At 69.3% G+C, this 57,671-nt stretch carries 52 protein-coding genes (2 of these 52 running past the window's edge); 21 read left to right on the forward strand and 31 right to left on the reverse strand.

Annotation, left to right across the window (positions count from 1 at the left end):
• Together ACN28F_RS21580 and ACN28F_RS21585 are read right to left on the reverse strand one after the other, a co-directional pair.
• On the reverse strand, window positions 1-165 hold the 5' portion of the coding sequence (locus tag ACN28F_RS21580) for a hypothetical protein (RefSeq protein ID WP_289209732.1). It extends 513 nt beyond the left edge of the window; only the first 165 of its 678 coding nucleotides appear in the window; it begins with the start codon at window positions 163-165; its stop codon lies off the left edge, out of view.
• A 72-nt stretch (window positions 166-237) separates the two neighbouring features.
• Window positions 238-2,142, reverse strand: a complete 1,905-nt coding sequence (locus tag ACN28F_RS21585; RefSeq protein WP_289209733.1) for an ABC transporter ATP-binding protein — start codon at window positions 2,140-2,142, stop codon at window positions 238-240.
• A gap of 79 nt (window positions 2,143-2,221) precedes the next feature.
• On the opposite strand from ACN28F_RS21585, the gene ACN28F_RS21590 reads away from it, so the two are divergent.
• Window positions 2,222-2,797, forward strand: a complete 576-nt coding sequence (locus ACN28F_RS21590) for a TetR/AcrR family transcriptional regulator (RefSeq protein ID WP_289209734.1) — start codon at window positions 2,222-2,224, stop codon at window positions 2,795-2,797.
• Window positions 2,798-2,840: 43 nt separating this feature from the next.
• Entirely contained in the window at window positions 2,841-3,638 is a 798-nt protein-coding gene (modA, locus tag ACN28F_RS21595; RefSeq protein WP_289209735.1) for a molybdate ABC transporter substrate-binding protein, read from the forward strand.
• A 25-nt stretch (window positions 3,639-3,663) separates the two neighbouring features.
• Here the strand turns inward: modA and ACN28F_RS21600 are convergent, their stop codons facing one another.
• The 11 genes from ACN28F_RS21600 to ACN28F_RS21650 all read right to left on the reverse strand — a co-directional run bounded on the left by ACN28F_RS21600 (window position 3,664) and on the right by ACN28F_RS21650 (window position 16,428).
• Entirely contained in the window at window positions 3,664-4,518 is an 855-nt protein-coding gene (locus tag ACN28F_RS21600) for a TylF/MycF family methyltransferase (RefSeq protein ID WP_421359432.1), read from the reverse strand.
• Window positions 4,519-4,628: 110 nt separating this feature from the next.
• Complete coding sequence (locus ACN28F_RS21605) at window positions 4,629-6,071, reverse strand: hypothetical protein (RefSeq protein WP_289209737.1); 1,443 nt, start codon at window positions 6,069-6,071, stop codon at window positions 4,629-4,631.
• A 26-nt stretch (window positions 6,072-6,097) separates the two neighbouring features.
• Window positions 6,098-7,393, reverse strand: a complete 1,296-nt coding sequence (locus ACN28F_RS21610; protein ID WP_421359434.1) for a glycosyltransferase family 4 protein — start codon at window positions 7,391-7,393, stop codon at window positions 6,098-6,100.
• Window positions 7,324-8,283 (reverse strand): glycosyltransferase family 2 protein, encoded by a 960-nt coding sequence (locus ACN28F_RS21615; protein WP_289209739.1) that lies wholly within the window; start codon window positions 8,281-8,283, stop codon window positions 7,324-7,326. Before ACN28F_RS21615 ends, ACN28F_RS21610 begins: the two co-directional genes overlap by 70 nt.
• Window positions 8,280-9,524 (reverse strand): O-antigen ligase family protein, encoded by a 1,245-nt coding sequence (locus ACN28F_RS21620; RefSeq protein ID WP_289209740.1) that lies wholly within the window; start codon window positions 9,522-9,524, stop codon window positions 8,280-8,282. The genes ACN28F_RS21615 and ACN28F_RS21620 overlap by 4 nt, the downstream gene beginning before the upstream one ends.
• Before the next feature lie 29 nt (window positions 9,525-9,553).
• Window positions 9,554-10,750 (reverse strand): glycosyltransferase, encoded by a 1,197-nt coding sequence (locus ACN28F_RS21625; protein WP_289209741.1) that lies wholly within the window; start codon window positions 10,748-10,750, stop codon window positions 9,554-9,556.
• Window positions 10,743-12,074, reverse strand: coding sequence for a glycosyltransferase family 2 protein (locus ACN28F_RS21630; RefSeq protein WP_289209742.1), 1,332 nt, complete (start codon window positions 12,072-12,074; stop codon window positions 10,743-10,745). Before ACN28F_RS21630 ends, ACN28F_RS21625 begins: the two co-directional genes overlap by 8 nt.
• Window positions 12,071-12,985 carry a class I SAM-dependent methyltransferase gene (locus tag ACN28F_RS21635; RefSeq protein WP_421359437.1) on the reverse strand — a complete coding sequence of 305 codons (915 nt, stop codon included), beginning with the start codon at window positions 12,983-12,985 and terminating at the stop codon, window positions 12,071-12,073. Before ACN28F_RS21635 ends, ACN28F_RS21630 begins: the two co-directional genes overlap by 4 nt.
• Complete coding sequence (locus ACN28F_RS21640) at window positions 12,982-13,830, reverse strand: class I SAM-dependent methyltransferase (RefSeq protein WP_289209744.1); 849 nt, start codon at window positions 13,828-13,830, stop codon at window positions 12,982-12,984. The genes ACN28F_RS21635 and ACN28F_RS21640 overlap by 4 nt, the downstream gene beginning before the upstream one ends.
• On the reverse strand, window positions 13,827-15,434 hold the full coding sequence (locus ACN28F_RS21645) for a lipopolysaccharide biosynthesis protein (RefSeq protein ID WP_289209745.1): 1,608 nt from the start codon (window positions 15,432-15,434) through the stop codon (window positions 13,827-13,829). The genes ACN28F_RS21640 and ACN28F_RS21645 overlap by 4 nt, the downstream gene beginning before the upstream one ends.
• Complete coding sequence (locus ACN28F_RS21650) at window positions 15,427-16,428, reverse strand: sugar transferase (protein WP_289209746.1); 1,002 nt, start codon at window positions 16,426-16,428, stop codon at window positions 15,427-15,429. The genes ACN28F_RS21645 and ACN28F_RS21650 overlap by 8 nt, the downstream gene beginning before the upstream one ends.
• A 404-nt stretch (window positions 16,429-16,832) precedes the next feature.
• Here ACN28F_RS21650 and ACN28F_RS21655 point away from each other — a divergent pair, with 404 nt between their 5' ends.
• Genes ACN28F_RS21655 through htpG form a run of 3 tightly spaced genes read left to right on the forward strand, consistent with a single transcriptional unit; the run spans window position 16,833 to window position 20,823 of the window.
• Window positions 16,833-17,726 carry an ABC transporter permease gene (locus tag ACN28F_RS21655; RefSeq protein WP_289209747.1) on the forward strand — a complete coding sequence of 298 codons (894 nt, stop codon included), beginning with the start codon at window positions 16,833-16,835 and terminating at the stop codon, window positions 17,724-17,726.
• Window positions 17,723-18,913 carry an ABC transporter ATP-binding protein gene (locus ACN28F_RS21660; RefSeq protein ID WP_421359440.1) on the forward strand — a complete coding sequence of 397 codons (1,191 nt, stop codon included), beginning with the start codon at window positions 17,723-17,725 and terminating at the stop codon, window positions 18,911-18,913. The genes ACN28F_RS21655 and ACN28F_RS21660 overlap by 4 nt, the downstream gene beginning before the upstream one ends.
• Entirely contained in the window at window positions 18,910-20,823 is a 1,914-nt protein-coding gene (htpG, locus tag ACN28F_RS21665) for a molecular chaperone HtpG (protein ID WP_421359442.1), read from the forward strand. Before ACN28F_RS21660 ends, htpG begins: the two co-directional genes overlap by 4 nt.
• Before the next feature lie 132 nt (window positions 20,824-20,955).
• Here htpG and ACN28F_RS21670 read toward each other — a convergent pair whose 3' ends face one another.
• Window positions 20,956-21,666 (reverse strand): aspartate/glutamate racemase family protein, encoded by a 711-nt coding sequence (locus ACN28F_RS21670; RefSeq protein ID WP_289209750.1) that lies wholly within the window; start codon window positions 21,664-21,666, stop codon window positions 20,956-20,958.
• Between the two features lie 145 nt (window positions 21,667-21,811).
• Here ACN28F_RS21670 and ACN28F_RS21675 point away from each other — a divergent pair, with 145 nt between their 5' ends.
• From ACN28F_RS21675 to ACN28F_RS21685, 3 genes are all read left to right on the forward strand, one after another.
• Window positions 21,812-24,325, forward strand: a complete 2,514-nt coding sequence (locus tag ACN28F_RS21675) for a hypothetical protein (protein WP_421359444.1) — start codon at window positions 21,812-21,814, stop codon at window positions 24,323-24,325.
• Between the two features lie 31 nt (window positions 24,326-24,356).
• Window positions 24,357-24,797 carry a GNAT family N-acetyltransferase gene (locus tag ACN28F_RS21680; protein WP_289209752.1) on the forward strand — a complete coding sequence of 147 codons (441 nt, stop codon included), beginning with the start codon at window positions 24,357-24,359 and terminating at the stop codon, window positions 24,795-24,797.
• 108 nt (window positions 24,798-24,905) lie between these two features.
• On the forward strand, window positions 24,906-25,304 hold the full coding sequence (locus ACN28F_RS21685; RefSeq protein WP_289209753.1) for a hypothetical protein: 399 nt from the start codon (window positions 24,906-24,908) through the stop codon (window positions 25,302-25,304).
• A 46-nt stretch (window positions 25,305-25,350) separates the two neighbouring features.
• On the opposite strand, the gene ACN28F_RS21690 is transcribed toward ACN28F_RS21685, so the two are convergent.
• Window positions 25,351-26,583 carry a PucR family transcriptional regulator gene (locus ACN28F_RS21690; RefSeq protein ID WP_289209754.1) on the reverse strand — a complete coding sequence of 411 codons (1,233 nt, stop codon included), beginning with the start codon at window positions 26,581-26,583 and terminating at the stop codon, window positions 25,351-25,353.
• Between the two features lie 220 nt (window positions 26,584-26,803).
• Here ACN28F_RS21690 and ACN28F_RS21695 point away from each other — a divergent pair, with 220 nt between their 5' ends.
• From ACN28F_RS21695 to ACN28F_RS21705, 3 genes are read left to right on the forward strand one after another with little or no spacing between them, the layout of a single operon-like run.
• Window positions 26,804-28,852, forward strand: a complete 2,049-nt coding sequence (locus ACN28F_RS21695; protein WP_289209755.1) for a M6 family metalloprotease domain-containing protein — start codon at window positions 26,804-26,806, stop codon at window positions 28,850-28,852.
• Window positions 28,849-29,322: a hypothetical protein gene (locus ACN28F_RS21700; RefSeq protein WP_421359447.1), complete on the forward strand. Its 474-nt coding sequence runs from the start codon at window positions 28,849-28,851 to the stop codon at window positions 29,320-29,322. Before ACN28F_RS21695 ends, ACN28F_RS21700 begins: the two co-directional genes overlap by 4 nt.
• Window positions 29,319-29,975, forward strand: coding sequence for a TlpA family protein disulfide reductase (locus ACN28F_RS21705; RefSeq protein WP_289209757.1), 657 nt, complete (start codon window positions 29,319-29,321; stop codon window positions 29,973-29,975). Before ACN28F_RS21700 ends, ACN28F_RS21705 begins: the two co-directional genes overlap by 4 nt.
• 166 nt (window positions 29,976-30,141) lie before the next feature.
• On the opposite strand, the gene ACN28F_RS21710 is transcribed toward ACN28F_RS21705, so the two are convergent.
• The 4 genes from ACN28F_RS21710 to ACN28F_RS21725 form a co-directional block, all read right to left on the reverse strand.
• Window positions 30,142-32,034, reverse strand: a complete 1,893-nt coding sequence (locus ACN28F_RS21710; RefSeq protein WP_289209758.1) for a CocE/NonD family hydrolase — start codon at window positions 32,032-32,034, stop codon at window positions 30,142-30,144.
• A gap of 130 nt (window positions 32,035-32,164) precedes the next feature.
• Complete coding sequence (locus ACN28F_RS21715) at window positions 32,165-33,382, reverse strand: ABC transporter substrate-binding protein (protein WP_421359450.1); 1,218 nt, start codon at window positions 33,380-33,382, stop codon at window positions 32,165-32,167.
• Window positions 33,383-33,387: 5 nt separating this feature from the next.
• Entirely contained in the window at window positions 33,388-33,792 is a 405-nt protein-coding gene (locus tag ACN28F_RS21720; protein WP_282229226.1) for a roadblock/LC7 domain-containing protein, read from the reverse strand.
• A gap of 32 nt (window positions 33,793-33,824) precedes the next feature.
• Complete coding sequence (locus ACN28F_RS21725; protein ID WP_421359452.1) at window positions 33,825-36,401, reverse strand: nitrate- and nitrite sensing domain-containing protein; 2,577 nt, start codon at window positions 36,399-36,401, stop codon at window positions 33,825-33,827.
• 386 nt (window positions 36,402-36,787) lie between these two features.
• Here ACN28F_RS21725 and ACN28F_RS21730 point away from each other — a divergent pair, with 386 nt between their 5' ends.
• Complete coding sequence (locus ACN28F_RS21730; RefSeq protein ID WP_421359454.1) at window positions 36,788-37,684, forward strand: hypothetical protein; 897 nt, start codon at window positions 36,788-36,790, stop codon at window positions 37,682-37,684.
• On the opposite strand, the gene ACN28F_RS21735 is transcribed toward ACN28F_RS21730, so the two are convergent.
• Window positions 37,663-38,037, reverse strand: coding sequence for a winged helix-turn-helix transcriptional regulator (locus ACN28F_RS21735; protein ID WP_421359456.1), 375 nt, complete (start codon window positions 38,035-38,037; stop codon window positions 37,663-37,665). The genes ACN28F_RS21730 and ACN28F_RS21735 overlap by 22 nt on opposite strands.
• Before the next feature lie 80 nt (window positions 38,038-38,117).
• Here ACN28F_RS21735 and ACN28F_RS21740 point away from each other — a divergent pair, with 80 nt between their 5' ends.
• Window positions 38,118-38,531, forward strand: a complete 414-nt coding sequence (locus tag ACN28F_RS21740; protein ID WP_421359458.1) for a RidA family protein — start codon at window positions 38,118-38,120, stop codon at window positions 38,529-38,531.
• A gap of 37 nt (window positions 38,532-38,568) precedes the next feature.
• Here the strand turns inward: ACN28F_RS21740 and ACN28F_RS21745 are convergent, their stop codons facing one another.
• The 3 genes from ACN28F_RS21745 to ACN28F_RS21755 are packed head-to-tail and all read right to left on the reverse strand — an operon-like array spanning window position 38,569 to window position 42,706.
• Entirely contained in the window at window positions 38,569-39,258 is a 690-nt protein-coding gene (locus tag ACN28F_RS21745; RefSeq protein ID WP_421361471.1) for a response regulator, read from the reverse strand.
• Window positions 39,259-39,269: 11 nt separating this feature from the next.
• A complete protein-coding gene (locus ACN28F_RS21750) occupies window positions 39,270-40,610 on the reverse strand; it encodes a sensor histidine kinase (RefSeq protein ID WP_421359459.1) in 1,341 nt (446 codons plus the stop codon).
• A 53-nt stretch (window positions 40,611-40,663) separates the two neighbouring features.
• Window positions 40,664-42,706, reverse strand: a complete 2,043-nt coding sequence (locus ACN28F_RS21755; RefSeq protein ID WP_421359461.1) for a serine hydrolase domain-containing protein — start codon at window positions 42,704-42,706, stop codon at window positions 40,664-40,666.
• Between the two features lie 132 nt (window positions 42,707-42,838).
• On the opposite strand from ACN28F_RS21755, the gene ACN28F_RS21760 reads away from it, so the two are divergent.
• A complete protein-coding gene (locus ACN28F_RS21760) occupies window positions 42,839-43,897 on the forward strand; it encodes an NAD-dependent epimerase/dehydratase family protein (RefSeq protein WP_421359463.1) in 1,059 nt (352 codons plus the stop codon).
• Window positions 43,898-43,999: 102 nt separating this feature from the next.
• Here ACN28F_RS21760 and ACN28F_RS21765 read toward each other — a convergent pair whose 3' ends face one another.
• Window positions 44,000-45,880 (reverse strand): S8 family serine peptidase, encoded by a 1,881-nt coding sequence (locus tag ACN28F_RS21765; RefSeq protein WP_421359465.1) that lies wholly within the window; start codon window positions 45,878-45,880, stop codon window positions 44,000-44,002.
• Window positions 45,881-46,256: 376 nt separating this feature from the next.
• On the opposite strand from ACN28F_RS21765, the gene ACN28F_RS21770 reads away from it, so the two are divergent.
• Window positions 46,257-47,456: an AAA family ATPase gene (locus ACN28F_RS21770; protein WP_421359466.1), complete on the forward strand. Its 1,200-nt coding sequence runs from the start codon at window positions 46,257-46,259 to the stop codon at window positions 47,454-47,456.
• On the opposite strand, the gene ACN28F_RS21775 is transcribed toward ACN28F_RS21770, so the two are convergent.
• From ACN28F_RS21775 to ACN28F_RS21800, 6 genes are all read right to left on the reverse strand, one after another.
• A complete protein-coding gene (locus tag ACN28F_RS21775; protein ID WP_421359468.1) occupies window positions 47,438-47,809 on the reverse strand; it encodes a hypothetical protein in 372 nt (123 codons plus the stop codon). The genes ACN28F_RS21770 and ACN28F_RS21775 overlap by 19 nt on opposite strands.
• Window positions 47,810-47,885: 76 nt before the next feature.
• A complete protein-coding gene (locus ACN28F_RS21780) occupies window positions 47,886-48,332 on the reverse strand; it encodes a hypothetical protein (protein ID WP_421359470.1) in 447 nt (148 codons plus the stop codon).
• Between the two features lie 3 nt (window positions 48,333-48,335).
• Entirely contained in the window at window positions 48,336-48,974 is a 639-nt protein-coding gene (locus tag ACN28F_RS21785; protein ID WP_421359472.1) for a hypothetical protein, read from the reverse strand.
• The gene (locus tag ACN28F_RS21790; protein WP_421359474.1) at window positions 48,971-49,231 is read right to left on the reverse strand and encodes a hypothetical protein; all 261 of its coding nucleotides are present in this window, start codon (window positions 49,229-49,231) and stop codon (window positions 48,971-48,973) included. The genes ACN28F_RS21785 and ACN28F_RS21790 overlap by 4 nt, the downstream gene beginning before the upstream one ends.
• Window positions 49,232-49,236: 5 nt before the next feature.
• Window positions 49,237-49,500: a hypothetical protein gene (locus ACN28F_RS21795; RefSeq protein WP_421359476.1), complete on the reverse strand. Its 264-nt coding sequence runs from the start codon at window positions 49,498-49,500 to the stop codon at window positions 49,237-49,239.
• A gap of 118 nt (window positions 49,501-49,618) precedes the next feature.
• Window positions 49,619-50,260, reverse strand: coding sequence for a hypothetical protein (locus ACN28F_RS21800; protein ID WP_421359478.1), 642 nt, complete (start codon window positions 50,258-50,260; stop codon window positions 49,619-49,621).
• Between the two features lie 654 nt (window positions 50,261-50,914).
• On the opposite strand from ACN28F_RS21800, the gene ACN28F_RS21805 reads away from it, so the two are divergent.
• The gene (locus ACN28F_RS21805; protein WP_421359480.1) at window positions 50,915-51,268 is read left to right on the forward strand and encodes a hypothetical protein; all 354 of its coding nucleotides are present in this window, start codon (window positions 50,915-50,917) and stop codon (window positions 51,266-51,268) included.
• 97 nt (window positions 51,269-51,365) lie between these two features.
• On the opposite strand, the gene tnpC is transcribed toward ACN28F_RS21805, so the two are convergent.
• Entirely contained in the window at window positions 51,366-53,021 is a 1,656-nt protein-coding gene (tnpC, locus tag ACN28F_RS21810) for an IS66 family transposase (protein WP_421359340.1), read from the reverse strand.
• A gap of 638 nt (window positions 53,022-53,659) precedes the next feature.
• On the opposite strand from tnpC, the gene ACN28F_RS21815 reads away from it, so the two are divergent.
• The 5 genes from ACN28F_RS21815 to ACN28F_RS21835 all read left to right on the forward strand — a co-directional run.
• On the forward strand, window positions 53,660-53,821 hold the full coding sequence (locus ACN28F_RS21815) for a hypothetical protein (protein WP_421359482.1): 162 nt from the start codon (window positions 53,660-53,662) through the stop codon (window positions 53,819-53,821).
• A 17-nt stretch (window positions 53,822-53,838) separates the two neighbouring features.
• Window positions 53,839-54,042 carry a hypothetical protein gene (locus ACN28F_RS21820; protein WP_421359484.1) on the forward strand — a complete coding sequence of 68 codons (204 nt, stop codon included), beginning with the start codon at window positions 53,839-53,841 and terminating at the stop codon, window positions 54,040-54,042.
• A 1,067-nt stretch (window positions 54,043-55,109) separates the two neighbouring features.
• Window positions 55,110-55,517 (forward strand): hypothetical protein, encoded by a 408-nt coding sequence (locus tag ACN28F_RS21825; RefSeq protein ID WP_421359486.1) that lies wholly within the window; start codon window positions 55,110-55,112, stop codon window positions 55,515-55,517.
• A gap of 108 nt (window positions 55,518-55,625) precedes the next feature.
• Window positions 55,626-55,790, forward strand: a complete 165-nt coding sequence (locus ACN28F_RS21830; protein WP_421359487.1) for a hypothetical protein — start codon at window positions 55,626-55,628, stop codon at window positions 55,788-55,790.
• Window positions 55,791-56,266: 476 nt separating this feature from the next.
• Window positions 56,267-57,671: the beginning of a DNRLRE domain-containing protein gene (locus tag ACN28F_RS21835; RefSeq protein ID WP_421359489.1), read on the forward strand. The gene runs 4,829 nt beyond the window's last position; the window shows 1,405 of its 6,234 coding nt (coding positions 1-1,405); the start codon lies at window positions 56,267-56,269; the stop codon falls past the right edge of the window.

A 57,671-nucleotide genomic window follows, 5' to 3' on the forward strand; every position in this document is an offset into this window, starting at 1 on the left:
CGCGATCCGCGCCGAGATCCGGGCGCTGAGCAGGGTCGCCAGCACCAGCAACTGGTACAGCGGCGCGGGCTTGTCGGCCAGGGTGATTCCCGCGTCCGCGCTGAACGTACGGCCCTGCTGGTCGAGCAGGGCCGTCACCGTCGTCCCCGGTCGCCGACCGGCCATCCGTGCCACCTCCAGGTCGCCCGTGCCACCTCCAGGTCGCCCGGTTACCCCGGGCCGGGCGCAGGAAACGACTCAGCGGGCACCGCTGGCCGTCAGCGGCTCCGCCGCCGGTTCGTCGTGCCCGGCCACACCGGCGGCAACCGGCTCGGCCGGCTGTTCAGCTGGCTCCCCGGCCTGGGCGATCCGCAGCGCCTCCACCAGTTCCCGGTAAAGCTGGTCGGTGGCGAGCAGACTCTGGTGGTCGCCACGGGCCCGGACCTGCCCGGCCTCCATCACCACGATGGTGTCGGCGTCGATGACGGTGGAGAGCCGGTGCGCGATGGTGACCACCGCGCCATGCGCGGCCTGTTCCCGGATGCAGTCGTGGATGGCGACCTCGGTGAGGCCGTCGACCTGGGCGGTCGCCTCGTCCAGCAACAGTACGTCCGGGCGGCGCAGGATGGCCCGGGCCAACGCGATGCGCTGCCGCTGACCGCCGGACATCGACGACGGGGTGAGCGGGATGTCCAGACCCGCACCCAGTGAGTCGACCTTCTCGGTGAGCCGGACCGCGTGCAGCGCCCGGCGGATCTCCGCCTCGGTGGCGTCCGGGTAGGTGAACAGCAGGTTCTCCCGGATGGTGCCGGGAATCACCGGGGTGTCCTGCTCGACGTAGGCGAGCCGCTGCCGTACCTGCGCGTGGCTCAGGTCCGCGTACGGTCGACCGTCGAGCAGCACCTCGCCGTGCTGCGGGGCGAGGAAGCGCAGGATCAGTGAGAACAGCGTGGTCTTGCCGGCACCGGACGGTCCGACGATCGCCACGTGACCGCGCCGGGGCACGGCGAGGTCCACCTCGCGGACGGCCGCCGGTAGATCGGGGCCGTAGCCGGCGGTGATCCGCCGCAACTCCAGCACCGGCGGGTCCAGCACCGGCGGGTCGCCGGCAGCGGTGGCCGGGTCGGTGCTGACAGTGGCCGGGTCGGTGGCGGTAGCGGCCGTGGGGTCGGACTCCACCGGCATCGCCTCGATCTGCCGGATCCGGCCGGCGGCGGCGATACCGGACTGCAGCGCGGTGAGGTGCCGGCTCAGCGTGGTGACCGGTTCCATCAGCCCGAAGGCGTACAGCAGGAACGCGATCAGGCTGGACACGGCCAGGTCGCCGGTGCTGACCCGCCACGCGCCGATGCCGAGGATCATGATGATGGCGAGTTGGATGCCGCTCCAGGCGAGCGTCCAGGCGTACGCCTCCCGGCGCACGGCCCGTACGCTCTGCCGGGCCGACTCGCGCGCCTCGCCGACGATCCGATCGGACTGGCGCTGCTCGGCCCGGCTGACCTTGACGGTACGGATCGCCCGCAGGGTTCCCTCCAGCACCGCCCCCAGGGTGCCGACGTGCGCCTGGGCCCGCTCCTGCGCTTTGGCGATGCCGGGCATCAGCAGGCTGAACAGCACCGCCATCACCACCACGGCGGCCACCGTGGCACCGAGCAGCACCAGGTCGAGCACGGCCATCAGGGCCAGGGTGCCGACCAGCATCACCGAGCCGTTGATCAGGCCGATGACGCTGGACGAGGCGGCCTCGCGCAGCAGGACGGTGTCGGAGGTGACCCGGGTGATGAATTCGCCGGTCGGCCGGCTGGTCACCGCCGGGACGGTGGCCCGGAACAACCGGCGGACCATCGACTCGCGGGCGTCGAGGATCACCCGCTCGCCGACGGTGCCGAGCAGGATCCACTGCCAGAGCCAGATGACGACGCCGAGGACGAGCAGGCCGAGCAGCGCGAGGACCGGTCCGCGCAACGAGTCGAAGGTGGACAGGCTGTCCAGCACCCACTTGGTGACCATCGGGGTGGCCAGGCTGCCGGCCGATCCGAGCAGGGCGAGGAACAGGCCGAGCCCGAGGGCGCGGCGGTGTGGTCGGGCGAACGACCAGAGCAGGCGGAGCCGGGGCAGCTTGCGGTCGTCGGATGAAGGCGCGACGCGTACCGGAGCGGTCATAGCTTGAAGTGGAACACAAGTGTTCCAGAATCGTCAACGACTATTCGTTATCGGAACGTCGTCGGGTAGGTTGCCGAGTATGGTGGAGACGCAGATCGGGGCAGCGGAGACGGCCACCCGGGCGCGCACCCGGCGGGCGATCCTGGACGCGGCGCTGGTCGTGCTCGCCCGGGACCAGGCGGCGTCGCTCGGCGACATCGCCGTCGAGGCCGGTGTCGGCCGTACGACGCTGCACCGCTACTTCCCGGAGCGGTCCGACCTGATCGACGCGCTGGGTCAGCACGTGCTGGACCGCATCGCGGCCGCCACCGAGCGGGCCTGCCCCGGGCAGGGCAGTGCCCTGGCCGCCATCGAACGCCTCTGCCAGGAGTACTTCGCCCTCGGCGACGCGCTCACCCTGATCTTCACCGATCCGCAGCTCGCCTGCCGGCCGGAGTGGAACCAGGAGACCGAGGCCGACCGGTCGATGCTGCGGTTGATCGAACGCGGCCACGCGGACGGGAGCATCGATCCCGAGGTCGACCCGCGCTGGGCGCAGCAGATGCTCTGGGCGTTGCTGTACGCCAGTTGGCAGTACGTCAACGACCACGCGGCACCTCGCTACCAGGTGCTCGACCAGTGCCTCCGTACGCTCCGCAAGGCGCTCGGCAGCTAGCATCCGCAAGGTGCGCCAACGTCGTCGTCGAACGGAGCAGCTGATGCGCCGGGTACCGCGCACCGCCCTGCTCGCCGCCGCTGCCGCCCTGGTCGCCGTCGGCTGCTCCGACCCCGTGTCCCCGGACTCCGCCGTATCCGGCACCTCATCAACGACGGTGACCGGATCGCTCAGCGTACTCGCCGCTGCCTCGCTGACGGACACGTTCATCCGAATCAGCGCCGACTTCGAGGCCGCCCACCCTGGTGTCACCGTCACGTTCAACTTCGCCGGCAGCTCTCAACTCGCCCAGCAGATCACCGCCGGTGCCCCGGCCGACGTCTTCGCCGCTGCCAGCCCCGTCACCATGGCGACCGTCGTCGACGCCGGTGACGCGGCGGACGAACCGGTGGTCTTCGCCCGAAACCAGCTGGTCATCGCCGTGCCGGACGGCAACCCCGACGGCGTTACCGGTCTGGCCGACCTCACCGCGCCCGAGGTCAAGGTGGCGCTCTGCGCCGAACAGGTGCCCTGTGGGGCCGCCGCTCGCGTCGCGCTCGACGCCGCCGGCAGCGACCTGGCGCCGGTCACCTACGAACGAGACGTACGGGCGGCGTTGTCCAAGGTGCGCCTCGGCGAGGTCGACGCGGCACTGGTCTACCGTACGGACGCCGCCAGCGCCGCCGACGAGGTGGACGCCGTCGAGTTCGCCGAATCCGCCGAAGCGATCAACGACTACTCGATCGTGACCCTGGCCCAGGCCGCCAACCCGGTGACGGCCGAGGCGTTCGTGGCGTACGTCAGCTCCACCGCCGGGCAGGCGATACTCGCCGAAGCCGGCTTCGAGAACAGCGTGCCCTGACTTCTGCTGTTCCGTCCTGTCCTTCCTACGACTTCTTCCAGTACCGGCAGGTCCAGTCCACCTGTTGCAGCTCACCGTCGATGCCGTGTGTGCGTCGGAAGTCGTCGACCGCCTCACGGCAGCCCCGGACGGCGTGGTAGTCATCGATGATGACATAGCCGCCGACCGACAGCTTCGGATACAGCGAGTCGAGCGCCACCATGGTCGAGTCGTACAGGTCCCCGTCGAGGCGCATGACCGCGATCCGGTCGATCGCTGCGTTGGGAAGGGTGTCCTCGAACCACCCTGGAAGGAAACGTACCTGGCTGTCGAGCAGATCATACCGGCGGAAGTTGGCCTGGACGCGGTCCAAGGGTACGGCGAGGAAGGGTTCTTTCCAGAGGGCGTCCTCGACATCTGCACTCCTGTGCGGATCGGGCCGTGGCAGACCGCGGAACGAGTCTGCGACCCAGACCGTGCGATCGTGCTCTCCGTAGGCTTTCAGCAATGCCCGCATGAAGATGCAGGCTCCGCCACGCCATACTCCGGTCTCGATCAAGTCTCCGGGAATCCCGTTTTCGATTACCTCGGTGACGCAGTTTTCGAGATTGTCCAGTCGTCGAAGTCCGATCATCGTTTCTGCTTCCGGGGGCCAGTCCCGGCCGTTGGCACGTGCGTCGGAGTCGAACGGAAACCGAATCACCAGCTCCATGTCCCGTCGGTTCAGTAGCCGCTGACCTTGCTGGATCAAGGAGGACTTCAACGACCTGCGGCGCGGTTGGTATGGGATCCAGGACTCGCCAAAGGTGTATCTGGTTAGGGTTCGTTTCATCAGATCGAGATACAGCCGCCGGGCATCGTCAGTGGTGGCGACGTTCTCGGGAGCCGGGATGGCCGTCATGTGTACTCCTTGCATTCGCTTAGCGGGTCGATTGTTGGAATCGATGCACACGGCACCTTGCGCAGTAGGGTGGCGAGGTGATCGTACAATGACATCATCTGTGTTGGGCGTCATTTCTGGAGTTTGCCGACGGGGAGGAATCCGGCCAACTCCTTGGGTCTTTCGGCACGGCTTCCTGATGGCCTTGGCGTGCCGAGTCCGGCAGCGGTCACCGCCGAATCGGTGCTCGAGTCGCGGTGCCGGCCGTGATCCTCGGCCGGCCCGTCGAGGTGCCGGGAGCGCCACGCCGCGGGTCGGGACATCCCGTCCACGCCGTCGACGACCACCACTCCGACGAAGGGGACGTCGAGATTGCGCAACAGTAGTGCCGCGCGCTCTGCCTCGGCGACGTCCGTGGAGCCCCGCCGCACCACCAGGACGACGCTGTCGACCTTTCTGACGAGCGCGGTAGCGGTCGCTCCGGACAGGATCGGTGGGCCGTGCACCACCACGTCGCCTCGCGGGTCGACATCGTCAAGTAGGTCTCGGCCCGATCTGCCGTACACCCGGTGGTCCGTCGGGTCCGACGCGAGCACAGTTGGAGCCGGTGTACCCCAGGACCAGCCGGAACCGCCTTTCATCAGGCCGAACAGGATCCGATCAGCCGTCGGCAACCGTTCGCCGTCAGGTGAGGTCGCCTTACCGGGCGGGTGTCCCTCGGCGAGGGTCACCCGATCGCTGTGGCTGGCCATCCGCAGTGCCAGTAGTGCGGCCACCATCGCCTTTCCGTCATCGTTTCGCACGCTGGTCAGCAGGATCCGCCGCCCGGACAGCGACTCGGTGAACACGTCGAGGCCGGCGAGCAGCGTTTCCGTCGCCGTCGACGCGGGTCCGTGGCGCAGCAGCCGGCCATGACGTTGCCTGAACCGTCGAGGCAGCCTGGGGAAGACCGCCAGTACCGGAAGGCCCAGCCGGACCTCGATCGTGTGACTGTCGGAGAGGTGGTTGTCGAACCGACTGCGGGCGGTGGCCAGGCCGAGCCCGCTGAGCAGTCCCGCGAGTGCGCCGAGCGCGTCGTTCAGGAGCGGCTTGGGCAGGGCCGGCCGTGCCGGTGGGGCCGCGCGGTCCAGGGTTCGCGCATCGATCTGCACGCCCTGGGCGATCGAGAACTCCGACAGTCGCTGGATCAACGATTCGGTCGCGGCGTTGGCGATCGAAGCCGATCTCTCGCCGGTCGCTGCGGCCGCCGTGACGGTGACGATCTGGAGCCCTGGTTCGAATCGCCCGGTGACCTGACCGACGACCGCGTCCGAGGGCAGCTTCAATCTGTCGGCGGTGTCGATCGCGATCTCCCGGGACTCGGCCATCTTGGCGATCGTCGGGGCGAGACTCTGCGCGAGGCTGATCGACGCGGTGCCCTGACCGCTGGACTGCTGATCCGGGGCGGCGCTGATCACCAGTGAACTCGAGGCGTAGTAGGTCGGTGGCGTGAACTGGGTGACCAGTTGGGCCGCCAGTAGTCCGAGACAGCAGCCGATCACGGGCAGACCGGTGACGCGGACGATGGTTCGCACCGCCGTCGGGACTCGAGCGCCGGCGATCATTGCTTCGCCTCCAATTGGGATGACACGTTCTTTCGCGTGGGCTGTGGCCGTAGTGCCGGGCCGGCGCCGGGGGAAACCACCGCCGGCGGCCGACCACCGACCGCGGCGAGCTCGTGCCATACCTCGCACATCGCGTTGGCGACTCGTCCCCAGCTGAAGCGCTCCGTCGCCTGTCGTAAGCCGTTGGCGGACAGCGTTGCGCGCAGACGCGGGTCGTCCCGCAGCCTGGCGAGCCGGTCGGCTAGGGCGGTCCAGTCGCCGGCGGGATAGGTGAGGCCGGCGTCGCCGACCACGTACGGGATCTCGCCGACATCGCTGCCGACGACCGGGATCCCGCAGGCCATCGCCTCGACCAGTACCCGACCGAATTGCTCGCGCAACGGGATACCCACCCAGGGGAGGACGTTGCGCTGCACGACCTCGATGGAGGGAAGCGCCAGGACGTCCATTCGGCCGAGGTGGTCGGGTAGATCGTCGTGATGTGCCCAGGAGTGCAGCGTGACACGGCCGGGACGTCGCCGGGCAGCCTGTTCCACCAGCTCCGCCAACGTGCCCGTACCGATGAACACGGCGTCACAGTCGATCGACTCTGTCGCGCGCAGGAGATCGGATACACCCTTGTGGTGCTCCAGCCGTCCGACGAAGCCTACGGTGAAGCGACCGTCGGCCCGCTGTGTCCGCCGTGGCGTGAAGAGGTCCGTGTCCACCCCCAACGGCACCAGCGACGCGGCACCGGCGTATCCCTTCGCGCGGAGCACGTACAGCGCGGCCGGGGTGATCGGGAACGCGTGATCGATACGCCGATACGTCTGCCGTTCGATAAAGGGAAAAGGAACCGGAAATTTGATCACGATGTTCTGCGCGGCGTACAGTGAGACCGGAATGCTGGGCCAGCGTCGACGACATGCCCGGATGACCTGCCAGGTGGACAGGTAGGCGGCCTCTCCGATGACATGCAGGACGTCTGGCCGGTAGCGCGGATACCGGCTCACGCCGGTCCGAAAGAGTACCGATGCCATGTGGCCGGTGTGCTGCTCACTGAGCGCGTGAGGGACGATATGATGGTGGAATCGTGGATAACGCTCCGATAGCCTGCCGAGTTCGGTACGGGTGACGTCGGACACATCGGCGGCTACCAACGTCACCGTCGTGTCGGATCGACTTCCGAGGGCGGCGAACAACTCGATCCAGTGCTCTGTCCGTGCCCCGACTGCGCTGATCATCACGTGCATTTGTTTCTCCATGATTTCTCGGGCTGTCTGGAAAGCGCGATGCGGGATATGCTCGACCATGCCCAGACGCGAGCCACTCCTGCTCGGGGTTGCACGGGAAGCCGGATTCCGGCCAGGCCGATGCCGAGTGCGGCACGTAGCAGCACGGCGACCCGTACGGCGGTCAGGGTCGACGGTTGGTTGAGCGCGAAGAAGCGCAACATGCTTTGGTACAGATGAGGCCAGCTCCGGGTAGGGTCGTTGCTGCTGCCGCCGCCGACGTGTACGGCCTCGACCCCGGGTAGATACATGACCGCTTCGTCGTTCCGCCACGCCTGCAAGCAGAGTTCCTCGTCCTCGTAGTAGAGGAAGTATCCCTCGTCGAGTCCGCCGATCCTGCGCAGCAGATCGGTTCGGACGGCCATGCACGCTCCGGAGACCCAGTCGACATGTACCGGGTGACGGTAGTCGCGGCACGCGTCGTACGCCGTCCGACGAGCGTTGCCGGACATCAACCGGCGTAGTCCGACCGGCAGCAGGCTGCCGCCGAAGCGGCTGGCGACAACAGTGGCCAGTGATTCGAAGGGGTGGGCGCTGATGGCGACCCGGCCGTCGGGGTGGCGAATCCGAGGACCTACGATCGCCGTCGTCGGATGATCGTCGAGTGTGTCAAGCAACGCCTCAACTGTCGACAACGGACAGACGCAGTCAGGGTTCACCAGAAGGACAACGTCCGTTCGGACGTCGGTGATCGCCTGATTGACCGCGGTCGCGAATCCGACGTTGACGGTGTTGGCGTGCAGTGACACGCCTGGGAACTCCGACCGTACGATCGACACGGTGGAGTCGCGAGACGCGTTGTCGACGACGACTATCGGTAGGTGACTGTTGTCGAGCGCCCGCAGATTGGCCCGGATATGTTGTTCGGAGTTGTACGTCACGACGACGGCGGTCGCGTTCGGTGTGGTCATGTCTTTGACCCGTCGAGTGTGATGTGTCGAAGGACTTTCGCGTTTCCCGTGATTAGGGTGAGTGCGGGGAGTAGTCCGAGCTCCCAATGGCCGGCGGTCGGACCGGCGAAAGCGGCGCCGACCAGGAATCCGCACGTGAGGGCGGCAAAGCCGAATTTCATTCCGTCACGATACAGGAATCCATCCCGAATTGTCTGGTAGAGCGGCCAGATCACCGAGATCAAGCCGAGGATTCCGATGTTCGCGAGTACCGTCACATAAAAGGCGTGATAGACCGGCCCGACATCGCCCCGGGTGAAGTCGGGGAGATAGATGTCCCGCACCGACTGGCCCAGTCCGCCGCCCACCAGCGGCTGTTCCGCGAACGCGCTCAGCCCCACGGCGGACTCCGGGCCCCGGTAACCAGACGATTCCTGTAGTTCCCGTTGCAGGGTGCCGAGGTGTTCACCGAGGTCCGATCCCAGGGAGAGCAGAGCGACGCCCGCTACGGCGACGGTGACGGTCGCCGCGATCCCGCGGTGCAGTATCCGCCCTCCCCAGATCAGCATCATGCCCAACGCGACCGTCGCGGCCAACCACAGGGCTCGGTACATCGACAGGGCCACGTCGACCAGGAGCAGACCGGCGACCACCGCGAAACCGGCACGGCTCCAGCCACGGGTACGCCCAGCCAGCACGATCAGCGGCGGTATCCCGAGAAGGGCGACCAACCCGCCGGTCCGGCTCGACGTGGCCATGGCCGTCACGGTGAGCGCGACCGTCGGCACCAGGTAGAGGAGTGCGGCCGCGCGTTGTCGACGTGGCTCGGCGAGTGTCTGTACCGCGATCCAGAAAACGAGTGGGATGATGACGATCTGGTAGGTGCCGACGAGTACGTCGCGCGGCGGGTTGCCGAGGGCGAGACCGTAGACGGCAGCCATTAGGACCAACAGTGTGAGGCCGAGCATCGGCAGATCAGCCGCGCTACGACGGACCGGCTCGACGTTCGCCGCCATCCTGAGGAGCAGCGCGACGCCGCCGGCGCTCAGGATGGCGGCGTGGGCCATGACTATGGTCGCCACGTCACCACCCCCGATCATTACCCCGGCGATCGATCCGCCGAGGATGCTGACCGGCAGGACGGCCCAGGGCCACAGGACGAACGCCGCGCAACAGAGCGCGGCGGCCGCCGACAGGGCACCGAGCGTGCTCGGTGAGGCCGCTGTCGCCGCGACGATCGCCGTGGCGAACAGAATCGACAACGGCGCGGTGTAGAGCCCGTACCTCAGTCTCACCGGGCCGACCCCGCCAGATCGGTGAGCAGGGTGCGTAGCTGGGCGCCCCGGGCCGCCCAGCTGTTGCTGGCGGCTACCGCGCGGCGCCGGGCCACCTCCGTGGGGCAGTGCGCCGTCCGCAGCGCCTCCTCGATCGCGGCCACGAACCGCTGTGGCCCGGTGGCGAGCTGGATCGGGGCGTCGATCTCTCGCAACGCCGGCAGCGGGGTGGCGACCACGGGCTTGCCCACCGCTAGGTACTCGAAGCACTTCTTGGGGTGGACGTAGTCGATCAACCCGCCGATCCGGTAGGGAATGATCGTGACGTCACATCCCCGTAGGATACCGGGCACCTCGGCGAAGGCGACCGGACCGGTGAGTACGACGTTGCGGAGCCCGTCGAGCGGGCTCCGACCACCGTCAGTCACCGGACCGGCGAGTACGAAGGTCCAATCGGGGCGGGCCGTAGCGATCCGCGCCACCAGGTCGGCGTCGAATGCCCGCGTGTCGACCGCGCCGATGTAGCCGACGACCGGCCGGCGTAGCCGGGTGGACCATGTCGCGACCGGGCCGTCCGGAGTGAACAGTTCCGGATCGCAGCCGTTGGGCAGGACCACGGCTGGTCGATTCCCGAGCGGCATACGCTGGGGCAGCGCCGAGGAAGAGACCAGGACGAGGTCGGCGGCGGATAACGCGTCACGCAGCGCTCGGCGCAGGTGGTACCGGTTCCAGGGCCGGGTGAACGTCCAGTCCAAGTCGGTCGCGTCGTAGACCACGGCGTGCTCGCCGAGACGGCCCACGACCGCCGCCGCCAGGTCGTCGTCGATCCACAGGAGCCGGTTGCCCGGACGATCGTCGAGCCAACGTCGTATCAGGTACGCGCCACACCGTCGGTTGATTACATTCGCCGGCGACACCTGTCGGCCGAGGGGCAGTACGGCGGGCGGCGTGGCCAGCCACACGTTGCGCTCGACCTGCGCGACGGACGTTCGCCATTTCGGCCGCTGCCCGGGCGGATCCACGAAGAGCACCCTGCGGTCGACGGCGATCTGCCGGGCCAGGGCGTGCTGGCGGTGGGCTCCGACGTGCCAGGGACTGGCGCTGAACATCACCACCCAGTCACCGGGCCCCTGGGAACGCTGCCGTGGTGGGTCGGTCCCGTTGGTGGTACGTGGTCGGGCCACCAGCGGGACCGGCCGAGGACCGTCAGGCATGGACTCGATCCGGCTGCGGGGCGGGACTCTGCCGCACCTCGTCTTCGCCGAGGTAGCCGATCATCGCCGCACCCCGATCGTCGGCGAGGTGCAGCACGCGGGCACCGGCTTGCCGATCCAACCATCGGCGCACCTGGCCGGCGCCGATTCGTAAGTTGAGCCGGTCGATCCATCGGGACTGGGCACCGAAGGGGAGCACCGAGGACAGTGTCGCGTACCAGACGTCCTTGTCCTCGGTTCGCACCGTCAGCCTCCAGCGCGGCAGTGCCCGGGGCGCTGACCGCAGGTGCAGGATCCTCGTGCCCGGCTGTTCCGCCGTGGCGGTCGGACCGGTGACCGGATCGCGGGGTGGACGTGTGCCGCGTCCATCGGCCGGCTGCTCCGCGTCGAAGGTCACCCACCAGTCGCGGATGTCTCCGTCGGGCAGGGGGCCGACGTCGCCGCGCAACGCCGCTCGCAGATCGCCCAGCCCCAGGGTGACGGGACGGTTGCACAGTCGTTTGACGACATGGTCACCAAGCGCCACTGCCCGGAACACGATCAGTTTGTAGCGGGGCTCGGTCAGCGCGAGGAAGCCGATCATGCTGCCGAGCAGGTGTCTCTGCCGGATCGTCGGTCCGAGTCTGCGACACGACGCGCCTCTGCTGTGCGTCACCGCCGCGTGCGGGATCATCCACAGCCGGTGGCCGGCGTCCTGCAGGGTACGGGCGAGTACGGCGTCGTTCCAGTAGATCGGAAAGCGTTCGTCGAATATCCAGTCTGTTGGGAGGACGGTACGGCGTAGCAAGAGGCAGCTGCCGGATGCCAGCTGTCGCGGGCGGCTGAAATCCTCGCCGCGCATCTGGAACCGGTGCAGCGCGTGGCGAAAACCCGGGAGGCGGCGAAGGGAAGTGGCGAGGGCAATTGTCGCGGCGAAACTCGGCAGGTTAACGTAGTGCTGTTGGAAGGTTCCGTCCGGGTTGAGGTAGAGTGGACTGACTCCGGCTGCGTCTGGGTTCTGACGCAGATACTCAATCATCGTGCTCAGCGTGCCGGGATGCATTCGCACGTCGCTGTTGAGTAGCAGGATCAGCTTGCCCTCGGCGTGCCGGTAGGCCTGGTTGACCGCAGCGGCGAATCCGATGTTGTGGTCGTTGCGAAGCAGCCGCACCTTCGGATAGCTGGCAAGCAGTTCGGCCGACCCGTCACACGAGCCGTTGTCGACCGCGACGATCTCGTACCGTACGTCGCTACTGATCCCGACGGGTATCGAGTCGAGACATGCCTCGGTCTCGTCCCGAGTGTTCCAGCTGACCAACAGGATGGACAACGTCACGGAGCTCACGGGTGCTTCCTCTCGTGGATGGACCGTTGGCTGGGCCTCGGACGAGCCTGGAGGCTGTCGACGGTTCTGCCGTCTCCCGACCGTCGCGCGAAGACCCGGAGCAGGTCACCAAGACCGGGATGGGTGACCCGGAGGGATCTGCTGGCAGCGAAGTCCGCGAACAGCAGGTTGCGGACGTTTCGCAGCCGTGCTGGTGCCTGCCAGTAGAAGCGTGAAAAGGTGGTGTCCCGGGCGACCACGTCGAATCCGCAGTCGGTCAACAATCGGGCGAGCGAGGCTGGGGTGAAGTGCCAACGGTGGTATTCGGGTGCGATGGCCGGCCAGGCACTGCCGAGTCGGTGGGCCGCCGCCGAGGCGATGTTGGGCACTTCGAGCGCCAGCCATCCCCCCGGCGGCAGCGCGGCCCGCGCGGCGTCGAGGAACCGCCATGGATCGGTTACATGCTCGAGTACGTGGAAGGCGCACACCACGTCTACCGGAACGGGCTGCTCGTGGTCCTCGAACCGCAGTGTCCGTACCGGTACGCGGAGCTGCTCGCGGGCGAAGCTGGCCGCGGCGTCCGACACCTCGACGCCACGAGCGTCGATTCCGGCGTCGCGGGCCGCTCGCAGGAAATAGCCGCCGGCCGATCCTGCCTCGAGGAGGGTCGCCGGCCGCACGCGTGAACGCAACCAGCGCAGCCGTCGAATCGATTCGTAACGCCGTTGCCTGGCTGAGGTGAAGTAGTCCTGGTAGCCGTCGGTTTCGTAGTAGGCGCTGTCGTACAGCTGTTCGGGCGGCGGCAGGTCGCTGGCGGTCCAGACGAACTGGCAGCTGGGGCATCGCCGCAACAGTCCATCGGTGATTGGTTCGCCGGCGGTGTCTGCCCCGCACAGTCGACAGCCGGAGATCAGCTTTTCCCCTGTGATCATTGATTCTCCCGTTCCGTACCGTTCGTCGACAGGGCCACCAGACGGATCAAGTCGCCCCGTAGCGGATGGACCGTGCGCAGCGAACGCATGGAAATCACGTGCTCCGGCAAGATGCGGTGGGCGTGCCGCAGTTGATACCGAAACGGCATGTAGTAGCGGAAGGTGGCGGTGTCCTGTCGCAGTAGCCGAAACCCCGCCGTCGTGACCAGCCGTGCCAACGAATTCGGTGAGAAATGCCATCGGTGGTATTCGGGCTGGAGCCCGGGCCATCGGTCGCCGAGCCGACGCGCCGATGCCGATGCGATGTTGGGGACTTCGAGGACCAGCGCGCCACCGGGACGCAGCACCGATCGCGCGGTCGCGAGGAATTGCCATGGATCCGCCACATGCTCGAGTACGTGAAACGCGCAGACGGCGTCCATCCGGTGCGGTGGCGTCACGGACTCGAAACTGCCTTGCTGGACCGGAAGGCGCAGGCAGTCGCGGGCGTACCGGGCCGCTGTCGCCGAGAGTTCGACGCCGTAGACCTTCATGCCGTATCGACGAGCGGCTTCCAGGAAGAACCCGCCCGCTGGTCCGACCTCGAGCAATGAGTCGGGCCGGGCCACGGCGCGAAGCCAGCGCAACCGACGACCGGCTTCGAATCGTCGCGGTGCGGGCAGGAAGTAGTTCTCGTATCCGCCGCCGTCGAAGTAGGCGTCGTCGTACAGCTCCGGCGTCGGCTCGGCGGCGGTCACCGTCCACGCGAATCCGCACGCCAGGCACTGACGCAACTGCCCACCGAAAATCGGTTCGCTGACCGGGTAGGGTCCGCAGACCAGGCAGGTAGGTCGGACGGCACTCATGAGCTGCTCACCTCGTCGGCCGACCGAACCCCGGCCCGTGCGTCGATGGTGTCGGCGGCGCCGGCCCTCGCGTCGATGTCGTGATCGGGGTGGCGGGGTCGACCTGTCCCGGCCACCGGCCCGGCGAGCCGGAAGACGACCAGCACCGCCGCCGAGACCAGCAGGACGACGCCGGTCCGGCAGCACACCGCCCATGCCGCGTCCATCCGGCCGGCACCGTCCGGCAGGTGTCCGGCCGCGACACTGGTCACGGCGGCGGCGACGGTTCCCACGGCGGCCGCCGTGACGAGGATCCGCATGACGGGTGTGACGGGTCGCCGGGTGGCTCGGTGGAAGTGCCACAGGTAGTAGGCCGAGGCCGTGGCAATCGCCAGCGACGTCGCCGCCGAGACCCCGATCGGCCCGTACAGCCACAGTAGCGGCACGGTCAGGACGGCGTTCAGCACAATTGACAGCAAGATGTATCGGGTCTCGCGTCCTGGGCGGCCTTCGGCGCGGGTCACGACGGTGGCCGCGCCGAGGGCGAGATTGAGCGCGTACGCCGGAGCGAGTACGGCGAGGTTCGCCGCTGCCCAGGGCACCGGCTGCCCGATCCATAGCCGTACCAGTGGGTCGGCGGACACTACCACTGCTGCGGTACACGGTGCCAGGAAGACGGCCAGACGCCGGGTGGTTCGCAGGTAGAAGTCGTCGAGCCAGGCTGTTCCCGCCCGGGCCGCTCCCGCGACAGCCGTCGGAAACATGGCGATCAGCGCGAACCCCGGGGGCAGCCGTAGCAGGTTCAGCAGCCGGGTGCCCAGGTCGAAGTGCCCTGCCGTGGCGGGATCGAAGAACCCGCCGAGCAGGAAGCGGTCGAGTTCGGTGTTGACGACGCCGGCGGCACTCGTCGCCTGCACCCGCAGCCCGTAGCCGCTGACGACATGCAGATCCTGACGGCGTACGTCCCGCAACCGTGGCGCGTACGTCGGACCGTACCGCCGGGCGGCCGCGACGGTCAGGGCGGTACGCAGGCCGCCGGTGACGGCGGTTACGACCGCCAGGCCGACCAGGCCAACGCCCATCCGTAGCAGCACGACGGTCAGCACCCCGGCGACGAGCGCGACGCCAGCACCGATCCAGGCGACCAGGCCGTGGCGTTGGTTGCCTTCCAAGACCGCGCGCCAGGGGAGTTCCACCCCGCCGAAAAAGAGCCCCAACAGCATCCACAGCATCGCCCGGCGCGCCTCGTCAGCGGTCTCGCCCAGCTGCAGCAGCTTGTCGATCCACGGCCAGGACGCCGCCAGCGCGGCCAGCGCCAGGACGGCGAGACAGACCGCCCAGCCGATGCCGAGACCGAGGACGGCACGGAGCCGCCCCGGCACCGGGTCGACACCGGCTCGCGCGACTTCACGCACCATCGCCGAGCCGAGTCCCAGATCGAAAATGGCGAGCACGGCGACAGCGGCCGTCAGCAGTACCCAGACGCCGAACTCCTCGTCGCCGAGCCGCTGGTACACGAGCGGCAAGGTCACCAGCCCGACTGCGGTGACGATCAGCCGCCCGGTCACCATGCTGGCGGTGTTGCGCGCCACCCGGTGGTGCGCCGGGGTCGACGGGTCAGCCACGTGGAAATCCTCGAAGGAGCTCCACGACGGTGAGTAGGAGCAGTGTCAGGTCCAGCCGCAGCGACCAGCAGTGGAGGTAGAGCAAGTCACATCGCAGCTTGTCCTCGGCGGTCGCCGTGTACCCGTTGGTCAGCTGGGCGATGCCGGTCAGACCTGGCCGACTGAGCTGTCGGAGGTGATAGTGCGGCAGCCGGCGGAAGTCGTCGATGAACTCGGGCCGTTCGGGTCGCGGGCCCACCAGACTCATCTCGCCGCGAACGACGTTGCACAGCTGCGGAAGTTCGTCGAGCCGGGTACGCCGAAGTATCCGGCCGAGCCTGGTGATCCGGCTGTCGTCAGCGGTGGCCAACGTGGGCCCGGTTTCGGATTCGGCATCGACGCGCATCGTTCTAAACTTGATCAGCCGGAAGGGTTTGCCGCCGGCACCCACCCTGGTCTGCACGTAGAGGGGTGTTCCGGTCATAGCGACCGCGACCCCGATGATCAACATCAGAGGGAGCAGGAGTGGAGCCGCGGCGATGACCAGGACGAGATCCAGTACCCGTTTGGCGTACGCCGCCGTGCAGCCGCCTGGACCCGGTCGCAGCTGGAACCACGGCAGGCCCCCGTGGCGTCGCAGGCGGGCCGGTCGCAGCAGTCCGTAGACCGGCCGGGCGAGAACGAGGATCGGGATCCGGTACGCCCGGCAGGCGGCGAGCACCCGCACGTCGATGTTATCGAGGGAGTGCTTCAACAGCAGCAGCTCCGGCCGACAGCTGGCCAACAGGCCCGGCAGGGCTTCCGGATCGACCGGTCCACGGAGCCGGATCGCGACGTCGAACTCGTCGTCCAGACGGTCGGTAGGGGTATCCGGCCCAGCTCCCTCGATGACCAGTACCCGCTCGCCGCGAGTCCGACGATGCGAGCCATCGTCGCGGGTCGTGACGCCGATGAGCCGGCTGTCAGTCGGGCCCTGCGGCCGGTCCGGATCGAGGACGGGCACGGTGGGGGCCACTGCGGACATAGTGCTGTAGCCAAGCATCAATCCCCCCCCAACGTCAGCAAGATGCACTAGATGCTCTCTAAGCCGTAACTAGCTACTAAAGCCTGTATACCCTACGTAAGGTCTGATATTGCGCTATATCCGATAAAAGGGGCTACTGACCGGAGGTGCCTATCGGCCGTTGATCAAGACAGCCGCCGGTGCCCGTACCGCGACGCGGGCGGGCGGCCACACCCAGGTCGGCTCGGCTATCTTCGACCTGGACTGTCGGCCCCGGTCAAAGAACGGTGCCGTCTCCGAACCGGCATTGACGGCACCGGGCCGGCGAGTTGACCTCCGGGCGCGTGAACGTGTACGGCCGGCGCGGGCCGTCTGAACAGCCACCGACACCACGGTCGGCCATCCTCGGGACTCCTATGACTGCTAAGCGGCGCCAACATCCAGACGACATCGCGCCCGGCGACAGCGACTCCGGGCCGGCCGCGCGTGTGGCGGCCTACCCACATCCCGGACGCGGGGTTCGGCAGCGCGGTTCACTGCCGGTCTTCCTCGCCCTGCCCGCCCTGGCCGGGTTGATCTTTCTGATGCTGCCGCTGGTCGGCCTGCTGCTGCGGACGCCCTGGACCGAACTGCCGCAGCGCCTCACCGCGCCCGGAGTCCTCGACGCGCTGCGGCTGTCGCTGCTGACCGCCACCGCCGCCACCGGATTGTGCCTGCTGCTCGGCGTGCCGCTGGCCTGGCTGCTGGCCCGTACCCGCTTCCCGGGCCGAGGAGCGATCCGCGCGCTGGTCACCGTACCGCTGGTGTTGCCGCCGGTGGTCGGCGGTCTCGCGCTGCTGCTCGTCTACGGCCGGCGAGGGCTGGTCGGCGGCTGGCTCGACACCACCTTCGGCGTCACCGTGCCGTTCACCACCGCCGCCGTGGTGTTGGCCGAGGCGTTCGTCGCCATGCCGTTCCTGATCATCGCCGTCGAAGGAGCGCTGCGCGGGGCCGACCCCCGCTACGAGGAGGCCGCCGCCACCCTCGGCGCCGGCCGGTGGACCACGTTCCGCCGGGTCACCCTGCCGATCGTCGCACCCGGGATCGCCGCCGGGTCGGTGCTGTGCTGGGCGCGGGCGCTCGGCGAGTTCGGCGCCACCATCACCTTCGCCGGCAACTTCCCCGGCCGTACGCAGACCATGCCGCTCGCCGTCTACCTTGCCCTGGAGCAGGACCTGGAAGCCGCGATCGTGCTCAGCCTGCTGCTGCTGGTCGTCTCGGTGGCGATCCTGGCCGGGCTGCGCGACCGCTGGGTGGGTGGGCTGCGGTGACCCCGGACCAGGCGCCGGTGACCACGGACCAGACGGCGGTGTCCCTCGACGCGCACCTGCTGGTGCGCCGGGCCGGCTTCACCCTCGATCTGCGGCTGACCGCCGCCGCCGGAGAGGTCGTGGCCCTGCTCGGGCCCAACGGAGCGGGTAAGACCACCGCGCTGCGGGCCCTCGCCGGCCTGCAGCCGCTGCGCGGCGGCCACCTGCGCCTGGGCGGCCGGCCCTGGGACGAGCCGGCCCGGCGTACCTTCCTCGCCCCGGAGCACCGGTCCATCGGCGTGGTCTTCCAGGACTATCTGCTCTTTCCGCACCTGAGCGTGCTGGACAACGTCGCGTTCGGGCCCCGCAGCCACGGGGTGCCGCGTCGGGTCGCCCGCGACGAGGCAGCCGGCTGGCTGGACCGGGTCGGGCTGTCCGGGTACGCGCGGCGGCGGCCCCGGGAACTCTCCGGCGGGCAGGCGCAGCGGGTCGCGCTGGCCCGTGCACTCGCCGTACGGCCGCAGTTGCTGCTGCTCGACGAGCCGCTCGCCGCGCTCGACGCCCGGACCCGGTTGGCGACCCGCGCCCACCTGCGCCAGCACCTCGCCGCGCACCCCGGCGTGGCGGTCCTGGTCAGCCACGACCCGCTGGACGCGATGGTGCTCGCCGACCGGATGCTGATCATCGAGGACGGGGAACTGGTGCAGTCCGGTGACGCCGCCACCGTCACCGCCCGGCCCCGCACCGACTACGTGGCCCGGCTGGTCGGGCTTAACCTCTACCGGGGTCGGGCCGCCGGCACCACCGTCACCCTGGCCGACGGCTTCACCCTGTTCGTCGGGGAGCCCCAGCACGGCGAGGTGTTCGTCGCCTTCCCACCGGCGGCGGTCGCGCTCTACCGGCAGCGCCCGGACGGCAGCCCCCGCAACACCTGGCCGGCGACGGTCGCCGCGCTCGTCCCCAACGGCGACCGGCTGCGGGTGGAGCTGACCGGGCCGGTCACCGTCGGCGTCGATGTCACCACGGCCGGGGCCGCGCACCTCGGACTGCACCCGGGCGAACAGATCTGGGCGAGCGTGAAAGCCACCGAGACCGCCGTCTACCCGGCAGGCCCGGACCGTACGATTCTCTCCGAGGAAGCGACGCTTCTCCCTGACGGAAGCGAGGCTTCCGACACCAGTCCGTCTCCAGGGAGGGAACCCAAGTGAGCACCGGGGTTGAGACGCGCGAATTCCAGGCGGAGGCGCGTCAGCTCCTGCAGCTGATGGTCCATTCGATCTACTCGAACAAGGACATCTTCCTGCGTGAGTTGATCTCGAACGCCTCCGACGCGCTGGACAAGCTGCGGTTGCAGGCGCTGATCGACAAGGATCTTCAGGTCGACACCTCGGACCTGCACATCGACGTCGAGACCGACCGCGGGCAGCGGACCCTGACGGTGCGCGACAACGGCATCGGGATGTCCCGCGACGAGGTGGTCAGCCTGATCGGCACGATCGCCAAGTCCGGCACCGCCGAGCTGCTGCGCAAACTCAAGGAGTCCAAGGACGGCGCGTCGCAGGATCTGATCGGACAGTTCGGCGTCGGGTTCTACGCCACCTTCATGGTCGCCGACCGGGTCGTCCTGACCACCCGCCGGGCCGGCGAGAGCACCGCGACCCGCTGGGAGTCCTCCGGCGAAGGCACCTACAGCATCGAGTCGGTCGACGAGGCCCCGCAGGGCACCACGGTCACCCTGCACCTCAAGCCGGAGGACACCGAGGACCAGCTCTTCGACTACACCGACGAATGGAAGATCCGGGAGATCGTCAAGCGGTACTCGGACTTCATCGCCTGGCCGATCCGGATGACCACCGAACGTCCCGGCGAGGCCGAGGGGGAGACCACCAGCGAGGTGGTGACCCTCAACTCGATGAAGGCGCTCTGGGCGCGGCCGCGCTCCGAGGTGACCGACGACGAGTACAAGGAGTTCTACAAGCACGTCAGCCACGACTGGAACGACCCGCTCGACATCATCCACTGGAAGGCCGAAGGCACCTTCGAATACGAAGCGCTGCTGTTCGTGCCGGCGCAGGCGCCGTTCGACCTGTTCATGCGGGACGCGAAGCGCGGCGTGCAGTTGTATGTCAAACGGGTCTTCATCATGGACGACTGCGAGGCGCTGGTCCCCGAGTACCTGCGTTTCATCAAGGGAGTCGTCGACGCGCAGGACCTGTCGTTGAACATCAGCCGGGAGATCCTCCAGCAGGACCGGCAGATCCAGCTGATCCGCCGTCGACTGGTCAAGAAGGTGCTCTCCGCGCTCAAGGAGCTGATGGAGCGCGACGCCGACCGTTACCGCACCTTCTGGACCCAGCTCGGCCGGGCCGTCAAGGAAGGGCTGCTCAACGACTTCGACAACCAGCGGGCGATCCTGGACATCTCGTCGTTCGCCTCGACCAACGACCCGGAGCAGTTGACCACCCTGGCCAGCTACATCGAGCGGATGCCCGACGGCCAGGAGGACATCTACTACATGACCGGCGAGTCCCGCACGATGATCGAGAACTCGCCGCACATGGAAGCCTTCACCGCCAAGGGGTACGAGGTCCTGCTGCTCACCGACCCGGTCGACGAGATGTGGGTCGAATCGGTCGCCGACTACGACGGCAAGAAGTTGCGGTCGATCGCGAAGGGCCAGGTCGACCTGGACGGCGACGACAAGGCCGACGAGGCCGACCCGCAGCGGCAGGAGCAGAAGCAGACGTACGCGTCGCTGCTGACCTGGCTCGGCAAGACCCTCGACAGCCACGTCAAGGAGGTCCGGCTGTCCAGCCGGTTGACCACCTCGCCGGCCTGCCTGGTCGGTGACGCCGGCGACATGACCCCGGCGCTGGAGCGGATGTACCGGGCGATGGGTCAGGACGGGCCGAAGGTCAAGCGGATCCTGGAGTTGAACCCGACCCACCCGCTGGTCGCCGGCCTGCGCGAGGCACACGACGCGCGCGGCGACGATCCGGCGCTGGTCGAGACCGCCGAGCTACTGTACGGCACCGCGCTGCTGGCCGAGGGCGGCGAGCTGGACGACCCGGCCAGGTTCGCCAAGCTGCTCGCCGACCGGCTGGCCCGGACCGTCTGAGCCGCACCGCCGCAGGTCCCCGGCGGGTGTCCACCCGCCGGGGGCTCGGCCGGTGCCGGCCTGTCCGGATCAGCTCGGCCGGTGCCAGCCTGTCCGGATCAGCTCGGCCGGTCCCGGCCCGCCCGGATCGGCTCAGGCGGCGACCGTCTGGTCGGCGGCGACCGCCTGGTCGACGGCGGCTGCGACGTGCAGGCGGGTGGTCGGGAACAGCAGCAGCGGGGTGTCCTCCTGGCGGACCAGCAGCTCGATCTCGGTGCAGCCGAGGATCACGCCCTGCGCGCCGGCCGCGATCAGCCGCTCGATCACCTTCAGGTACCTGGCCCGGGACGATTCGTTCACCACGCCGAGGCACAGTTCGTCGTAGATGACCGAGTGGACCATCTTGCGGTCCTCGGCCTCCGGCACCAGGACGGTCAGTCCATGGCTGGCCAGCCGGTCCCGCAGGAAGTCCTGCTCCATGGTGAACGCGGTGCCGAGCAGACCGACGGTGTGCAGCCCGTGCGCGCGGACCGCCTCGGCGGTCACGTCGGCGATGTGCAGCAGCGGGATGTCGACCGCGGCGGCGACCCGGTCGGCGACCTTGTGCATGGTGTTGGTGCACAGCAGCAGCAGGTCGGCGCCGGCCGCCTCGACCCGCCGGGCCGCGTCGGCGAGCAGGTCGGCGGCCTCGTCCCACTCGCCGGCCGCCTGCCGGCGCTCGATGTCGGCGAAGTCGACCGAGTAGAGCACGCACCGCGCCGAGTGGTGCCCACCCAGGCGGTCGCGGACCAGCTCGTTGGCGAGCCGGTAGTAGTGGGCGCTGCTTTCCCAGCTCATGCCGCCGAGCATGCCGATCGTCATCATGACGCCATCGTGCCACCCGGCGTCCGGGCACCGGGCGGATATTCGCCGGCGAACATCGACCCGGTCGAACGCTGTCGCGGATGTCGATGTGTTGACTATTGTGGACTCATCCGTTCGTGCGGATCCCACCGAGGAGCTGGTGGTCGTGCGCGTACCGTCCCGGACTCAGCGGCCGAAAGCCGTCGTCACCGCCGCCGCGACGCTGGCCGCCGCGCTCACCTTCGCCGCCCCACCGCCCCCGGCGACCGCGACAGCGACCGCGGCGGTGGCGACCGCGACCGCGACCGCGACCGGCGGCGCGTCGGACGCCTCCGCCGGTCAGTGGCTCGTCGCCGACCTGGGCACCCCCACCCCGAAGGTCGACCGGGCCGAGGTGGTCGGCGCGGTCACCGTCGACGACCACCCCGGCGGGGCGCAGCAGCCGTACGTGTTCACCGTCGTCGACGGCGCGCTGTACCTGACGCTGGTCACCGGCGGCCGCAGCTGGGTGCCGCTCGGGGTGCCGCCGAGCGGCAGCCCGATCGCCGGCGGCATCGGCGCGATCACCGTACGGGACAGCCCGGCGTCACCGGCCCGACCGCACGTCTTCCTCCGTACCGCCGACGGCCAGCTGTGGAGTCGCTGGTGGGACGGGGGCAGCTGGAACTGGTCGGGCCTCGGCGCACCACCGGGGGCGGCCGTCACCAACGGGGTCGGCGTCGTCGCCGTCGCGGACGCCCCGGGCGCGGCACAGCGGCCGTACGTGTTCGTCCTCGGCACCGGCGGGCAGCTCTGGCTGAACTGGTGGACCGGTGCCCGGTGGCGGTGGGAGGGTCTCGGCACCCCCGACGTGGTCCACCCGCAGTACACCACCGGGGTCGGCGTCGGCCTGATCCAGCTTGCCCCGGAGAACCCACAGTGGCCGCAGGCGTTCGTCGTCACCGGCGAGGGCGAGGTGTGGCGAAACGGCTGGGACGGCAGCGGCTGGCGGTGGACCGACCACGGGGTGGGGCCGGCCGGCCCGCAGCCCACCGTCGGGCTCGACGTGACCACCGCCGCCGCGCCCGCCGGCGCGACGGTCGCACCGATCGCCTTCACCGGCGTCGTCTACGGCCTCTACTCGCTGTCGTATCCGACGGTCGGCCCCCGGTGGACCTGGTCCGACCAGGACCTGCCCTACTACGACGTGCAGCTGCCGGTGTCAGCCGGAGCGGTCAGCGTCACCGACAGCCCGACCAGCGCTTCCCGGCCGTACCTGTTCATCTGCGACGCCATCACGGCCGGCCCGGTCCGGGCGAACTGGTGGGACGGCACCGGATGGCAGTGGACCGAACTGCCGGGGACCAAAGCGGCGCCGGGTTGGCCGCGCTGCGGCGCGGCGACGACGGTCCGGGATACGGCGTCCGGCCCACAGCGGCCCTTCGTCTACTACTGGTCACCGGGCGCCGACGACGACCAGGTCGGCCACCTGATGGTCAGCTGGTGGGTGCCGCCCGCCGCGCCCGCCGACGTCGTCGGCAAGTGGCATGTCACGGCGGTCGGCAACCCGGTGCCCGAGGCGCGCTCCGCCCAGCTGGTCGGCGCGCTCGCCGTCGACGACCAGCCCGGCGGGCAGCAGCGACCGGCGGTGTTCAACCTGATCGACGGACAGCTGTACGGCGCCGAACTCGTCGCCGGCCGGTGGCGGTGGAGCTGGCACGGCGTACCGCAGGACGCCGCCGAGGTGACGGCCGCCGGCGCGGTCACCGTCCGCGACGGCGCCGACTCGGCGGCCCGGCCGTACGTGTTCGTCGTCGCCGACGGTCGGCTCTGGTGCCGCTGGTGGGACGGGGCCAACTGGACGTGGAGCGACCTCGGCGCCCCGCCCGGTGCCGAGATCGCCGTCGCGCTCGGTGTGGTGGCCGTCCGCGACGGCCCCGGTGCGCCGCAGCGGCCGTACGTGTTCGTCGACGCCGTCGACGGCGCCGGTGCCCACCGGGCCTGGTCGGCCTGGTGGACCGGGCTGCGGTGGCAGTGGTCCGATCACGGCAACCCGCTGGCCGACCCGACGTACCGACTGGCACCGGTCGGGGCGGCGGTCATGCGGTACGCGCCGGACGCACCCGAGTTCCCGCAGCTGTTCGTGATCGAGCCGTACCGCCGGGTGTGGCAGCTCGGCTGGGACGGCTCCCGCTGGTCGTGGAGCGACCGGGGGAGCCCGGGCAGCATCCTGACCGGTCTCGGGGTGACCACCACCACCGACGCCGGGACCGGGCTGGTCCGACCCTGGGTCTTCGTCGGCCAGTGGGCGCACGGGGTCTACGCGTTGTCGTACGCCGGTGGTGGTCAGTGGGCGTGGGCCGACCACCAGGGTCCGCAGCCGTCGGCTCTCGCGCCCGCGCCGGCCGGGGTGCTCACCGTCGCGGACCGGCCCGGCGCCGACCAGCGGCCGTACGTGTTCATCTGCGACCACATGAAGATCGGCGGGCCGATCTCGGTGAACTGGTACGTCGCCGACAGCCGGTGGACCTGGTCGAACCAGGACGGTACCCGGGCGGTGCCCGGTCAGCCGGGCTGCGGGTCGGCGGTCGCCGTCACCGACGCGGGTATCGGCCCGCAGCGGCCGTACGTCTTCTACTGGACGCCACGGGCCACCGACAGCGTGGCCCCGGACCAGTTGACCGTCAACTGGTGGGGCTGACCGGCAGCACCGGTACGGCACAATCAGTCGCATGCGGATCCGACGGGTCACCACGGTGGCGGAGGTACTGGCCGCTGGCGCGCTGTTCGACGACGCGCCGCAGCCGGCGGCGACCGAGCGGTTCCTCGCCGACGAGCGGCACCACCTGCTGGTCGCCTACGTCGACGACGGGGTGCCGGCCGGGATGGTCACCGGGGTGGAGACGACCCACCCGGACAAGGGCACCGAGATGTTCCTGTACGAACTGGGCGTCGACGACGCGTACCAGGGTCGGGGGATCGGCACGGCGTTGGTCGAGGCCCTGGCGGAGCTGGCGCGCACGCGGGGCTGTTTCGGGATGTGGGTGATCACCGACGTCGACAACGTGCCGGCACGGGCGACGTACCGCCGGGCCGATGGTGTCGACGAGGACGGGCAGGTGGTCTACAGCTGGTCCTTCGATGCCGCACCGGAGGCAGACAACGATGTGTGACGATCGAATTCGCGGGTAGGTCCCTATGCGACAGCGACACCGGCCGGCGTCACCCGGTCCACCGGGGATGTCGGCCGGTGTCGGAGCCGAGCAGGAAGGGACCCAATGATGAAAATCTCTCGTCTCGCCGGTGGTGCGGTGGCCGGGGCACTGGTCGCGACCGCAGCAGCGGTCGCCGTGCCCTCGCCCGCGAGCGCCCAGGCCGAGCCCTGTGTGCAACGGGTCGCGGTGGTCAACAACGCCGGTTTCGTGATGTCGTTCCAGGTAGCCACCAGCACCGGTCTGCAGACGTCCGCCACCGACACGTACCCGATCAACCAGTGGCGGGTGATCGACCTGACCACCACGGCGCTGCCGGTCGGCGCCGACGTCCGCCCGGTGGTGGACGCGGTCGCCGGTGCCACCCGTACGCCGAGTGGCTTCGTGTCGTACTGCGTGAACGGGCAGACCGCCACGTACACGGTCACCGGCACCACGTTCGACTACCGGGTCACCCTGATCGGCTGATCCGTCGGCTGGCCCGGCCGGTCAACCGCCGCGTCGGGCCGGCCGGTCAACCGCCGCCCTGGGCCGGCCGGGCCAGCCGGTGCAGTTTCAACGCCAGATGCAGGCAGAGCCGCTCGTTGCCGTCCTTGAGGTCGGTGTCGGCCAGCTGCTCCACCCGCTGCAGCCGGTAGTAGAGCGTGGTCCGGTGCAGGCGCAGCGCCTCGGCGGCGGCGTGCGCGTTGCCGGCCAGGTCCAGGTAGACCTCCAGGGTCTCCAGCAGCACCCGGTGGGTGTCGTCGCGCAGCATCCGCGCCAGCCCGGGATGCACCCCGGCGACGTCCAGCTGATCCTCGTCCAGCTGCGACAACAGCCGGTAGATGCCCAGGTTGGCCCAGGCGACCACCGGGCCGAGTGCCGGTAGCCGGACCCCGACCCGGGCAGCCTGCAGCGCCTCCGCGTAGGAGTGCACGGTGTCGGCGAGGCGGGGCCGTGGCTGGCCGAGTCCGACGACGACCCGCTGCACCGGGGCGAGCCGGTCGGTGACGGTCGCCAGGGCGCTGCTCAGCTGGGTGGCGGTCGCCGGCGGTGAGCCCCGCCCGGTCGACCGCGCGTCGCGTAGCAGCAGCACCCCGTGGTCGTGCCGGACCAGGTGCAGGGCCTCCCGGGTGCCGACCCAGCGTCGGGTGGCGACCAGGGCCTGTTCCAGGGCGATCCGGGTGGTCTCGTCGAGTGCCTGACCGGGGGCCGACACCGGTTGGGCGACCAGCGCGGTGCTGCGGCCGTCGCTGGTGACGACGCCGTCGGACAGCAGCGAGCGGACCACCTCGTCGCGGATGTCGGGCGAGTCGGACAGCAGGGTACGGGCGGCTTCGGCCTCCCGCTGCGAGGCCAGCTCGCCGATCAGGTTCGTACGGTAGAGCGCGAACGCCAGGTCGGCGGCGGCCTCCACGGCGGCGGCGATGTCGGTGTCGGACATGGTGCCGTCGGCGTCGATGAACCAGACGAAGCCGAGCAGCAGGTCCCGGTGCCGAACCGGCACACAGACCCGGGGCAGCAGCTCCAGCTCGGGGCAGGCCGGGGTGCGGACCGGTGCACGGGCCGTCATGATGCCGATGTCGCGGAACCAGGCGACGACCTCGGCGGCGGTGTGCCGGCGCAGGATCGAGTCGCGGCGTACGTCGTCCATCGGGCCGCTGTGTTCGCTGTAGACCACGACCCGCTGGCGGCGGTCCTCGATCAACGCCGGTCGGCCGACCCGGGCAGCGACGGTGTCCACGATGCGCTGCAGATCCGCCTGCAATCCGTACTCCCCGTCGTCGTGTCTGCCTGCGGCGGTGCCCCGACCGCCGTCGAGTAACCACCTTCGGCCGCGCCGGGCCACGACGCAAGACTCCGTCGGCAGGCTTCCGGCAGGTGTCGGAAGAGATCGACTCATCTCGGCGACAGCTGCACGGTGACCGGCCGGTCACCCGGCTCCTAGATTCGAGCTCGGCCAGCTCCCGCTGCGAGAGGTGACTGCGATGCGCACACTGTCCACCAGCCGCCCGGTGCGCCGCGCGGTGCTCGGCGCGGCTGTCGCCACCGCACTGATCGTGCCGACCGGCGGGTTCTCCGCAGCCGCCGCGCCGGGCAACCCGGCCGGCGGCGGCGGACCGTTCGAGATCCTCGACCCGCAGTACTGGCAGAACCCGGACACGATGACCTGGGACGACTGGGTGGCGGTGCCGGGTCGGGACTGGTCGGATCCGACGGTGACCGGATCGGAGCGCAACTTCGACATCGCTCTGGTCACCCTGGACTATCCGGATCAGCCGTTCGTGGTGACCCAGCGTCCCCGGTCGACGGTCTTCGGCAACCCGCAGGCGACGGCGTCGAACATCCCGCGTGAGCAGGTCGCCCAGTTCTACACCGACTTCCTGAACACGCCGAACGATCTGAACAAGGGTCACACGCTGCACGAATATTGGATGCAGGATTCCAACGGCCGCTACGGGGTGGACCTGACCGGATTCGGCCCGTACCAGCTGCCGGCGAAGTCCTACCAGTACGGCATCGACAACGGGTTCAACCCGGGTGCCTGCCCGGCCGGCGAGCAGTGCGCCCGCAACATCCGTACCGACGGGTTGGGTGCCTGGCGGGCGGCGGTCGGCGACGAGGTGGCCGACTCGTACGAGCTGGTCTTCATCCTCTCCGCCGGTCAGGACGAGTCGTCGACCTGGCAGGAGTTCGGCCAGATGACGTTCCAGACCAAGGAGGACGTGCCGGACGCCTGGGGGCCGCCGGACCCGAACCTGCCGAACTGGGCCCGCACCCGCTACGTGGAGTGGACCTCGTGGAAGGCGGCGTCGACGATCTGGCCGAACGCCGGTGGCGGTTCGTCCACTCAGGCGGAGAGCTCCGGGATGGGCGTGTACGCGCACGAGCTGAGCCATCTGCTGACCATCGGCGACAACTACAACAACCCGTACGGCACCCCGCTGCGCCGCACGTACACCGGCATCTGGGGGATGATGTCGCGCGGTTCGTTCAACGGGCCGGGCGGTCCGCACACCCGCTGGCAGATCCCGCCGACCAACGGCGGCGCGATGGGTTCGCTGCACATGGTCCGAGACAAGATCAAGATCGGGCTGGTCGGCGAGGAGCACATCCTGCGGCTGTCCCGGGAAGCGCTCGCCTCGTCCGGGATCGTCGTCGCCGACGTCACCGCCCGCGCGGTCGACGCCGGCCGCAACGGCCTGACCGGCATCATCGTCGCCATGGACCGGGACCGCTCACCGGCCTGCAGCACCAGCGCCGACCCGTTGTGCGACGGCGGCAACTTCAACAACTACACCGTCGAGGTCGTCGACCGGATGGGCGCGGACTCGTTCACCCCGGACGCCGGGGTGCTGCTGAGCAAGACCAAGAACGCCGACAGCGCGCCGTTCGTCTGGGTCGTCGACGCCAACCCGCAGGACATCGACATGGTCGACTTCTACCGGCCCGACGGCACGCCACAGAAGATCACCATGGGCGACTACCGGCAGCTGTCCGACGCGCTGTTCCACGCCGGCACCGGCTCCGGCAGCGAGTTCGAGTACGTCGACGAGGCCAACCGGCTGCACTTCTACATCCTGGACCTGCGGCGGGACCGCACCGGAGTGCTGTCGTACACGGTGGCGGTGCGCTCCCTCGACGGTGCCGGCGGCCCGAGCGCCCACGGTGTCGCGTTGACCCGGGGCACCGTGACCACCCCGAACAGCAAGCCCACCAACCGGGGGGTGACCTGCTCGTTCACCCTTACCAACACGGGCAGCTTCTCGGCCGGCGGTCAGCAGCACCCGGAGGACGTCTCGGCGTACCTCGACGCGGACGTGTACCGGTTGTCGACCCGGGCGGCCGGCGTCGGCTGGCGCTCGGACCTGCCCAACGCGCTGGCCACCGCCGAGTTCGGCCAGTCGACCACGGTGAAGGTGTCGGTCGCCGCCGCCGCGGACGCGGTCTCCACCGGCTACATCAAGCTGACCGCCACCTCGGTCAGCGACCCGACGAAGACCCGGACCGAGACGTGCCGGGTCGACAAGTCGTGACCAGGCTGTCCTGGCATCCGAAGGCGGCCCTCGCCGCGCTGCTGGTCGGCGCGGCGGGGGCTGCCTCGGCGCTACTGGCCGGCTGCACCGGGTCGGCCGGGCCCCGGTCGGCTGAGTCCCGGTCGGCGGTCACCGTGCGGGTGCTGGTCCGCGACATCAACATCCGACCGGTCGGGGTGGACTGCGCCGGCACCGGGGCGTACACGTTCTTCCACAACCGGGCGCCGTACCGGATCGTCGACCCGGCCGGCGAGGTGCTGGCCGCCGGCGAACTGCCGCCGGGGACATCGGTGCCGACCTTCGAAGAGGACCTCGAGGTGGAGCGGGTGCCGACGTACTGCGAGTTCGCCGTACCGGTCGAGGTGGCGGCGCGCGGCGGCTACCGGCTGGTCGTCAACGACCGTACGCCGATCGTGCTGACCCGCGACGACAGCGAGGGCCCGGCGCTGGTCGCCGTGGTGCCGTCGTGACCGCCAGGCCGCGCCGGCACGCGGTCCGCCTGCTGCCCGCCGGTGTCCGCCTGCTGCTCGCCGGCACGCTGATGCTGACGGCGGCGCTGGCCGGCTGCACCGCCGGACCCAGCGCCGCCGGTGACGTTGATGGCGACGGCGATGGCCCGGCGATACACCCGGTGGCGTCGCCGGTGCCCGGGGGAGTGCTGACGCTGCCCGGCCCGGCGCCGACCGACCTGGGCCTACGTCCGGCCCCGACCGACTCCCCGCCGGCTCCGGCGGTCAGCGGTACGTTGACCGACCGCACCCCGCTGGAGCTGGCCGACCTGTGGGCCGAGCGGGCGGTGGTGCTGACCTTCTTCACTTCCTGGTGCACGCTCTGCGCCGACCAGCAGAGGGCGCTGAGTGACCTGGCCAGGGCGAACGCCGACCGGGTGGTGTTCGTGGGAGTGGTCGGTGCCGAGGACGACCCGGCGCAGGTGCGCGACTACCTGCACCGCCACCGGGTGGAGCACCCGGTGCTGGTCGACGACGACCAGACGATCTGGCGGGCGTACGCGGTGCGGGAGCCGCCGGCGGTGGTGCTGATCGCCAAGGGCGGGGTGCTGCTGCGCGGCTTCCCCGGCGGAGTGGACACCCCCACCCTCACCGACCTGCTCGCCACCCTCTGACGCCACCCTCTGACCCGCCCCGCCCGCCCGTCCCCGCCCGCCCGTCCCCGCCCGCCCGTCCCCGCCCCCGACGATCTTGCGGTTGTCGCGAGGATTTGTCCACTTTGTTCCGCGATAAGTGCAAGATCGTCGGGAGCGGTGGGTCAGATCGTCGGGGGCAGGGGGGTCAGAGGCCGGCGGCGTGGGCGGCGGCGGTCCCGCCGACCACCGGCAGCACGATCCGGCTGGTCTTGAGCGCCACGTCGATGGTGGCCCGGGTCTGTACCGCCTGCGACGAATACTGCGGGTAGGAGCCGACCAGGATCACCCCGATCCGGTGACCGGGGGCGAACACGTAGTCCTCGGGCAGCAGCGGGAAACTGAAGTTGTACGCCGTACCCGGGGTCAGTGGCGCGTCGACCCGGATCGACTGTCGGTTGCTGGCGTCCATGATGCCCTTGGTGACCAGCTCGGTGTCGGCGGTGGCGACCCGCTTGGCGGTCTGTCGGAAGCAGCCGTCGTCGGTGGCGCTCGCCTCGCCCCAGCAGTCCTTCGTGGTCAGGGTGACGATGCCTTCGCCGGAGGCCCGGTGCGCCACCCGTTCGGCGGTGCCGTAGTCGACCAGGATCGCCCCGAGGTGGGTGTCGGTCTGGTCGGCGGCGGCCCGGATTCGGATCTGCGGGGTGCCGGAGACGTGCAGCGGCGCGGTCAGCGGCTCGGAGAGGTAGACCAACCGGTGGGGCTGGAGCGCCTCCGGGTTGCCGATCATCGTGCTCTGGCTCTGCGTCGGGTTGTCCTGGAAACTCTCGGTGGTCGGCTTGGCAACCGGGACCAGGCCGAGGCCGCCGGCACCGGCCGCGCCGGGCTGCAGGAAGATCTCCGTTTCGGCGGTGCCGGGCACCGGCCAGTCGGCGTACGTCTGCCACACGTCGGCGGCCCGCTCCACGTCGACCATCGGCTCGTCCATGATCCCGTTGGGCACCTGGTGCAGCCAGAAGTCGAACCAGCGGTGCAGGGTGTCCACCCATTCGGCGCGCCGGAAGTCGAACGGGTCGACGTGCCCGGTCTGGGTGATCCACAGCTTGCGGGTCACGTCGTGCTCGGCGAGGGCGTACCAGAACTTGCTCATGTGGTCGGCGCGCACGTTGTCGTCGTTGATCCCGTGCACCAGGAACACACTCGCGGTGATCTTGTCGACCTTCTTGACGTAGCTGCGTTCGTTCCAGAAGGCCGTGTAGTCGCCGTGCTCGTCGCCGTCGGCGGCGGCCAGCGCGTCGCGCACCGGTTTGCAGTACGCCCGCCGGTCCGGGTTGGTCACCACGTTCGCCAGGTACGACGGGTAGTCGTTGCCCCGGGTCACCACCCCGTTGCTGCGCACGTAGTCGTAGTACTCCGACGGGCCGCCGATCGGCACGATCGTGGTCAGCCCCTTGACACCGGTCACCGCCGTCGCCATCGCCAGCGAGCCGTCGTACGACTTGCCGATCATGCCGGTGTGGCCGTTGTGCCAGTCGGCGGTGACCACCGCGCCGGCCGCGTCACGGGCCACCGCCCGACCGTTGAGCCAGTTGACCGCCTGCTTGGCGCTGAGGTTGTCCTGGTTGGCGTTGGTGGTCGGGCAGCCGGTGGAGGCACCGGTGCCGACCATGTCCAACAGGATGACCGCGTACCCGCGCGGCACGAAGTAGTTGTCGTAGAACAGCGGCCAGGTGTCGAGCAGCCCGTCGCCGTCGAGGTCCTGCTTGCACTGCGCGTCGTTGCCCCGGCACAGCGTCGTGTAGTACGGGCTGGCGTCCATGATGACCGGCACCCGCAGCCCGTCGGCGGTGGCTGCCGGGCGGATGACGTCGAAGGCGATGATGTCGCGCAGCCCGTCACCGTCGCTGTCGAAGGTCGAGTCGATGAACAGTTTCTCCCGGATCGCGTCCGCGTAGCCGAAGACCGGCTGCGTGACGCCGTCGGACACCACGATCGACGGGGCCGGTCGGGCGTACGCCGGTGACGACGCGCCGAATCCGGCCACCACGGCCAGTGGCAGGACCAGGGTGGCGGCCCCCCACGATCTGCCGATACGTCCCATCCACACTCCTTTATAGGCTGGAGTGTCAGGCTAGGCAGGCCGTGGCGGCCGGGACTATCGGCAACTGTCGGAAAACACCGCGCCGGTACGCAGCAGTTGCCGCCAGCGGGTGCGTCGACCCGGCGGCGGGTCAGCCGCCGAGGGTGGTCAGCTCGGAGACCACGACGTTGGCCAGCGCCCGGCCGTCGCGGCGGACCTGCCGCAGGTACCACTTCTGGATCGGCGCGTGGGTGGTCTTGGCGAACTGCCACGGCCCGCGCGGGCTGGTGAGCTGCCCGAGGTTGGCGATCGCCGCGTTGATCTGCGCCGGCGTCGGGTTGGTCCCGGCGGCGGCGATCGCCCGGTCCAGCACGGCCGCCGCGTCGTACGACGCCATCACGATCGAGGTGGGCACCCGGCCGGGGTAGGCCGCGTTCCACGCGGCGACGAACTCCCGGTTGGCCGCGTTGTCCAGGTCGGGCGAGTAGTTCAGCCCGTTGTAGATGCCCTCCGCCGCCTCGCCCTGCGCCTCCAGGCTCGCCGGTTCGGTGACGAAGCCGGCCGCGTACAGCGGCAGGTCCGCCACGTCCGACTCGGCGTACTGCTGCACGAAGGAGATGGCGCTCTGGGCGTCGAAGAAGCAGTAGATCGCGTCGGCGTCGGACTCGGCGATCTCCTCCAGGTACGGCTGGAAGTCGGTGGTGCCGGGGAACGGGGAGAACACCGCCTGCCCGCCGGGGTTGGCGATCCGGCCACCGAGTCCTTTGAAGGTGTCGACGAAGCCGCGTAGCTCGTCGCGGCCGCCCTGGAAGTCCGGCCCGATCGCGTACACCCGGCCGCTGCCGACCTCCTGCTTCACGAACGGTGCCATGGCGACGCCCGGTTCCTCGGAGAGCAGATTGGTGTGCCAGACGTAGGTCACGTCGTCGATCTCGGGGCGGCCCAGCCCGCCGACCAGCGGCACCTGGCGTTCGTTGATCAGCGGCAGGATGGCGGTGACGTTTCCGCCGTTGATGATGCCGGTGATCGCCGAGACGCCGTCCTGCTCCAGCAGCCGGGTGGCGGACTCGACGGCCACCTGAGGGTCGTAGCCTTCGTCGGCGACGACCATTTCGGCCGGGTGGCCGCCGAGTTGGCCGCCGTGCATGTCCAGGTAGAGCTGGAATCCGTCGCGCAGCTCGGAGCCGGGTGCCTCGAGCTGGCCGTCGATGTTGGCGAGCATTCCGATCTTGATCAGCTGCGGGGCGTCGTCCGCGCCGCCGAAGCAGCCGGCGGTGCCGGCGACGAGTACGCCGACCAGGCCGGCCGCGAGCAGCCGGTGACCGGCCCGGGTCAGGTGCGGCCGCTGCCACGAGGTTGGGCGTCGCATCTCGATCACAGGATCCGCAGCAGTTCGGCCCGCACGGCCGGGGTGAGCGCCTCGCCCATCCGGTTCGCCAGGTCGGTCATCTCGTACGAGACCTGCCCGACGTCGCAGGTGGGGGAGGCGAGGACCAGCAGTGAGGCCCCGTCGCTGAAGGCCATACAGAACATGAAACCGCCGTCCATCTGGGTCACGTTGGAGATCACCTCACCGGCCTCGAAGAAGCGGGCCGCCCCGACCAGCAGGGCGATCAGGCCGCTTCCGGTGGCGGCGAGCTGGTCGGCGCGGTCGCGGGGCAGTCCGTAGTTGTGCGCCAGGACCAGCCCGTCGGTGGAGATGGCGAGGGCGTGGCTGACTTCCGGGGTCTGGCTGACGAAGTGCTGCAGCAGCCAGCTCAGGTCGTTCGGGCTTGTCACGGTGTCGCTCCAGGTCGGATGAGGAATCAGCGTCAGGAGGTGGCGGCTGGCGCACGCCGTCCGGCGACGCCCTTCGCGTAGGCCGACATGGCCGCCGACACCGCGCCGGGGTCGAGCTTGCGGGCGGCGGCGGGCGCGGGTTGCGGCGCGTCGGGGATCAGGTGGTGCTGCGGTACGCGGCGCGGCAGCAGCCCGTCGGGTGCGGGTGTCGGGGCGGGCGGGGGTTCGTTGGCCTCGGCCCATCGCCGGCCGCCGTCGTCCGGCCAGGTGACGATGACTGCTTCACCGTCCAGGGCGGTGCGGAACCAGCCGTTCACTGTCCGCCGGTCGCCGGTCGCCGCCGGGTTGCCGGCAGCTGCTCCGTCGGAGTGCGTCGAGGTGGCGACGCCGATCGCGGCCGTCGGCGCGGGCACCGACGTGGCTGCCGGTGCCGGGGCGACCGCCGGCGCGGTCAGTGGCGCGGGCGGCGCGGGCACGGGGTTCGGCGTCGGCGTCGGTGTCGGCGAGGGGCGGAACAGCGGCGCCGGGGCGCTGGCGACGGCGCGGCCGGCACCGACCACGGCGCGGCCCGCTCCGATCGCGGGGTACGGCGGGACACCGTCGACGGCTCCCGGTGCGGTGGACCGGCCGCCGACCATCGACGGCCGGACCTGGGCCGCGACCGGCATCGGCTCGGGCTGTGCGACCGGCCGTCGGGTGACCACCGCCGCGGGCATGATCACCTCGGCCACGGTGCCGCCGGCCGGCCCGGGGTGCAGTTCGATCCGGATCCCGTGCCGGCTGGCCAACCGGGCGACCACGGCCAACCCCATCGCCCGTACGCCGGACACGTCGACCGATCCGGGGCTGGCGAGCTGTGCGTTGAGTTGCTCGCAGCGCTGGGCGGAGAGCCCGACGCCCCGGTCCACCACCTCGACGATGGCGCGGTCGGCCAGGGCGTGACCGCTGACCAGTACCTCGGTCTCCGGTGGCGAGTACCGGGTCGCGTTGTCCAGGAGTTCGGCGAGCAGGTGCGCGACCTCGTCGACCGCGGTGGCGACGACGGACAGTTCCCGGTCGACGGTGCCGATGCGGACCCGGGTGTAGTGCTCGATCTGCGACAGCGCGGCCTGGATGACGCTGTCGAGCGGCACCGCCTCCTGGCGTACCCGGGAAATGCCGGAACCGCCGAGCACCAGCAGGCTCTGGTTGATCCGGGCCATCCGGGTCGCGAGGTGGTCCAACCGGTACAGCTGCTCCAGCCGGTCGGGGTCGGTCTCGTCGCGCTCCACCTCGTCGACCTGGGCGAGCATCGCGTCGACCAGTCGCTGCTCACGGCGGGACAGGTGGACGAAGATCTCTGCGACGTTGGCGCGCAGCACGGCCTGCACGCCGGCGACCCGGACCGCTTCGCGGTGCAGCGCGCGGGTGGCGGTCGCCACTTCGGCGATCTCGTCGGTGCCGGTGATCGGGAACTCCGTCACCGACCGGTCGGCCACTTCGTCGGGTCGGACCGTGCCGGCCGGGGCCGCGTCGAGTTCGCGCACCACGGCCGGCAGCCGGTCGTACGCCACCGTGGTGACGATGTTGCGCAGGCTGCGTAGCCGTTTGGTGATCCGCCGGGCCACCACACCGGTGAGGACCGCGGTGAGGACCAGTACGAGCAGGATGCCGGTGCCCTGCAGGATCGCGGTGTAGAGGCGCTGTTGACGTTCGGTGGCGACGGCGTCGGCCACCGCGACGTCCATCTCGCGTTGGATGCCGTACAGCTGGCCGATCCACCCGTCGGTGGCCTCGATCCAGACGTCCCGGTCGAGGGCGAACCGTTCCCCGGGCAGCGTCCGACCCACCTGGTCCTGGAGTCGCTGGCCGGCGACGACCTGCGGGTCGGTGCCGATCTGTTCCCAGCGCACCACCCACTGCTGGTCGGCGAGGTCCAGGAACGAGGTGCTGGCCTCGACGAAGCGGGCCTGCGCGCCGGCGCTCTCCTGTTGGCCGGCGGCGGTGAGTTCACCGCCGACCAGGCTCCGCAGCACGATGATCTGCAACTGCCCGATCGCCTCGCCCGCCTCCGACACCGCCACCGCCGCGCGTACCTCGTCGGCGGTCTGTGCCGAGGTCTCGGCGACCACCGAGGTACGGAAGGCGAGCAGGTCGGCGATGAGGATCCGGTAGCTGAAGGCGATCGCGGACAGCGACACCCGTGGGCTGGACCGGACCTGTTCGCGGACGGTGGCCAGGGCGTTCAGCCCGGCGTCGACCCGCTGCAGCACCGCGCTGTCGGTGTCCACCTCACCGCGTTGCTGCTGGAAGGCGGCGATCGCCGCGTCGGTACGGACGACCTGTTCGGCGTAGCTGGCGCTGGCGGTCTCACTGCCGGTGGTCAGCTCGGCGGCGGCGACGACGCGTTCGGACTGCAGGGCGCGGGCCAGCGCACCGGCCTCGGTGGACAGCAGCGCCAACTCGGAGGCCCGGTCGGCGGTCAGGACCTGGCGTACCGTGCCCTGCAGCGCCAGCCCGGCGAACCCGATCACGGCGACCAGCGGTACGGCCACCAGGAAACGCAGCAGGCCGACGATGCTGCCGCCGCCGATCCGCCACCGATGGCGTGCACCCGAGTCGCTGGGCACCCTGCCTGCAGTCAAGGCCCGTGTCAACTGCGAACTCCGTCCCCTGAGTTGCCGCCGTCAGTCGCCGCAGATGTCGGTGAATGTAGCTAAACCGATCCGTGTGCGGGCGTTGACCCCGCGTCAGGGCGCATTCGTACCATGCGACGTGAGTCGGATTCCAGACTCTTGGTCGGCGTTCGGGCGGGATTGACGGGCCGGCCCCGTCCGGATCGCGCAACGGTCGACCACAGGTCCACCGATCGACCGGTTGCCGGCACGTCCGGTCGTCCGCACGTGCACCCACGTCGGCGTAAAGCCGCAGGCCCGGTGGCGCGCCGTGGGCGCGTTCCCACGACGATCGACAGCGGCACCCACAGCGGCAGCGGGCGGGTCCTACGATGCCGCAGGTGCACAGGATGGACGAGCCGGTCGCCGGCGGTGCGTGGCAGGCGCTCGTCTGCGACGTCGCCGCACCGCGTCGGCCGGGCCTGCGGGTGCGGGTGGCCGGTGCCGGCCGGTTGCTGCTGGAGCAGGCCGGCAGCCCGGTGCTGTTCGCCGTCGTCGCGGCCGATCACGGCGGCGTCGACTACGTGCGTACCGGCCGGTTCGTCGCCCCGGTCCCGCCGGTGCGGGCGGCGCAGGCCAGGTCGGTCGGGCTGCGTACCGGCGACGGAGCCTGGCATGCCCGGTGGGCGCACCGGTTCGCCACCGCGTTGGCCGCGGCCCCGCTCGGCCCGCTCCACGATGGGCGGTGGGTGATCGGCCGGTCGGTGGCCGACCCGGCGGTCACCCCGCTGCCGGACGACCCGGGCGTCATCGACTGGTTCGCCGCCCGCGACCCCGGCCAGGTGCTGCCGCTGCGTCGGCTCGCGGCGGCGGGCGATCCCCGGGTCCGGGCGTACCGCAAGCAGGTCCGCGACGGCACGCTCGCGCCGGTGCTGCTGTGGTGGATCAGCGGCCTGGACAGCTACGTCCTGCTCGACGGGCACGACCGGCTGGTCGCCGCGCACGCCGAGGGCCGCCAGCCGCCGGTGCTTGCCCTGTCGCTGGCGTCGGCCCGGCGGGTCGCCGTCGAGACCGAGGTCGCTCGCCGACACTACGAGGCGACGACTGAGCGGATGCGGCCGCTGGTCGAGGCCGGCACGCCGGGGGCGGCCGACGCGGTGGTCGCGGTCGATCGGCGGTACGCCGCGCAGCTGGCGACGATCCGGTCCGGTCACGCCGCCACCCGGGCCTGGCCGCTGCCCGGCGGTTCGCGGCGCTGGTCGGAGTTGGCGCGCGGCTACACCGGTGCGTCGTCGTAGCGTCGGCGGGCGCGTTCGACTTCGGGGTAGTTGGCGGCGGTCCAGCCGAACAGGGCGTCGACGAGGTCCTGCAGGGTCTTGCCCAGCGGGGCGACCCGGTACTCGACGGCGAGTGGGCGGGTGCCGGTGACGACCCGTTCGACCATCCCGTTGCGTTCGAGCCGGCGCAGCGTGGCGGTCAGCGACTTCTGGGTGACCGCCGGGATCGCCCGGCGGAGTTCGTTGAACCGCAGCGGTCGCTCGCAGAGTGTCTCGAGCACCCGCAGTGACCATTTGTCGAGCACCTGGTCGAGTAGTTCCCGTTGTTCGACGCTGAGCGGGGAGTCAGTGGGTGGGCGGGTGGTCTCCGGCATGACACCTAGTATCGTTGAAGTTCCCTTCTGATACCAGGTATAAATTCGATACCTATTCGGGTCGACGAAGGGAACCATCCGTGAGCGTGCAACTGTTCTCCCCGGCAGGGATGGCCCAGCCCGTCCCGTACCACCACGTGTCGGTCGCCACCGGCACCCGCCACGTGCACGTCGCCGGCCAGGTCGGCCGCGACGCCGACGGCAAGCCGGTCGGCGACGCCGACGACCTCGCCGACCAGGTCGCGCAGGCGCTGCGCAACACCGCGCGCGGGCTGGCCGGTGCCGGCGCGGGCTTCGCCGACGTCGTCCGACTCCGGTTCTACGTCACCCGCTGGACGCCGGAGCAGATGGACGAGTTCATGGCCGGCGTGGCCCGGGTGGCCGACGAGGTCGGCCTCCCGCAGCCGCTGCCGCCGTCGTCGCTGATCGGCGTCGAGGTGCTGTACGCACCGGACGTACGCGTCGAGATCGAAGCCGACGCCCTCCTCGACTGACCGGCCCCGGGTCGGGACCCGGGGCCGGGCTGCGTCGTCAGCGGGGCACCAGCCCGTTCTGGTACGCCCACACCACCGTCTGCAGCCGGTCCCGTACCCCGATCTTCGCCATCGCCCGCCCCAGGTGCGACTTGACGGTGCTGGTCTCGATGAACAGCTCGTCGGCGATCTCGTTGTTGGACAGGCCCTTGGCGAGCAGCCGGACGATCTCGGCCTCCCGCGGGGTGAGCTGCTGCGCGGCCGCCGACTCCGTCGGTGCCGCTGCCGCCCGCCGCCGGGCGAACTCGGCGATCACCCGGCGGGTCACCGTCTGATCGACCAGGCCGTAGCCGCTGGCCAGCCGGCGGATCGCGTCGACCAGCTCCTCCGGCTCGCAGTCCTTCAGGATGAAACCGCTGGCCCCGGATTCGAGCGCGCCGAAGACGTACTCGTCGAGGTCGAACGTGGTCACCACCAGGACGGCCGGTGCCCGCTCACCCACCTCGGCCAGGATCTGCCGGGTCGCGGTGAGTCCGTCCCCGCCGGGCATCCGCACGTCCATGCAGATCACGTCGGGCCGTAGCTGCCGGGCGGTGGTGACCGCCGCCGACCCGCTGGACGCCTCCGCCACCACCTCGATGTCGTCGGCCTGCTCCAGCAGCACCCGGAAACCGGCCCGCACCACCGCCTGGTCGTCGACCAGCATCACACGGATCGTCCCGGTGCCGCCGGCGGCACCGCTGCCCATCTGTGTCCCGGTCACGACCGGTCGCCTCCCTTGTCTGTCAGTGTCGCGGTGACCGACCAGCCACCATCGGCGGTCGGGCCGGCCGCGAACCGGGCACCGATCAACTGCGCCCGTTCCCGCATGCCGACCAGCCCGACGCCGCTGCTGATCCGGGCCGCCGGCGCGGGTCGACGCGCCGGCGGGGCGTTGCGCACCGACACGGTCACCTCGCGCGGCAGGTAGCGCAGCTCCACCCGGACCGACGCGCCGGGGGCGTGCTGGCGGGCGTTGGACAACGATTCCTGCACCATCCGGTACAGCGCCACGTCGGCGATCGGCGGCACCGGGCGGGGCACCCCGTCGATGTCGAACTCGACCGGCGTACCCAGGTCCCGGGCGGTGCGGATCAGCTCGCCGAGCACCGCCAGTCCGGGCACCGGCACGTTCCCCCCGCCGGGCCCGGACGCCTCGGCGGCCCGGTCAGCCGGGGTGCCCCGCAGCACCCCGACGACCAGCCGCAGGTTGTCCAGCGTCTCCTTGCCCTGCGACCGGATCCAGGCCACCCCCTCCTTCGCCGCGGCCGGATCCCGGTCGATCAGCCGGTGCACCGCCGCCGCCTGCACCACCATCCCGGACAGGTGGTGCGCGGCGACGTCGTGCAGCTCCCGGGCCATCTGGGTGCGTTCCGCACCGATCGCCGCCTGGACCTTCGCCTGCTGGGTCCGGACCACCTCGGCGGCCTGCTCCCGGACCAGCCGCAGATAGTGCCGGCGGGTGGCGACGTAGCTGCCGACGAAGGTCCCACCGAGGTAGGACAGCGCGCTCGACCCGGCCGGCCCGAGCGCCACCAGCACGATGTCCCCGGTGGTCAGGGCGGCGGTGCCGAACGCCGCCGACACCTCGACCGCCACCGCCGCGCTGACCAGGGCCACGGCCCGCCGGGCCGGCAGCAGGGCCCCGATGGTGTACGCGACGACGAGCGGCGCGAACCCGCGGATCGTCGCGTCCGGCGGGGAAAGGGCGATCATGACCACCTGCAGTCCGACGACGCCGACGAGGCAGACCAGCGGGTGGACCCGCCGCAGGCAGAGCAGCAGCGCCTGCCCGACACCGAGCGCGACGAGCAGACAGGCCTGCGCCGGGTCGAGCGCGATCTCGTCCGGCGGTGTCACGACCCAGAACACAGCCGCCATCAACGTGAACGTCAGCCCGGCGACGCCGAACGCGAGCAGGCAGTCCCGGGCGAACGGCCCGGTCACCCCGAGGCGGGCGAGCAGTACGTCCATCCGCTTGGTCAGCCGGGACGGGTCCGCCGGCCCGGTCGGCCCGCCGGTCGGTGCGGTGACCGGGTCGCTCCCGATGTGCTCGTTCACCGTGTCAGCATCCTCTACTCGTTGATCGAGACGGATCGGGCGGGTCGCGACGGTCAGTAGGAGATGTTGGGTGAAAGCAGCATGAACTCGACAGCGAACCACCCTGTACCGATCAGAGCCAGCAGGACCAGGGCGCTGCCGGCGATCCGCGACCAGCCGACCCGCCGGCGGATGTCGTCGGCCAGCCGGACCGCTGCGGGGACCACCCCGATCAGGCCGATCAGCTGAGCCACCTGGACGTTGCGCAACGACACGGTGGAGAGGTTCTCCATGCCCATGATGAGCACGATGCTCCCCACCCAGCCGCCGATCGCGAGCAGAGCGCTGACGACGGCGACCCGGCTCAGAATGCGCGCGGTGCGGCCGGCCCGATCACGTGGTGTCCGCCGCAGCAGCCGGCGACCGATCGCCCCGATCGGCCAGGCCAGGACGGTGAGCAGCAGGATGAGCGTCGAGGCGACGATCACCGGGATGGCCAGGTAGGTGCTGCGCGCGGTCTCGACGGGCACCAGGGCGAACGCGGAGTCGAAGCTGATCGCGTCGACCTTGCCGTCGACCGCCCGCATCGCGACCGTGTTCTGCCCGCCGACCTCACGCCAGACCCAGGGCTCGATCTCTTCGTAGACGGCAGCGGAATCGGACAGCGGGCGGGGCTCGAACAGCAGCCGATCGCCGTCCTGGACGCTCACCGTGGTCCGCCCGACCAGGCCGAACAGGGTCATGAAGTTGCTCTCGACGGCGCGGGAGCTTCCGTACGTGCCGGCGGCCATCGCGGCTCGTTCGGCAGAGCCGGCCGGCGAGTTGTTCACCGGCGTGTCGTTCCCTGCGGTATCGGGCACTGCCGGGAAGTAGCGGTCGGCGAAAGCCTTCGTCAGGTCCTGCCGAAGCTCGTGGACGGCCAGTCCCGAGGTCCCGGTGCTGTTGAGCGAGACGAACAGGCCGGCGCCTTCCTCCGGGTAGATCTGCAGGTGCGAGTGGAAGTACTGGGTATCGCCGCCGTGCCCGATGATCCGTCGGCCGTTGCGGCTCTCGTCGAAGAAGCCCAGCGTCATCCTCGGTGCACCGGCGAGGGTGCCGAGCGTGGACTCGTCGAGCGCCGGCTGGTGCATCAGCTCCCGCGTCGGTTCGTCGAGCATCGGGGTGTCGCCGACGGATTCGCCCAGGTGGGCGAGCATGAAGCGGGCCATGTCCGGGGCCGAGGCGCTCATCGACCCGGCGGGCGGCGTGCCGATGATCTCGAAATACCCGGCGGGTGACGACACGTTGTCGTACCCGTTCGACACCCGGTCGGCCAGGTCCGCCGGCAGCGGCTGGCGGAACGACGACGACGTCATGCCGAGGCGGTCGAAGATGTTCTCCTCGACGTAGTCGTCGAAGGACAGCCCGCTGACCTGTTCGACGATGTATCCGGCGAGCGAGTTGCCGTAGTTGGAGTAGGCCGGCATGGTGCCCGGCCGGTAGACCTGCTCCGGAGGGTCGGTGACGAGCGCCTTGCGCAGGTCGACCTGGGTGCCCTCCTTGCCGATCAGGCCGGCGATCCGCTCCTCGAAGCCGGCGGTGTGGGTCAACAGGTGCCGCATCGTGATCGGCTCGTCGAAGCTGCGTGGCAGGTCGAAGTCGAGGTACGCGTCGATGTCGGCGTCGAGGTCGACACTGCCGGACTCGACGAGCTGCATGGCGGCGGTCGCGGTGATCAACTTCGACACCGAACCGATCCGGAACAGATGCCGATCGGGGTCGACCGGTGTGCGGGGCGAGTCGTCGGCACCGGTGTCGGCGTCGCCGTACCCCCGGGTCGTGACGATCCTGCCGTCGTAGACGACGGCGACCGTCGCCCCGGCGATCTTGTTGTCCCGCAGCGCCGCCGGCAGTCGCTCGTCGAGCCAGGCGTCGACGTCGCTGGCGTCCAGGACGGCTGCTCCGGTGGCCGCAGCAGGGGCGTCGACCGCCGGATCCGGCTCCTGAGCGGCAGCCGGCCCGCCGGAGCCGGCGACGCCGGCCCCGACGGCGAGGGCGGTCACCAGGGCGGCGCCGAGGCGGCGCAGCCGGTGTCCCGGCGTGGGCGGGGTATGCGCTGGTGCATCGTTCGCGTTCATGGGGATCAGCCTGCTGCAGCGCAGCGCCCGGGCCATCTGGCGCGGGACCACATTCGACCTGCGACCAAAGTAGGAGATCGCCTACCTCCACAGGTATTACCGTGGACGCCTCATCGAGGCGGGGAGGCCGGATTGAGCGGCGAACTGGTGCTGGTGACCGGCGGATCCGGGTTCATCGGCGCGCACTGCGTACGGCATCTGCTGCAGGCCGGCTACCGGGTCCGCACGACCGTCCGCACGCCGGGCCGGCAGGCCGACGTACGGGCGTTGATCGCCGCCGCCGGGGTCGAGCCGGGAGAGGCGCTCAGCTTCGCCACCGCCGACCTGCTGACCGACGAGGGCTGGCCGGCGGCGGTCGCCGGCTGCGACTACGTGCTGCACGTCGCCTCCCCGGTGCCGCTGGTCGAACCGCGGCGGGAGGAGGACGTCATCGCGCCCGCCCGTGACGGCGTCCGCCGGGTGCTGGCCGCCGCCCGCGCCGCCGGGGTCCGGCGTACGGTGCTGACCTCGTCGTTCGCCGCCGTCAAGTTCGGCCAACCGGGCAAGCGGATCTTCACCGAGGCAGACTGGAGCGACCCGGCCGGCGGCGAGACGATGTCGGCGTACGCGAAATCGAAGCTGTACGCCGAACGCGCCGCCTGGGACCTGGTGGCCGAAACCGCCGGTGCCGGCTTCGGTGCCGGCCCCGGTGGGGAGGGTATGGAGCTGGCGGTGGTCAACCCGGTCGGGGTGTTCGGGCCGGTGCTCGGCCCGCAGCCCTCCCTCTGGGCCGACCTGGTCGGCAAGCTGCTCGACGGTCGGCAGCGGGCGGTTCCCCGGATGTGGGTCAACGTGGTCGACGTCCGCGACGTCGCCGACCTGCACCTGCGGGCGATGACCGACCCGGCCGCCGCCGGGGAACGGTTCCTGGCCAGCGCCGGCGGCATGTCGCTGCCGCAGCTCGCCGCCCTGCTGCGGGACCGTCTCGGGGACGCGGCCGGCAAGGTGCCGACCCGGACCCTGCCTGACTGGGCGGTCCGGCTCGCCGCCCGGTTCAGCCCACGGGCCGCGTTCGTGGTGCCGGAGCTCGGAGCGCCCCGGCAGGCATCGTCCGACAAGGCGCGGCAGCTGCTGGGCTGGCGGCCCCGCGATGCCGAAGAGGCCGTACTCGCCATGGCGACCAGCCTGACGGGACGCGGGCCGGACACCTGACGGGACACGGAACCCACGGATCGAGGTGACGCCCACGCACGTCTCGAGGACGTTTTAGGGTGCGTAGGCGTCACCTCGATGATGGACCTCAGGCCCCTGTCGTCAGGAGACGGTGCAGACGGCCCCGTTCAGGGTGAACGCGGCCGGCTCGGGGGTGCCGGAGCCGGTGCCGCTGAACCCGATGGCCGCCGTACCGGTCGGCACGAGCGTCGCGTTCCACGACAGCGAGGTCGCGGTGACGTTCTGGCCGCTGGTGCCGTAGGTGGCGGACCACCCGCTGCTGAACGACTGGCCGGACGGCAGCGTGAACGCCAACGTCCAGCCGTTGATCGTGCTGGTGCCGGTGTTGGTGATCACGATGTTGGTGGTGAACGTCGAACCGCCGGGGTAGACGACGTACTCGACGTTGCAGGAGCCCGACGACGTCGGCGTGTTCACGGTGACCGCCGACGAGTACGCCGACGCGTTGCCGGCGGCGTCCCTGGCCCGCACCCGGAACTGGTACGACGTACCGGCGGTCAGCCCGGTCGCGGCGTACGAGTTCGTCGTCGAGGTGCCGACCAGCGTGAAGCTGCCGCCACCGGTGGACCGCTGGATGTCGTAGCCGGTCACCGCGACGTTGTCGGTCGACGCCGTCCAGGTCAGGCTGGCCGAGGTCGAGGTGACGCCCGAGGCGACCGGGGTGCCGGGGGTCGACGGCGCGACGGTGTCGGTGACCGTGCCGCCCGGGTCGGCGTACAGCAGCCGGTTGGGCGACCCGGTGCCGATGCCGGTCAGCACGTTGGTGGTCGCGGCACCCACCAGGGCCGTCTTGGCCTGCGCCAGGGTCGCGGTCGGGTTGGTCTCCAGGTAGCGGGCCACCCAGCCGGCGACGTGCGGCGCTGCCATCGACGTGCCGGACCAGCCGGCGGCGACGGCGGTGTCGCTGGAGTTGCCGGCCGAGGTGATGCCGTCGCCGGGCGCGAAGATGTCGATGCAGGAGCCGAAGTTGGAGCTGGACCACCGGGCGTCGGAGCTGGTGGTCGCGCCCACCACGATGCCGCGCGGCGACCGTGGGTTGTTGTTGCAGGCGTCACCGTTGTTGTTGCCGGCCGCGAAGACCGCGAACACCCCGGCGTCGATCATGTTCTCGACGGCCGTGTTCACCAGGGTGCCGTAGTTCTGCAGGCTCATGTTCGCCACCGACCGCGGCCCGGCGTTCGCCGCCACCCAGTCCAGGCCTTCGATGAGGTCCGACTGGCTGCCGAAGTTGAAGCAGTCCAACACCCGTACGTCGCGGATCTGGACGTCCTTGGCGACGCCGTACGTCGCCCCGCCGATGGTGCCGGAGACGTGCGTACCGTGGCCGTGGCAGTCACCGGGGCTGTTGCCGTCGTTGACCGCGTCGTAGGCGAACTGCGCCCGGGTGCCGAAGTCGGTGTGGCTGGTCCGGACCCCGCTGTCCAGCACGTAGACGGTGGTCCCGGTGCCGTCGGTGTCGTAGCTGAACGACTGGTCGAGCGGCAGGTTCCGCTGGTCGACCCGGTCCAGGCCCCACGACGGCGGGTTGGGCTGGGTGGTGGCACCGCCGCCGGTGGGCGCGGACTCGATGGCCAGCACCCGCGAGTCGGCCTGGATGTAGGCCACGTTCGGGTTGGCCCGCACGGTGTCGAGGGCACGGGCGTCCAGCTTCGCGGAGAAGCCGCGCAGCACCCGCGCGTACCGGTGGATCTCCCGACCGCCAGCGCGCTCAGCGACGGCAGCGGGCTCGTTGGCCGCGCCGCCAACGGCCGGCCGGTCCTTGAGTACGACGATGTAGCCGCCATTCGGCGTGCCTGTTTCGGCAGGCAGCAGCGGCGCGAGTGGAGTCGACTGCTGGGCGGTTGCGGGAGTGGATCCGAGTGCGACGAAAGCGGCGGTAATTGCGGCTGTTGCTACCGCAGAAATGCGGTATCGGCGCTGTGCGGACATGGAGATGCTGCCCTCCTGGGCACGGTGACGCATGGACTGCCAGCGAACGTGACGGCGTGTGTCCGGGCGGTCAGTCGCCGGGGTGACCGGGCGCTGCGGCCGGACGGAGCGCTCGACCCCCGTCGGCTGCAATTGGATCACGGGCGCAGACGTCGGCCAATACCTCGATCTTCTGCAACATGAATAAACTCTGTTAAGAATCGGGTGTGGCCAGGAGCTGTTAACGAAATAGAAAAATGAAGCTCCGCGCGTGATTGCCCTCACCCTGTCAAATAGCCGACCCGGACACGTGCCGGCCCCGGCCGCCGGTGGCCGGGGCCGCACCACCGGTAGGGTCGGCACCGGAAGGTGTGAACCTGTGACCCACCGGACGGTGCGGGACCGACGTTGGTAGTGAAGGGAGCCGCCGATGAACGCGCCTGATCCGACGGTGCCGTTCGTGCGGCGGGTGCGGGTGCGCGGCTTCCGGTCGCTCGCCGGCTGCGACGTGACACTCGGGCCGCTGACCGTACTGCTGGGGTTCAACGCGTCCGGGAAGTCGAACTTTCTCGACGTACTGCGGTTTGTCGCGGATGCGGTGAACGGCTCGGTGGCGCACGCGGTGGCCGACCGGGGCGGACTCGGCGCGCTGCTGCACCGAGGGCCGGGCGGCACCGTGGAGTCGTTCGAGATCCGGCTCGACCTGGCGTTGCCGCCCCGGCAGGCCGGGCAGGAGCCGATCCCGGCGACGTACGGCTTCGAGGTCGCGCAGGACCCGCAGGGCGAACTACCGCTGCTGGTGCGCGGTGAGGCCGCGACGATCGGGCTGCCCGACGGTGACCTGCGGTTGCCGCTGGACCCGGGCACGGACCGGAGCATGCGGTTGCGGCTGCCGGCGTCGGTGATCCGGGAGGACGACCCGCAAGGGGTGCTGGAGACCCGGCTGCGGGCGATGGCCTTCTACGAGCTGCACTCGAATGCGCTGCGGGCGCTGGACAAGCAGCTGCTGCCCGGTGGGCAACTCGGCCCGACCGGCCACTTCCTCGGCTCGGTCCTGGGTGCGCTGGGCCGGGAGGACCCGATCGGCAAGGAACGGCTGGACAGCTACCTCGGGGCGCTGGTGCCGAACGCGCTCGGGGTGAACGAGCGGGTCGAGGGGCGCTACTCGACGGTGCAGGCCCGGTTCCGGGCCGGGGCAGGTGACGGCGAGGAAGTCTTCCTGCGGGAGTCGCTGTCGGAGGGGACACTGCTCGCGGCCGGGGTGCTGACGGCGCTGTTCCAGCCGGCGGCGTTCACCGGACGGATTCCGTTGATCGGCATCGAGGAGCCGGAGACGGCGCTGCACCCGGCCGGGGTGGGCGCGTTGTACGAGGCGTTGGACGACGCCGCGCAGCGCACCCAAGTCATCGTCACCAGCCAGAGCTCCGAACTGTTGGACAACGAGTACGTGAAACTGGAACACGTTCGTGCGGTCGCTAATGTGGACGGCGTAACGTACGTCGGAGAGATCGACGCCGCTGGCCGCGCCATCGTGGACAAAGAGCTGATGACCCTCAGCGAACTGCACCGCAGTGGGCAGATGCTGCCCGCCCAGGTGGGCTATCCAGCGCGCTATGCATCGGTCTTATGAACGAGAACTTCGGCCTCCAGAAGCAGACTGTCGAGCTGCGCATCGGTCAGCTCGGCGTCCAGCACCAGCTTGAAGAGTAGCTGCCCCTGGATCTCGGCGATGATGCCGACATCGAGCCCGTCGACGATCTCGTCCACCTCGGGCATGTCCATGTCGAGCATTGCGTACATGATCGCCTCCGCCTCCCGGGCAGGCAGGTTCCGGCCCTCGGCGAGGGCCGCTCTCGCCTCGGCCACAAAGCGGATGATCTCTTCCGGGCTCCGCTGCTCGGCGAACCGCTGCCGCGCAGCGACGTAGCAGGCGTAGCCGATCGTCGCTACCGGAGTGCCCTTTCCCTGGGCTTCGAGCTTCACCAGGTACGAGTTGTAGGACTCCCAGTCCCGACGGAGTAGCGCTCGGACGAGTTTGCTTTCGTCTTCCACTTGACTGCTACTCGACAGGGTGATTCTCGTGGAGTAGAGCCTCGGCTTCGAGCAGAAGTTCGTCCAGTTGCTCGTCCGTCAGCTCCGCATCCTCGACGAGCCTGAACAGGAGCTGTCCCTGGATCTCGGCCATCACACCGATGTCGAGGTTGTCGACGATCTCCTCCACGCCGGGCAAGTCCATGTCCAGCATGGCGTAGATCAGCGCCTCCCCCTCCTTGGCTGGCAGTTCGCGTCCCTCCAGCAGCCGGGCTCGTGCGTCAGCTACGAACCGGATGATCTCGCGCGCGTCCCTGGTCTCGGCGAACCGTCGCTGGACAGCGACGAAGAAGCTGTATCCGATGATGGCAACAGGTGTACCCTTACCCTCGCTCTGGAACTTCTCGGCGAACGAGTCGTAGGTCTCCCAGTCCTGGCGTAGCAGGGCGCGCAGGAATTTGGTTTCCTCTTGCATCTTCTATCCTTTTTCCTTGTCGTCGTTTCTGGTCCGCCTGCGCATCCGCGACATCAGCTCCGCGCCCTTCGCTCCGACTACGGCCACCGCCAGCGCGGCGAGCAGCGCATCACCGACGGAAGCGCTCGGCTGATGTGTCGGCTGGAAGGAGAAATCTGGCGTCTTGCTTACCGCTGTCCCGCCGGAGCCCTTCGCGGCGTCCTGGAGGATGCCGCCCAACTTGCCGAAGTGCTGCAACCCGTCGTCTGAGCTGCGTACCTGGCCGACGCGCCCAAGTGCCTTGGCGGCCAGTGAACCCTTCCTGTGACCGGCTTTGGCTAATGCTTCCCCGGACGGTACGCCCCCGGTCGGGGAGGTCCGGGTTGGGACGGAGCCGGGGGCGATGCGGTTGGCGTACTCGGAGATCTCGGTCGCGGCTTCAGCGATGAGCCGGGCGATCTTGCCGGACTTCGCGGCCGCCTCGCCGGCTTGGGCGAGTGCCGTGGTGGCGTGGGAGCCGTCGGCACCCTCCAGCGCGGTCTGGTAGTGCTGCGAACCGGTCGCCGCCGACTTCTGGGCGGTCTTCGCCTCGACTGCCGCGCCGTCGAGATCGTCGAGGATCTGCCGCAGCACCGCAATGACTTCGCCGACGCTGCTGGTCACCCGAGGGCCTTCGCGTACTTCTCGGCGCTGTCGGTGCTGCCGTCGATCCTGTCGAGCACCAACTCGCCTTCGCGGTCGGCTTCGCGTAGCCGGTGGAGTGCGGTGGTGACGTGGGAGTGCTGGCTGTCGGTGAGGACCGCGATGGCGGCGACGTGGCAGGACCGGACGGTTTCCCGTACGGAATGGATGGTGTCAGCTGCCGACCGCAACGCCTCGGTCCCCTCGCGTAGCCGGCTCTTGACCTCGTCGATGCTCATCGTCGCTACCCGAGGATACCGGCGTACCGGCGGGTTGCCTCGCCTGCGCCGTGGATGAGGTCGGCGGATGCCTCCAACTGCCCCTTGGCCTGCTCGCAGCGGCCGATCGCCTCGCTCACCAGGGGGTGTCCGGTGCCGGCCGAGACGGCGCGAAGCTGGCTGAGCATGTTGTCCAGGGTCTTCACCGCCGCCATGAGCTGCTGCCGACTTGTGTTGCCGTGCTCAGCGGCCTGGGCGAGGCCGGCCTTGACCTCCTGGATGCTGGCCATCAGTTCCTCCCCGACGTTGGCCCTGCGACAAGCCCCGCACTCACTCTCCTACATGGCCGGAGCCTATCGGAGCCCGTCAACGTCAGGCTACGGAAGGTGAGCATGATTCGCTGCCGGGTCAGTTGAGTAGGCGTTCGGCCCAGTAGATCTGCCGGTCGGGGCCGATGCTGATCAGGGCGACCATGAGGTCGTCGACGGCGGCGGGAGCGGAGGCGACCGCGAACTCCGCCGGGTTGTCCGGGTGCGCCGGGTGCAGGACGAAGGAGTACGTGACCGGGGTGGCGTCGACCGACGTGACGGTGACGACGTTGCCGGAGGTGTAGAAGCCGCCGTCGACCTCACGCGCGCCGACGCCCTGCAGCCAGGGATAGCGCTCCTCGACAGCATTGAGGACGCCGTCCGACCCTGATCCGACCTGGTCCGGTCTATTCGACGTGGTGGCGATGAACCCCGGCAGGGTGCGGGACCGTTTGTCGACCACCGCGATGATGAGCATCGCGTCGGGCTTCGCCTGCGGTGGCGGCGTCCACGCGACCTCGCCGAGGAAGACCTGGTCGCCGTCGGAGGGAGCTACCAACTGTTGGTCGTCGAAGGCGGCTTCCGCGGTGGCCTGATCGACCAGGCGCAGGGTCGCGGTCGCGTTCAACACCTCCGGCCCGTACGGCGACCGCAGGTGCCACCACCGCCACCCGGCGATGCCACCAGCCGCGACGAGTACGGCAGCGACCAGCCCGATGATCCACACTGCCCGGTGCCTCATCCGGGCAGTACAGCACAGCGCGGCGGGACCGGCGGTGCCTCGCGCGCGAAGCTGACACCCGACCGCCATGGAGCAGGATTCACTTCCTTGCGCGGATGCCGGATCATCGGGTACGTAGCTGAGGAGCCCCTGCTGTGGCGATGAACCAGACCCGAGCGTGCCTCGGTGCCCGACCGCCTGATGCGATGCCCGTCGAAGCGCTGGTCCCAGCGGCCAGCGTGGAGCCCGTGTCACGTTGTCGCGGTATCGGTTCTTCCACGTCCAGGGACCGGACGACACTTCGGCAGGCACCCTGATGTCTGACAAGGCGAAGGCCTGGCGGAAGATCGGGCGAAAGGTGTTCGGCGAGGCGGAGGGGAAACCACTTCATTGGGCGATCTTCACGCTTACCGGCGTGATGTTCTTCCTCACACACGACGGTCTTGGGTATCGGGTGCTCTCTGGGGCTTACGTGGCCATTGTGGGGACACAGCTCATCCGAGAGTTGAGGGCGTACCGGCGCCGTCGGCGAACAAACGAGGACGCCCCACCGGTCGGTTGTCGCGGATCGGGTGAGGATGGGTGAGTTCGCCGTGGTGTGTCGATCGGCTGGTTCCGTTTGCAGCGTGTTGAACGGTGGGGTCGCCTGTGGCGCGGGCGGTAAGGGCGTGGCTGATGACTAGTGATTACCGGAATTCCATGATCGGGGGTCGTCCCCTGCGGGAGGCCGTCGACCTGCTGCTGGACACATCAAAAGAGTACGTTTTCCCGTCGGGCGTGGCGTTGACCGATGGTGACTCGGACTATAAGTCGATCGAGGTGATCATTGATGGTGCTCCGTCCTTCCGGTTGCGGCGGATGTTGGTTCCAGTCGGTAATGGGCACGTCGATCGTTGGCGCCTGATCAGCTGGATCAACTGGTTCCACATGCGGATCCTGATTCCGGTCGGGCTGGTTCTGTCGTCCCTCGCGCTCGTCGCCTACGTCACTTCCGGCCGGCCCGTCTGGGAGCAGATAGGTCGTAAGTAGTCCCAAGTCTCGTGGGGTTGGGCGACGCGGTTTGCGGGCATGCTGATGGTCGGCGTGGCCGGGTGTGGCGTCGCCGTCGCGGTGGTCGGTGTGGGTGTCAGCCGGTCGGGGGTGGCTGGGCCCAGGTGTGCAGGTCGGCGGGGGACGCGGTCCAGGGCAGGAATCGTTGGAGGTCCGGACCGGTCAGGGGTCTGCCGCCGTTGCGACCGCAGGCGTCGAGGTAGGCGGTGAGGTAGGTCAGGACGTTGAGGCCGGCCTGTTCGGCGGTGGCGGTGACGGTCCAGACGGTCGCGGCGAGGCGCGCGGCGTCGTCGGTGCGGGAGCCGTAGGCGTTCTTGCGGGTGATGACGGGCCGTCGCAGTGCCCGCTCGGACGTGTTGTTGTCCAGGCTGATCATCGGGTAGTCGCGGTGCGCGGTCAGGCCGTCCCACTCGCGGTCCAGGGTGGCCAGGGCCTTCTTCGCGGGTTGTTGCAGGCCGGGGCTGGCCATCTGGGCCTGCCGGGCGGTGTCGATCGCCTGCAGGGCGGTGTCCCAGGCGGTGTACGCGTCGTCCAGCCGGGTCGCCGCCGTCCCTGCGACGGCCGTGGATGCGTTCCACGCGTCGGTCAGCTCGTCGTGGGCGTGGTACAGGGCCTTGATCCGGTCCAGCCAGTCTCGGGTCCAATACGCCAGTTGGGTCGGGTTCGCGTCCCCGGCGCGCACGAAGTACCGGCGGACATGGGCCCAGCAGTACAGGTTGGTCAGGCCGTCGGTCCTACGCCCGGCCGAGGCGTAGACGGTGTAGAAGTCGCTGGAGACGACCAGCCGCCGTGGCCCACCATCAGCGTGCGGGGTCAGCTGTCCGGTGGCGGTGTCGATCCCGGCGTGGCGGGCCAAAACAGCGCCGGCGCGGGTCGGGTCCATCACGAAACAGGTGGTGTCCGCGCCGATGAACACCCACAGCCACCAGCGGGCCGGCCCGTCACCACCATCGGGGGTGAACACGTGCCACGACGTCTCGTCGGCGTGCAGATGCCACGAATCACGGGACCGGGCGACAATCCGCTCCTCCAACGGCGCCAGCAACGTCCCGGCGGCCGCGCAGGTCCCGACCAACGTCGAGGAGCTGACCTCGGCGCCCTGGCGTGCCAGCCCGGCGATCAGGGAGTTCTGGGAGCGCCCGGCCACGAACCGTTCGACCAGCAGCATCGCGATGAACCCGTTACTGAACCGGCCCTTGCCGACCGCTTTCGGCGGGCCCGGCGCGGTCACCGTCCTCGCCCCGGCACACCGGCACCGCCGCCGGTACCGGCGCCGACGGTGCACCACCACCCGCACCGTCACCCGCCAATCGACCTGCTCGAAGGCGTGATCGTCGAACGCCTCGAACCGCGACGAACAGTCCGGGCAGCAGTACCCGCCCCCGGCGAAGTCCCACACCACCTCCACCCGCGGCAGATGCGAGTAATCCCTGCGACCGGCCCGCCCTCCCGGCCCCCGCCGCGGTGCCCTCTCCCGCTCACGCTCGCCAGGCTCACCGCCATACCCACCCTGGCCGTCACCGTCGCCCGCCGTCGGCTGCGGCCGAACCCGCTCCGACGAACGCCCGAACACCAACCGCTGCAACACCGCCAACTCCGCCGACACCCGCTCCAACTCGGCCTCACGCCGCACATCACGTTCCCGCAACCGCTCGTTCTCCACCCGCAGCGCCGCGTTCTCCTCCCGCAACTGCCCGGCCAACCGCTCCCACCGCTCGTTGGCCTCCACCACCCGAGCCAGCGCAGACCTCAACCCCGCGTCAGCATCCGCCTCCACCGAAGCACCAACCGAGACCGTCACGGCCGCAAATCAACACCACCACGGCTGCCGGAGCACGCACCAACTGTCCGACTACACAAAGTCACCCACGGGAACTGGGACTACTTACGATAGGTCAGGTGTGCGTTGTCGGTGTTGGGATTTGTTTGGTCGGGCTTGTTTGTGCCAAGCTTGCGCTGATCCCTCGATCGTATCCAAGGTTCCATGGCTCCGGGATTGTTGCACTACGCGGGGTGCCTGCGGAAGTCGCCCGTCGGATAACGGACCGGAACCCGGGTTCGGTCATTGCGGCGAAGCCGCGTAGGTGACGTTGATGAACAGGTATCGAGCCTTGTTTGTGTTGGCGATGGTTGTCTGGCTGTCGTCGGGAGCTGGTGCCCTCTTTGGATGGTGGTCGATTCACTGGGCAGCTTTTGTGTCGGCGGCCGCTGGCCTTCCGTACGTCGTTCTCGAGCGGAAGCGGTACAAGGACGAGGGGGAGTCGATGTGAGCGATGGTGGTCTGTGATAGGGGTTCGGTTGGTCAAGCGGGGTTTGTGGTGGGGCCTCCTCGTGCTCCTTTTCCTGGACTCCTTATTTGTAGGATGGTTGGTGTTCTCTGCTGACACGCTGATTGAGTTTGTTGTGGGATCGGTGGTTTCTGTTGTTGTGCCTCTGGCCCTTTTTGGCGTGATAGCCCTGCTGGAGGTGCTTGATGATCGAAGCGGAGGTGATGTCGGTCGACATAGTAAGAAAAGCCGTCGAAGGGAGTGATCGGAGAGGTGCTGAAGGTGAAACGCGAGAACTCGAAGGATGGGGTGATCACAACTGGTGTGATGCTCCTGCTGGGGGCTTGCCTGCTTCCTGAAATTGTCATTGAAGGCTCGTGGCGCGCGTGGGGCGCGGTGCCTACAGGAATACTGGTGCTATTTCTGTTTATTCGCGAGGTCACTGTCCTGGTGCGGGAACGAAGGCGTCCGCCACCGGCCGATTGAGATCGCCCCTGGTGCTCGATGCAACGCGGATCTAGGTGGGGAATCCGGCGGGACTTCGTTTGCGTCACAACTGTATCAGCAGCCCGTGCAGGCGCCATGTGCCGCTTTCGTAACGCTCCTGAGGGAACTGAAGTCCAGTAGGAACTTTTCGCCTAGAGTCCTCGTGTGGGTGAACAGTGGTACTGCTTTTCTTGCTGCAGGGGTGGTGGATAAGGGTGGCGGATGTATTTTATCGATCGGACCACGTGTTTGGTGGCGCTTGGCGTCAGCACGCAGTCGCCCGAGCCCGGTACCTGGAACACGAGGCTGATCTCATAGAAGCTAGGCAAGATGGGCGCGGTGCCCAGCTCAAGAAGATTAGGACTGCGTGTGACCTGGCAAGACGTCATCTCTATATCGCTCGACAGTCCGCTTTGAATGTCAGGCCATTTTCTGGCACTCTTGAAGGTGCTTGGTCAAACATCCACGCGGCGGAACTTCTCCTGCTTGAAGTTGCTGACGACGACCGAGTGAAGGGCTGGTCTACATCGGTCCTAGAGCTGGCCAAGAAGCGACTTAACGAGAACGACTGCAGGTTAGGGAAGCTTCGAGAATTGTGTCACAAGAAGATTGTGGGCAGTAGGTTTCGGGTGGCTAAGAAGGCATGTTTCCGGCTGAATCCCGGGCCAGTTGAATGTGGCGATGTCGAGGAGCTCCGCCGCGCGATGATGGCGGCTTTGGTCGGTAGCTACAGCTCGATGAACAGCTGGTACTCGCGTGTTCGTGGAGTGCGGAATATTCTCGTTGCCGTGACGCTTTTGGCTTGCGCTCTTCTGATTGGCTTGGCGGCATGGGCATACTGGGCACCGAAAGTTCTTAGTGTCTGCTTTGGTGAAGCGCCCAAAACTATCGTGTGTCCGCATGACTCATTCACAAACAACCCGCCTGAGCATCGAGGTGCTGTCGAGACTCCGCCTTCTGTTGCCCCGACTTCGGCCTCAAGCGCGAGTCCGAGTCCGAGTCCGAGTTCGCCCCCGAGTCCGGGTCCAATGGGCGAGAATGGTGATTCATCAGAATACGCTGATGTGGTGAATGAGCCAAACAAGGCTGATGTGATCCTGGTAATTGCCTTTGGATTCATGGGTGCGGTACTTTCTGGCCTTCCTGCGCTTGCAAAGTTGCACAGCTCTCCCGTGCCGTACGACCTTCCGCTCTCTTTGGCCGCACTGAAACTGCCCGCAGGTGGCCTCTCTGCGTTGATTGGCATCACGTTCATCCGAGGGGAATTCATTCCTGGGTTGACGCAGTTGGATACTGGGGCCCAGATTCTCGCGTGGAGTGTTGTCTTCGGTGTATCGCAGTATGCTGTCACCCGGCTCGTGGATAAGAAGACCTGGGAGGCGCTTTCGGATCAACGTGGAAATCCGGATAGTGATGAGGATTCGAAGTCTGCGAGTGCGGCAGATGGTGGGGGTCGTGCTCGTTACGAGTATTAGCCGTTGATGTTCGGCCGAATGGTGTGTCGGTAGTTTGATGGCTGGGGCGGCTTCAGGCATTATTGGTCAGGCGGCGAGGCCGAGGAGTTCGGTGGCGCGGGTGGTGAAGTGGCGTACCTCGGGGAGGGTGGCGTACGGCTTCAGGCGGTGTTGCAGGTCTCGGACGATCCCGATTGTGCGGGAAGAGTTGACGGTGGCGGCGAGTTCGACGACGTGGGTGGCGCGGGTGGCGGCGGCTTCGACGTCTGCGCGGTCGAGGTCGGCGGTGGCTAGGGCGGCGCGGCTCAGCGCGGCGCGGCGGGCACGGCCCTGCTGGCGTGCGGCTTCGGCGGACCCGGTGGCGAAGCGCTCGGTGTCGTCGGGCTGCCCGAGGTCGCGGAAGCAGTGGGCGGCTTCGCCGTACAGGTATGGGGTGTCGATGAATCTGGCCCAGACGGGTTCGTCGTCGTGGTCGACCTGGGCGAAGGTGTGTTCGGCCTTGGCTACGGCAGCGGCCGGCGCGGGCGAGCATCAGTGCTTCGCGGGGTTGGCCGAGCAGGTGGGCGTAGAGTGCCCGCTGGGTGTCCGCCTTGTGCATACCTGCCTGTCTGCAGGATGACGTCAATCAGTCGATTGTCTTACTTAATGTGCATCTGCCAGCGGTGTCCGTTGTAGAGTTAACTCTTGGTGGCGGGTCTTGTTGTCTCCGTTAGCAACCCTTAGGGTCTGCTTGCCATCGATGTCACGGTGGCGGCAACGGGGGAGGCACTGTGGACTCGGTCAGCGCTGGCTTCAATCGAAGTGGTCGGCTGGTTGTTCGTCTCGGGTTGGTCGGCGGGCGGCTCGCTAGATGGGTTACGTACCTTCTGACCGCGATCCTCGTGGTGACGCTGGCTGACTGGGCGGTCAGGAAGCCGGCGGTGGCCGCTCCCGCTGGTGAGGAACAGACCGTTGACGAGCCGGCTGGTGAGCTGGAGCGGCCGGACGAAGCGGCGGCCTTGGTGACGGCGCGAATGACCGGCAAGCGGGTGAGGATTACCGGGTTGACGTCGGAGACGTCGGAGTTCTGGGCGTTGCCTGATGGTCAGGTCGAGGTGGAGGCACACCTGGGGCCGGTACGGTTGCCTGACGGCGAGGGCGGATGGCGGCCGGTTGACTTCACTCTGGCGCCGCAGCCGGACGGCTCGGTGGCGGCGCGCGCACACCCCAACGATCTCCGGCTGTCGGGTGCCGCCGACGACGGCGAGCACGACCTGCTCTCGCTTGGACTCGGTGAGGATCGCCTCGCGTTGGGCTGGTCCGGCCGCCTGCCGGCTCCAGTGGTGTCAGGGACGCGGGCGACCTACCAGGAGGTGCGTCCTGGTGTCGATCTGGTGGTGGAATCGACCCGGACCGGCTTCCAACAGTTCCTCATCGTGAAGAACCGGGGCGCGGTGGAGCAGGTCGGCGAGGTGCCCTTGACGCTGCGGGGTACGGGTCTGGCGGTGGCTGAGGACGGTCTTGGCGGGTGGGAGGTCTTGGGTGACGATGGCGACCGGGTCGGCGTGGTGCCAGCGCCGGTGATGTGGGACGCCCAGGTGCATGAGCAGTCCGGCGAGCAGGTACGTAAGGCTCCGGTCGACGTACGGGTGAGTACCCGTCGCGGTGGCGACACGGAGTTTGAGCTGACGCCGTCGATGGAGTGGCTGTCCGACCCGGGGACGGTGTTCCCGGTGACGATCGATCCGTCGGTGACGCTGAATCCCAACTATGACGCGTTCGTGCAGAACGGCTACACGACAGACCAGTCGACGGTAAACGAACTCAAGCTGGGGACGTACGACGGCGGTACCAACAAGGCGCGATCGTTCCTCAGCTTCCGCAACCTGGCCTGGTTGCAGGGCAAGCAGGTGCAGTCGGCCAACCTCTACCTGTGGAACTATCACTCGTGGTCGTGTGAGGCACGCCAGTGGCAGGCATGGTCGACCAGCTATGTCGACTACACGGCACGGTGGACGAACCAGCCGACATGGATCAAGGTCGTTGGGACGTCGTCGCAGACCAAGGGCTACAACAGCTCCTGCGGTGACGGCTGGGTGAGCGTACCGGTGACGACCGCGTTCGCCGATCTCGCGGCATTTACCACGCAGACGACAGTCAACATCGGGCTGCAGGCGACGTCGGAGACGGACAACC

This window comes from Solwaraspora sp. WMMA2101 (genome assembly GCF_049179175.1).
Classification (GTDB): Bacteria; Actinomycetota; Actinomycetes; order Mycobacteriales; family Micromonosporaceae; genus Micromonospora_E.

Excerpts from the sequence above, each read along its gene's own strand:
- ACN28F_RS21755 (WP_421359461.1), bottom strand. The coding sequence starts at position 42,706 with ATGAACGCGAACGATGCACCAGCGCATACCCCGCCCACGCCGGGACAC.
- ACN28F_RS21805 (WP_421359480.1), top strand. The coding sequence starts at position 50,915 with ATGACTAGTGATTACCGGAATTCCATGATCGGGGGTCGTCCCCTGCGG.
- ACN28F_RS21680 (WP_289209752.1), top strand. The coding sequence starts at position 24,357 with ATGCGGATCCGACGGGTCACCACGGTGGCGGAGGTACTGGCCGCTGGC.
- ACN28F_RS21800 (WP_421359478.1), bottom strand. The coding sequence starts at position 50,260 with ATGAGGCACCGGGCAGTGTGGATCATCGGGCTGGTCGCTGCCGTACTC.
- ACN28F_RS21600 (WP_421359432.1), bottom strand. The coding sequence starts at position 4,518 with ATGACGGCCATCCCGGCTCCCGAGAACGTCGCCACCACTGACGATGCC.
- ACN28F_RS21670 (WP_289209750.1), bottom strand. The coding sequence starts at position 21,666 with ATGATGACGATCGGCATGCTCGGCGGCATGAGCTGGGAAAGCAGCGCC.
- ACN28F_RS21655 (WP_289209747.1), top strand. The coding sequence starts at position 16,833 with ATGACTGCTAAGCGGCGCCAACATCCAGACGACATCGCGCCCGGCGAC.
- ACN28F_RS21765 (WP_421359465.1), bottom strand. The coding sequence starts at position 45,880 with ATGCGTCACCGTGCCCAGGAGGGCAGCATCTCCATGTCCGCACAGCGC.
- ACN28F_RS21590 (WP_289209734.1), top strand. The coding sequence starts at position 2,222 with ATGGTGGAGACGCAGATCGGGGCAGCGGAGACGGCCACCCGGGCGCGC.
- ACN28F_RS21610 (WP_421359434.1), bottom strand. The coding sequence starts at position 7,393 with ATGGTCGAGCATATCCCGCATCGCGCTTTCCAGACAGCCCGAGAAATC.
- ACN28F_RS21685 (WP_289209753.1), top strand. The coding sequence starts at position 24,906 with ATGAAAATCTCTCGTCTCGCCGGTGGTGCGGTGGCCGGGGCACTGGTC.
- ACN28F_RS21770 (WP_421359466.1), top strand. The coding sequence starts at position 46,257 with ATGAACGCGCCTGATCCGACGGTGCCGTTCGTGCGGCGGGTGCGGGTG.
- ACN28F_RS21735 (WP_421359456.1), bottom strand. The coding sequence starts at position 38,037 with ATGCCGGAGACCACCCGCCCACCCACTGACTCCCCGCTCAGCGTCGAA.
- ACN28F_RS21640 (WP_289209744.1), bottom strand. The coding sequence starts at position 13,830 with ATGAGTGCCGTCCGACCTACCTGCCTGGTCTGCGGACCCTACCCGGTC.
- modA (WP_289209735.1), top strand. The coding sequence starts at position 2,841 with ATGCGCCGGGTACCGCGCACCGCCCTGCTCGCCGCCGCTGCCGCCCTG.
- ACN28F_RS21625 (WP_289209741.1), bottom strand. The coding sequence starts at position 10,750 with ATGCCTGACGGTCCTCGGCCGGTCCCGCTGGTGGCCCGACCACGTACC.
- ACN28F_RS21585 (WP_289209733.1), bottom strand. The coding sequence starts at position 2,142 with ATGACCGCTCCGGTACGCGTCGCGCCTTCATCCGACGACCGCAAGCTG.
- ACN28F_RS21635 (WP_421359437.1), bottom strand. The coding sequence starts at position 12,985 with ATGATCACAGGGGAAAAGCTGATCTCCGGCTGTCGACTGTGCGGGGCA.
- ACN28F_RS21715 (WP_421359450.1), bottom strand. The coding sequence starts at position 33,382 with ATGCGACGCCCAACCTCGTGGCAGCGGCCGCACCTGACCCGGGCCGGT.
- ACN28F_RS21710 (WP_289209758.1), bottom strand. The coding sequence starts at position 32,034 with ATGGGACGTATCGGCAGATCGTGGGGGGCCGCCACCCTGGTCCTGCCA.
- ACN28F_RS21615 (WP_289209739.1), bottom strand. The coding sequence starts at position 8,283 with ATGACCACACCGAACGCGACCGCCGTCGTCGTGACGTACAACTCCGAA.
- ACN28F_RS21780 (WP_421359470.1), bottom strand. The coding sequence starts at position 48,332 with ATGCAAGAGGAAACCAAATTCCTGCGCGCCCTGCTACGCCAGGACTGG.
- ACN28F_RS21695 (WP_289209755.1), top strand. The coding sequence starts at position 26,804 with ATGCGCACACTGTCCACCAGCCGCCCGGTGCGCCGCGCGGTGCTCGGC.
- ACN28F_RS21745 (WP_421361471.1), bottom strand. The coding sequence starts at position 39,258 with ATGGGCAGCGGTGCCGCCGGCGGCACCGGGACGATCCGTGTGATGCTG.
- ACN28F_RS21795 (WP_421359476.1), bottom strand. The coding sequence starts at position 49,500 with ATGGCCAGCATCCAGGAGGTCAAGGCCGGCCTCGCCCAGGCCGCTGAG.
- ACN28F_RS21790 (WP_421359474.1), bottom strand. The coding sequence starts at position 49,231 with ATGAGCATCGACGAGGTCAAGAGCCGGCTACGCGAGGGGACCGAGGCG.